The following is a 56,112-nucleotide window of genomic DNA, read 5'->3' as shown; positions in this document are numbered from 1 at the left end:
CTTCGGGCATCACGCCGTAGCGCTGCACCAGGATGCCGTTGGCGCCGGTCGAGAGCACGCCTTCGCGCGGCTTGTCGTCGATGTTCTCCAGGCCTTCCGAATAGACTTTGCCGAGGGTGCCGATCTCGGTGAAGAAAATCGCTGCACTTCCCGCCAGCGGGCCCGGGCCGAAGGCGCGGGTGAAGAACAACGCCCAGATCAGCATGTCGACCGAGCGCATGAAGTCGAAGAAGCGCTTGAGCACCTGGCTGAGCACGCCGTTCGGCGTGATGTTGCGCGCCGCGAAGAAGGCAAGGGGGAAGGCGACGATGCCGCCGAGCAGCGTGCCGAGGAAGGCCATGACAATGGTCTGCAGCAGCTTCGTCCAGACGTCGCCGTGCTGCCACTGGGCGTTGTTCCAGATGTTGTCGCCGGCGAGGGCGAGGTTGGTGGTACCTGGTTTCAGCTCTGGTCCCGAGATGATCAGCGAGATCACTTCCCGCGCTGACTTGCCGAAGAACGGCGAGCGCGTGTCGAAGACGAAGTTCGCCCAGCCGAGGAAGCGCTTGCGCACCTTGACGCGGTCGACAGTGACGCGCACCTCGCCAGCGAAGCCCATCTTGGCCACCACCTCGTCGTCATGGGCGGTGATCCAGTCCGGTACCGCACCCGTGACCACCGGCTTGCCGCTGGTCAGCGAAACAGGCACGGTCTGGCCGTTGGCGACGATCGTCGCCTGCGTCTTGTCGAAGGTGACGGATTTTGCCGGCCCGTCGATCAGCACGGTGAAGGTGCCGTCTGGATTCCTGACCACCCAGTCGGGATTCGGGTTGTCGCCCAGCGCGGAAAAGCGCGGGTATTTGGGCGTGAGCTCCGGCTGGTCGAGACGGAATTCCGGCTGCAGATCGTAGCTGATCCATTGTGTCAGGAAGAGCGGCAGGCGCTCCCAGTGCGATTCCCGCAGCACCTGCGGCAGGCTGAAGAACCACAAGGCATAGATCAGATAGAGGAGAGTGCCGACGAACAGAAGGAGCGGACCGAAGCGCTTGTATGCCGGGCGCCGGAACACCTGCGGGTGGCGCGCCTCGATCGACAGCATCTCCTCAGCGGTCATGGTCGCCATGATTTACGCCCCCATCATGAAGGCTTGTTCGCCGACCAGCTTGCGACGAAGCCAGGCGGAAAACTGGTCGATGATGAAGATGGTGGTGAACAGGAGCAGCACCAGTGCCAGCGTCTTGGCGCCGAAGCCGCGCGAGATCGAGAGCTTCAGCTCTTCGCCGATGCCGCCGCCGCCAACGGCGCCGATGATGGTCGAGACGCGGACGTTGATCTCCACGCGCAGCAGCGTGTACGACATGAAGTTGGGCAACACCTGCGGCAGGCCGGCAAAGCGAACCCGCTCGAACCAGTTGGCGCCGACTGCGCGCAGGCCTTCCTCGGCTCGCATGTCGATGTTCTCGTTGATCTCGTAGAACAGCTTGCCGAGTGCGCCGATGGAATGCAGGCCGATGGCGATGATGGCGGCGATCGGACCGGTCGAGACGATGGCCGCGAACAGCCCGGCGATGACGATCTCCGGAAAGGCACGCAGCAATTCCATGAAGCGCTTGACCACCAGCCTCAGTGCCGGATGAGGCGTCAGGTTGCGCGCCGCGATGAAGGAAAAGGGCACGGCGAAGACAAAGCCGATGAAGGTCGAGACCAGCGCCACGTTCACGGTGGTCAGCATCAGCTCGACATATTCGGGGATGTAGAAACCGTCCCAGACGTAGACGCGGCCGAGCGGGAAGTTGAATTCCTGGGTGCCGGTATCATGCGGCGAGGCAATGTCGAACAGCGCCCGCCAGACGTCGTTCCAGTCCTTGGGGACCAGCCAGCTCAGGAAATCCAGAATATGCCGCAGCCGGTCGAAGAAGTGCCCGGCGTTGGCTTCGTCGGCGAACCACATGCTGGAAAGCATCGCGGCAAGCAGCAGCCCGACGCCGAGCACGGTATAGAACCGGCGCAGCGACGTCTGGCGTCGCCAGGCATCGGCCATCTCGTGGGTGGCGCCGGAGGGGGCTGTCACGGAAAGGGTCATGATCGGAGATGCAAAAAGGGCGGTACTTGATGAGGTACCGCCCTTTTGCAATTTCGCCGTTAGCCGCCGATGGCTGCCTTACGGGCTTCGACGATGACGCTGTAGAAGTCCGGCTTCACCGGAACGTAGCCGGTGAAATCGCCGCCTTCGACGCCTTCGAAGCAAGCCTTGTCCTTCTTGGGCAGGTCGGTGAAGAAGGCCGCCAGCTTGGCGGTCATGTCGTCGCCGATCGCGGTGCGCACGACAAGCGGGCCATTCGGGATCAGGCCCGAGCGCCAGACTTCGACGAAGTCGTTAGGGTCGACGGCGCCCTTGGCGACTTCCTTGTGGAAGGTGCCGGAGGTGTAGCCGTTCTTGAAGTCGCCGATGCCCGAGGAATCGTCGACCGCGACATCTACCTTACCGTCACGCACGGCCAGAACGTTGTTTTCGTGGCCGCCATTGAACTGGGTCGACGCGAAGTAGGTCTCGTTCGAGGCGCCGGTGGTCTTCGGAATCTGGGTCAGCGGGATCAGATAGCCGGAGGTCGAATCCGGATCGGCATAGCCGAGCTTCTTGCCCTTGGCCGACTTGATGTCGGTGATCCCCGACGTCTTCAGCGCCAGCCCGATCGAATAGTAGCCGGTGGAGCCGTCGGTCTGCTTGGTGGTGAGGATCGGGGTAACCGCCTTCGGATCCTTGAGATAGACGCTGGCGTAGCCGGAAGCGCCGAGTTCGGCGAAGTCGAGCGTGCCGCCGAGCAGGCCCTGGATGACGCCGTCATAGTCAGCGGCGGGGAACAGCGAAACCTTCTCGAAGCCAAACTCTGCCTTCAGGTGATCGGCCAGGCACTGGTAGTTGCGCAGCCGGTCGGTTTCGTTTTCACCGCCGAGAATGCCGACGCGAAATTCCTTCATGTCGGCGGCATGGGCCATGCTGGTGGCCATGGCGAGCACCGAAACGGCACCGAAAACCATCTTCCTGAACATTGATATCTCTCCTGTAAGTTCCGGCCCCGCGCCGGCAGCGTTCTTGATCTTGACAAGTGCCCTTGACGCGGACGGACGATCCAGGCTGCTCGCTATTGGCCCTTACTGGGCTCAGTATCCCGGGAATGCGGGCTCGAGCGGTCCGGCGGATGCGGCGATCTTCTGCTTGAAGGCAACGCTGGTGGAGGTGATGACCTCCGATATCTCGCCGCCATTGCTGTCGGCGCCGTAGACAAGACGCACGGCTTGGCGGTCGAGCTCTTCGGGCGGCCCGTCGAAGACGACCTTGCCGGTGGCCATGCCGATGATGCGGTTGCAATAGGTGCGGGCGGTATCGAGCGTATGCAGATTGGTGACAACGGTGATGCCTTCGCGCAGATTGATGTCCTGCAGAGAATCCATCACCACCTTGGCGTTGAGCGGGTCGAGCGAGGCGATCGGCTCGTCGGCGAGGATCACCCTGGGCTGCTGCATCATGGCGCGGGCGATGGCGACGCGCTGCTGCTGGCCGCCCGACAGCGTGCCGGCGGGCTGAAGTGCGGTGCGGGCGATGTCGAGCCGCTCGAGCGCGGCGACCGCCTCCGCGCACTCGGCGCGCGAAAACATGCCCAGAAGATTGGACAGGGTCGAACGGTGGTTCAATTTGCCGAGCAGCACGTTGGTCAGCACGTCGAGGCGCGGCACCAGGTTGAACTGCTGGAAGATCATGGCGCAGTCGCGCTGCCAGCGCCGCAGCGGCGACCCGCGCAGCCTGGAAACCTCTGCGCCGTCAAAAAAAATCGACCCCTGGCTGGGGTCGACAAGACGGTTGATCATGCGAAGAAGAGTGGATTTGCCTGCACCCGAACGACCGATGACGCCGACCATCTGCCCTTGCGGGATCGAGATGCTGACGTCGCTGACGGCGGTGTTCTTGCCAAATCGTCGGCTGACGCCGCGGATTTCGAGCGTGGCAGAGTTTGCTGACATGGGCTGGTTCCAGTCCGGTCCATATTGATCGTCAGGCACTCGCCTAACGCAACCACATGAACCTGCCGTGTCGCGATGATGTCAGTTTTGTTACGCTCCACAGGCGCGGCGACTGGCGCCTTGCGGGCGATCAGCCGAGCACCAGCAATTCCTCGAAATGCTTCATGTCGCGGAATGCGCAGAAGGCGGGAGCCTTGATCTCGATCACCGGCGCCTGGCGCGCGAAAAGTGCCAGGCAATCGTCAAACAGCGCCTGCCACGCGGCGGCCCTATCATCATCAAAGCGCTGGATCTGATAGGCGAAGGTGATGTGGAAGACGTAGGTGTCGTGATCGGGATGCCGGTAGCCGAACGGCACCGCGAGCGCATCGCGCCATGCACGCATGATGCGCGCATCCTCGTCGGTCGCGCCGGCAACGGTGAGGCCGGTCGGCAGGACCTCGGCCACCTTGATGTTGAAAGGGCCGAAGCCCTGGAACCCCTTCAGGCGCTCCAGATAGAGGCGGGTCATGGCGTCGATGCTGGTGTCGAGCGGCACGTCCCGCGGCCAGAAGGGCAGGCGACGGCGATATTCGATTATGCCCTGGAAAAGGGTCATGTGCAGGCTGGAAACGGGCGTGAAGGCGAGGCGGTCGGCATCAGGCATTGCCAGCATCTTCTCGCGGACGGCCAACACCACCGCTTCCGAAGGCGAGCCGCTGACCAGATGGCTAACGACGGTGTTGCCCGGCTCGAGGAGGAAGTTGCCTGACGCGTCGTAGCGCGTGCCGAGATGCGCCGGCGACGCCGGATTGGAGCCGGCAAAGAATCCGGCGAGCGAGGGTCTGACAGTGTCGAGCATGGCGATCTCCTTCAAGGAGATCGCGTCCTGTCCGAGTCCTGTGTCAAGGGTATGAACAAGCCAGCGATATGACGATGATGTGAGGGCTATGCCTCTTTGCCCGATGCCCGTTCTTCGTGTTTCTCCAAAAACGCTTCGGCCGTCAGCTCCCGAAAATCATCGAGCGCGGCGCGCAGCCTCGCGTGATCCCAATCCCACCAGGCAAGCGCCTGGTAGCGCTCGGCGGTGCGGCGGTCGAAGCGCTCGCGGATCGGTTTTGCCGGTACGCCGGCGACGATCGTGTAGGGCGCGACGTCCTTCGAGACGACCGCGCCGGCGCCAACGGCGGCGCCGTCGCCGACGGTGACGCCGGGCAGGACGGTCGAGCCGTGGCCGAGCCAGGTGTCGTGGCCGATGATGACGCGCTTGGCGCGGCGCTCGGCGAAGAATTCGCTCTCATGCTCGGCGTCGTCCCAATAGTCGGAGGCGCGGTAGGTGAAGTGGTGCAGCGTCGGCCGCCAGGTCGGGTGGTTGGTGGCGTTGAGGCGCACGCTGGCGGCGATGTTGGCAAATTTGCCGATCGTCGCGCACCAGACCGCGCAGTCCTGCATCATGTAGGAATAGTCGCCGATCTCGCTTTCCGAAACCCGGCTGCGGTCGGCGATCTCGGTCCAGCGGCCGAGTGTCGAGTTGTGCACCTCCGCCGTCGGGTGGACCAGCGGCGTCTCCGATAGCTTCCTGGTCATGCGGCGATTTTTCCCGGAGCGAAGGCGGTGACGTCGATGATGCGGTCGGCCACCGCCTCGCGCACATCGTGATCGTGGAAGATGCCGAGCAGGGCGACGCCCGCCGCCTTTTTGGCGGCGATGAGTTCGATCACCACGTCGCGGTTCGTCGCATCGAGCGATGCGGTCGGCTCGTCGAGCAGCAGGATGGGGTGCTCGGTGATGAAGCCTCGCGCGATGTTGACACGCTGCTGCTCGCCGCCCGAGAAGGTTGCCGGTGGCAGCATCCAGAGTTTTTCCGGCAGGTTGAGCTGGGCCAGCAACGCGCGTGCCTTGGCTAGGGCTGCCTCGCGCTCCTCACCGCGTTCAACCAGTGGCTCAGCGACGACGTCGAGAGCCGAGACGCGCGGCACGGTGCGCAGGAACTGGCTGACATAGCCGATCGTTTGCCGGCGTACGGCAAGCACGGTGCGCGGGCTGGCATGGGCGAGGTCGATCAGTCCGTCCTCGTGCCTGACGATGATCTGGCCTTCGTCGACGGCGTAGTTGCCGTAGAGCATCTTCAGGATCGAACTCTTGCCGGCGCCGGACGGACCACCAAGCACGGTGCATTCGCCCGCCTTGATCGAGAACGAGACACCCGCGACGACAGGGAGTTTGATGCCGTCGCGCAGATGCATGGTGAAGCTTTTGGCAACGTCGGAAACAACGAGTGGGGTCGGCATCAGAAGGTTCTCCAATCGTCAATCGTCGGCGGGACACGCGCCATCATCACACCTGCAAAATCGAGGAAACGAGCAATTGCGTGTAGGGCGCGCGCGGGTCGTCGAGGACGCGGTCGGTGAGGCCGCTTTCGACGACGCGGCCGTCCTTCATCACCATCATGCGCTGCGACAGCAGTCGCGCCACGGCGAGGTCGTGGGTGACGACGATCGCGGCAAGGCCGAGGTCCGTGACCAGGCCGCGCAAGAGATCAAGCAGGCGGGCCTGCACCGAGACATCGAGGCCGCCGGTCGGCTCATCCATGAACACCAGCCGTGGCCCGGTGACGAGATTGCGGGCGATCTGCAGCCGCTGACGCATGCCGCCGGAAAAGGCGCGCGGTTCGTCGTCGATGCGGTCTTCCTCGATCTCGACGCGCGACAGCCAGTCGACCGCGGTAGCGCGGATCTTGCCGTAGTGGCGGTCGCCGACCGCCATCAGCCGTTCGCCGACATTGGCGCCGGCCGAGACCGTCATGCGCAGGCCGTCGGCTGGGTTCTGATGGACAAAGCCCCAGTCGGTGCGCATCAGGAAGCGGCGCTCGGCCTCGCTCATGCGGTAGAGCTCGCGGAACTGGCCGTCGCGCATGCGGTAGCTGGCTGTGCCGGAGGAAGGCAGCAGCCGCGTCGACAGGCAGTTGAGCAGCGTCGTCTTGCCGGAGCCGGACTCACCGACGACCGCCAGAACCTCGCCCGGCCACAGGTCGAAGGAGACATTGTCGCAGCCGACCCGCGAGCCATAGAACTTGGAGAGCGCCGAGACGCGCAGCAGCGGTTCGTCGGTCATTGCGCCGGCTCCATGTTTCCTGCGGCAAGATCGGTTTCGGGGGCAAGGTGGCCGCGATGGCCGTCGGCGCGCCGCTTCTCGCAATAATCGGTGTCGGAGCAGACGAACATGTGGCCGCCATGGTCGTCGAGGATGACCTCGTCGAGATAGACATTCTCGGCCGCGCACAGCGCACAGGGCTGATCGAAAGTCTGCACCTCGAACGGATGATCCTCGAAGTCGAGGCTCACCACATCGGTGAAGGGCGGCACGGCGTAGATGCGCTTTTCGCGGCCGGCGCCGAACAGCTGCAGGGCCGGCGAGCGGTGCATCTTGGGATTGTCGAATTTCGGTGTCGGCGACGGGTCCATCACATAGCGGCCCTCGATCTTGACCGGATAGGCATAGGTGGTGGCGATGCGGCCGTGCTTGGCGATGTCCTCATAGAGCTTCACATGCATGAGGCCGTATTCTTCCAGCGCATGCATTTTCCGCGTTTCGGTCTCGCGCGGCTCGAGGAAGCGCAGCGGTTCGGGGATGGGCACCTGGTAGACCAGCACCTGGCCCGCCGTGAGTGGATGTTCGGGGATGCGGTGACGGGTCTGGATGATGGTGGCGGTGGCGGTATCGGTGGTGACCGCGACGTTAGCGACTTTCTTGAAGAAGGCGCGGATCGACACGGCATTGGTGGTGTCATCGGCGCCCTGGTCGATGACCTTGAGCACATCGTCGGGGCCGATAATCGACGCGGTGACCTGCACGCCGCCAGTGCCCCAGCCATAGGGCATCGGCATTTCGCGCGAGGCGAACGGCACCTGGTAGCCCGGAATGGCGATGCCCTTGAGGATCGCGCGGCGTATCATCCGCTTGGTCTGCTCGTCGAGATAGGCGAAGTTGTAGGTGGCGATGTCTGTCGGTTGCGCAGTCATTCCGCTGCCTCCTTTTTTTCTTCCGCCTTCGCTGGATTTTCGCGTGCTTCGTACTCGGCGCGCATGCGACGTACGAGATCGAGTTCGGCCTGGAAGTCGACGTAGTGCGGCAGCTTCAGGTGCTCGACGAAGCCGGTGGCCTGGACATTGTCGGAGTGCGAGATGACGAACTCCTCGTCCTGGGCGGCGGCGACGATATCCTCGCCGAGCTCCGCGGCGCGCAGGGCCCGGTCGCAGAGTGCCATGGCCATCGCCTTGCGTTCGCTCTGGCCGAAGACGAGGCCGTAGCCGCGGGTGAATTGCGGCGGCGCCTTGGCCGAGCCCTTGAACTGGTTGACCATCTGGCATTCGGTGACGCGCACCGTGCCGAGCGGCACGGCGAAGGGCAGTTCGGGAACGTCGAGTTCCAGTTCGACCTCGCCGATGCGGATTTCGCCGACGAAGGGATGGTTGCGGGCATAGCCGCGCTGGGTGGAATAGCCGAGCGCCAGCAGAAAACCCTCGTCGCCGCGCGACAGTGCCTGCAGGCGGATGTCGCGCGCCATCGGGAATTCCAGCGGCTCGCGGGTGATGTCGCCGGGCACATGGTCCTGCGGCATCTGGCCATCGGGCTCGATCAGGCCTTCACGGGCGAGGATCGCCGAGACGCGCGGCATTGCCTGCGCTTCCGTCTCGCGCTGCAAGGGCTCGGCGACATCGGCGCCAGCGGCAAGTTCAGGGTCGAGCAACCGATGCGTGTAGTCGAAGGTCGGACCGAGCAACTGGCCGCCTGGCAGATCCTTGTAGGTCGCCGAGACGCGCCGTTCGACCAGCATGGCGCCGGTGTCGATCGGCTTGCTGTAGCCGAAGCGCGGCAGCGTTGTGCGGTAGGCGCGCACCAGGAAGATCGCCTCGATCATGTCGCCGCGTGCCTGGACGATGGCGAGTGCGGCCAGTTCACGGTCATAGAGCGAGCCTTCGCTCATCACCCTGTCGACGCCGAGCGCCAGCTGTTCGACGATCTGGTCGAGGCGAAGTGCGGGCACCGAGCGGTCGCCGCGCCGGCGATCGGCGAGCAGGCTGTGGGCGTTGGCAATGGCGGCCTCGCCGCCTTTTACCGCGACATACATTTTACACCTCCATCGTCTTGATGCGCGTCGTGCGCGGCAGGCAGGCTATGCCGTCCGATGTGGCGAGGATGATGTCGACGCCGCGCGGAAAGCGCCTGATATTCTGCTTCCACTGCTCGACGAAATGGCGCGGCATCCGTGCCGGCGCGATCGTGGCGCTGGTTTCAATGCCCGGGCCTTCCAGCAGTAACGGAGTGCCTGAAACGAGGTCGCCGACCTGCAGGATCAGCGTCGTCGATCGGTCGGGACAATCCTGCGTGCCCTGCGAAAAACCGTCGAGCGTCATCATCTCGGCCGGCGTGGCAACAAATGCGAAATGCGCGTCGGCCGGCGTGTTGGCCAGCGGCGCGCCGGTGTGGAAACCAAGCCAAGACCCGATCGCGGCGGAGGCATGCAGGGCCGGGTCGAGCCAGAGCGGCGTGTCGTTGTCGCATAGCGCCAGTGCTACGGCGCCCGACGTCGCCGAGAGCGGAGCCGGCGGGCGGGCCAGGGGTGGCAAGGGGTGGACACTGCCCGGCCGCGCCATGGCATCCATGACGGCCCGAAACACGGTCTGAGCGTTGAAGACCGGATCGGCGAAACCGCCCTCGATCGATTGCGCAGCGATATCCATCAATCTTCTCCGCGAACCATGGTGAAGAAATCCACCTTCGTTGCCGCCGTCTCGGCGCGGCGTTTTTCCTGGGCAGCGGCAAGCGCCGACCGCAAAGGCGCGATCAGCCTGGTCTCGACCTCGGTGCGGCGGGCAGGGTCCTGCCAGAGCGCGTCGGCTATTGCTCCCAGCTTCGCCTTCTGCTTGTCGCGGCCAAGCGCGTAACAATGGCCGACCTGCCCGGATGACAGCCGGACAGTGGCACGCGTGACGGTCGCCTCGCCGACATTGAAGGGCGCGCCGCCGCCGCAGATGCGGCCACGAAGCGTGACAAGGCCCGTCTCGGGACCGCGCAGAAGTTCGGCTTGCGAAGGCAGGCCAGACTCGTTCCAGAGCCGGACGATGTCGTCGCCGCTCGATTGCGCCAGCGTCGCCATGGCGGCCTTGCGCTCGGCCTGATCGCGGGCTTCCTGTCCTCGCATCGCCAACTTCCTCTCTGCTAAATTTGTCTATTGATATAGACAACTATACAAATTATACATATTACCTAACGCGAGTCCATGACGGGTGCGTGACAGGCCGGGGGGCAAAACATGATCGAGCATGATGTGGCCGACAGCATCGAGCGACGCAGCGGCGTCTCATTGTGGCGCCAGATCGCCGACAGGATCCTGCAATCGATTGCCGCCGGCGATTTCGCCGAAAATGCCGCGCTGCCGCCCGAAGTCGCGCTGGCCGAGCGCTACGGCGTTAACCGTCACACCGTACGCAGCGCCATATCGGCCCTTGTGCAGGAGGGCGTGCTGCGGGCCGAACAGGGGCGCGGCACCTTCGTCCTGTCACGCAAGCGGCTGTCGTATCCGATTGGCGCGCGGACACGCTTTTCGACTGGCCTGCAGGGGCAGACGTCGGAACGGCACGTCGTGCTGCTCGCTTCGTCGGTCGAGCCCGCCAGCCAGCGCGTGGCCGAAGGCCTTGGCCTTGCCCGGGGTGCCGAGGTGATCCGGTTGGAGACACGCGGCGAGGCTGACGGACGGCCAGTGTCGCGCGCCGCTGGATGGTTCGATGCCCGGCGCTTTGCCGGCATCGACAAGGCGATGGCGCAAACCGGTTCTATCACCGCCTCGCTCGCACGTTTCGGTATCGACGATTATCTCAGGCAATCGACCGTGCTCTCGGCGCGCCATGCCGACGCCGCCGATCTCGCCGATCTCGATCTGCAGCCGGGCGCCATCGTGCTGGTCACGGTTGCGGTCAACGTCACACCTGACGGCCAGCCGATCCAGTTTTCGGAGTCGCGTTTTCCGGCCGAGCGGGTGGAGTTGAAGCTGTCGGCGCTGTAGGGCTATCCGATCTCGATCACGGCCTTGATCAGGCCCGACTTTTCATGCGCCCAGCGTGCGAGATCTCCTGGCGTATCGGCCAGCGTGGTGCGGTGGGTGACAAGCTTGGCCAACGGCACGGCACCATTGCGGATCGAGGCCGCGACATGGTCGAAGTCGGCGCGCAACGCATTGCGGCTGCCGATCAATGTCATTTCTCGCTTGTGGAACTCGGGATCGGAAAAAACAATATCGTCCTTGACGACGCTGACCAGCACCAGCGCTCCGCCATGCGCGACGTGGGCAAAGGCCGATTGAACCGATCGCGTGTTGCCGGTGGCGTCGAAGACTACGTCGAAGCCTTCGCCGTCGGTCGCATCACGCACCAGATCGGACACGGGTCCTTGCGAGCCGTCGAGAATCGAAAAGCCGAGTTCACTCGCCGCGAAGACCAGTCTTTCGGTGCTCATATCGAGAAGTGTCACATCCAACCCGGCAATGCGGGCGAAGATGGCGGTGCCGAGCCCGATCGGGCCGGCGCCGATGACCAGGGTGCGGGCGCCAGGCTCGGCCCGGGCGCGCCGGACGGCATGCGCCCCGATGGCCAGGAATTCGACGGCGGCGGCGTCGGCGAGCGACAGGCCGTTGGTGGGATAGAGATTCTTAGCCGGCACCAGGATCTGTTCGCACATCGCGCCGTCGCGGTGCACGCCGAGCACTTCGATCCTGACACAGCAATTGGGCTTGCCGTGCCGGCAGGCGATGCATTTGCCGCAGGAAAGGTAGGGGTTGATGATCACCGGTTCGCCAAGGGCGAGGTCGACGCCTTCGCCCCGCTCGGTCACTGTGCCGGAGACTTCATGGCCCATGATGCGGGGATAGGCGAGGAAAGGGTGCTTACCCTCGAAGATATGGTAGTCGGTGCCGCAGATGCCGACATGACTGACCGCCACCAGGGCCCAGCCGGGAGGCGGGGCGCCGGGAGCCGGGTGGTCTTCGACAACAAGGTCGCCGGGCGAGCGGCAGACGACGGCTTTCATGCTTTGATCCAGTCTGTTCAAGAAATCGCCGGCCCGCGCCAGGCCGGCGATCGATTGGAATGCGTCATTTGCCGCGGCGGCGCAGTCCGTCGAAGTAGACGATGATGATGATCAGCGCGCCGGTGATGATGCGCTGCCAGAACGAGTTGACGTTGAGCAGGTTGGCGCCGTTGTTGATGGTGGCCAGGATGAAGGCGCCAAGCAGCGGCCCGTGCACCGAGCCGACCGCGCCGAACAGCGAGGTGCCGCCGATGACCGAAGAGGCGATCGCCTGCAGTTCCCAGCCCTCGGCCTGGGTCGGGTTGCCGATGCCGATGCGGGCGGCGAGCAGCACGCCGACGAAGGCCGCGCACAGGCCGGACAGCGTATAAGCCATGTAGATGGTGCGCTGGACATTGACGCCGGACAGGCGCGAGGCCTCGGCGTTGGAGCCGACCGAAAAGAGGTAGCGGCCCCAACGGCTGTGATGCAGGAAGACATAGGCGGGCACACCCACCAGGATCACCATCCAGAACAAATTGGGGATGCCGATAAAGGAATTGCGCGAGAAGGCGGTAAAGCTGTCGCTGTTGATGTTGATCGAGTTGCCGTTGGTCATCAAAAGGCCGATGCCGCGCAGCGAGGTCAGCGTCGCCAGCGTGATGATGAACGGCGGCAAGCCCATCTTGACGATGCCGAAGCCATGGAAAAGGCCGATGGCGACACCGACGAGCAAGGTGATCAGGATGGCGACCGCGATCGGAACGCCGGCATTGATCAGCATGGCGACGACGACGGTGGCGAAGCCGACCACCGCGCCGACCGACAGATCGATGCCGCCGGTGATGATGACGAAGGTCTGGCCGACCGCCATGATGGCGATCATCGAGCCCTGCCGCAGAAGATTGGCGATGTTGTTACCCGAGGCGAAGCTTGGCGTCGCCAAGGACAGGACGATCCAGAGCAGCACCAGCAGCGCCAGCAGCGTCAGCCCGAACAGGACGTTGTAGTTGCGCTTCGGTTTTTCGGCGGGGATCGCCTCGATGCTCATGTCTGTCCTCCCAGTTTTTCTTGTTTCTCGGCGAGCGCCTGCGTGAGAATGTCCTCGTGACTGGCGGTGTGGAACCCGTGCGTGGCCACCAGCTTGCCGCGCCGGAACACGTGCAGCGTGTCGGCCAGTTCGTAGACCTCCGGCAAATAGGACGAGATCAGGATGATGCCGGCGCCCTTCGACAACAGCTCGCCGAACAGGCGATAGATCTCCGCCTTGGTGCCGACATCGACGCCGACCGTCGGTTCGTCGAAGATGAACAGCTTGGCGCCGTGCGCCAGCCATTTGCCGATGACGATCTTCTGCTGGTTGCCGCCCGAAAGGCTCGACGCCAGCGCCCCGCGCGTCGGCGTCTTGATCCTCAGGCCGGCGATCTGACGGTCGGCCTCGGCCTTCTCTTTCGCATTCGAGATCAACAGATTGCTGGAGATGCGCTTGTAGATCGGCAAATTGAGGTTGAGGCCAACCGGCAAATTGAGGCAAAGGCCTTGGTCGCGGCGGCTTTCCGGCGCCAGTGCCATGCCGAGCTTGATGGCGTCGTGCTCGGAGTTGATCTGGACGTCCTTGCCTTCCCACAGGATCTGGCCGGCCGACTTCTTGTGACGTCCATAGAGCGAGGTGACGAACTCGCTGCGGCCGGCGCCGATCAGTCCGTAGAGGCCGACGATCTCACCGGCACGCACCGTCATCGAGATGTTCTCGAAGCCTTTGCCCGACAGGTTCCTTGTTTCGACGATCGGAGCGCCCGGCGTGAAATGCTCCTTGTGATAGACCTGTTCGATAGAGCGGTTGATCATCATCTTGACCAGCTCGGCATCATTGGTCTCGGCGATATTGCGTGTGCCGACCAGCGTGCCGTCGCGCAGCACGGAAACCCGGTCGGCGAGTTCGAAGACCTCCTCCATGCGATGGCTGATGTAGATGATCGTCACGCCTTCACCCTTCAGGCGCCGGATCAGCGTGAAAAGCTGGTCGGCCTCCTTGCGGGTGAGGTAGGCCGTGGGTTCGTCGAAGATCAGGAATTTGGTGCCGCGCACCGTGGCGCGGGCAGCGGCGATCAGCTGTTGCTGGCCGATGGTGAGATCACCCAGCACGACATGCGCCGGCAGGTCGAAGCCGAGATCGTCGATGATCGTCTGCGCTTCCCTGACCATGGCGCGCTGCTGCAGGATGCCGAAACGGGAATTTTCCTCGCCAAGGAACATGTTGGCGGCGACCGTCAGGTGACGGCACAGCACGACTTCCTGGTGCACGGCATTGATGCCGAGCGCCATCGCTTCATGCGGCGTCGCCAAGGCAGCCGGCTGGCCTTCCCAGAGGACCTCGCCAGAGGTGCGCGGCATGACGCCGGTCAGGAGTTTGATGAGGGTCGATTTGCCGGCGCCGTTCTCGCCGACGATGGCGTGGATTTCGCCTGACTTGAAGGCGAGATTGACCGGCTTCAGCGCATGGGTGCCGGGGTAGCGTTTTTCCAGCCCGCGCAGTTCGAGGATGGTCCTGCCGGGTTCCAGCACGGGGGCCGGATGCAGTTCCTGCGCCGTCGGCGTCATGACAATCCTCCCAGATTGGCCTCGCGGTTGGCATTCGGCGAGGCTGCGGTCGTCTTTCAGGCGAAGGCCAAACGGGCTGATCGCCAAGCCGCTTTGGCGGCGGATGCTTCCGGGGCCTCTGGCCCCGGAAGCGGTTTTGAACGCCGGCTGCTTAGAGCTTGGGATTGAGCAGCGCGTCGATCTTGGGGTCCTTCATATTGGCCTTGGTCACCAGATTGGCGCCGGTGTCCACATTGGCCTCGACCTTCTCGCCCTTCGAGGCGGCGAGCGCGGTCTTGATGCCGTCATAGCCCATCCGGTAGGGATCCTGGACGACGAGGGCGGAAATGACGCCGTCGTTGAGGAACTTGATCAGCTTCTCGTCGCTGTCGAAGCCGACCAGCGCCAGCTTGCCGCCAAGGTTGTTCTCGGCGACGGCCTGGCCGACGCCCTGTGCCATGATCAGGTTGGAGGCGAAGATGCCCTTGAGGTTCGGATTGGCGGTGATCAGGTCGGTGGCGATGTTGAGGCCGGTGGTGGCCTGGCCGTCGGCGTATTTGTCGGCGACCAGCTTCAGGCCGGGATATTTTGCCTTGAGCTGCTCGGTGAAGCCCTGCTTGCGCTGTTCGAGCGAGCCGGCGCCGGGAGCGTTGGTGATCAGGGCGACGTCGCCCTCGATCTTGCCGCCATTGGCGGCGCCGATGGCGGCGGCAAGGCCGTCCGCGGCGACGCGTCCGCCCTGCACGTTGTCGGTGGTCAGGAACGAGGTGAAGGCCTTGGAGTCGGCGCCGGAGTCGATGCCGATGACCTTGACCTTGGCGGCTGCTTCATCGATCGGCTTGCCCAGCGCCTTGAACTCGGTGGGCGCGATCACGATCGCGGCCGGGTTGCTGGCGACGGCGTTCTCGAGGATCGAGACCTGGCCATTGACGTCGGTCTCGGCCTGGGCGCCGAGTTCCGGCACGTTGATGCCGAGATCCTTGCCGGCCTTGCGGGCGCCGGCCAGAACGATCTGCCAGTAGAAGGACGTGGTGTCCTTGACGATGATCGGGATGGTCACATCCGCCGCCGAAACCGGTGCGGTATGCATGACGCCGGTGAGCATCGATGCTGCCGCCAGGGCCATGACGGCGCGGCGGTTGAGAATGCTGGTCACGAATTTCATAGGATCCTCCCTAAGTCGCCCGGTGAACGTTAACGGAAGCTCCGTCCGGATAGGCGTGGCCCAAACAGAACTTTATCAATAAAAAACAGTTGCACCGTTTTGATAGTGCATCGATCCAGCCGATGCAAGCGGTGTTTCAGCCAGTTCTTCCAACTGCCCGACAATGACTCCCCCAGCGGCGGCTCTCTCTTGTCGCGGTCAGGCGCTCCCGTTTCCGTTCTGTGAAGGTATGGAATATTAATTCCATAGATCAGTCAACATGGAATGTTCATTCTTCTCTGGATCGCGACATCGTGAAGGCGGGTCGCGCCCGTGCACATCGCGAAGATGCGCTTCAATGCAGTTCCTGCACCACCGTGTAGGGACGATACCTGGCATAGTCCGTCTCCGGCACGTCGATATCGAGCAGTTCGAGGTTGCGCGTCAGGTTTGCCAATTTTGCGGTACCGGTCAGCACAGTGGCGACCGCGGGTTCGTGCAAAGGAAACTGGAACGCGGCGGCGGGCAGCGGGTAGCCACCTTCAGCGGCGATCTTCTCCATGGCGTCGACACGGTCGAGAACATCGCGGCTGGCGGGCTGGTAGTCGAAATGCGCCCCTTGCACCGGCCCGGTCGCCAATATGCCTGAGTTGAAAACCCCGCCAATGACAAGCGAGGTGCGTTGCGCCCGGCACAGCGGCAGCAATTCGGCTTCCGCGCTGCGGTCGAGCAAGGAATAGCGGCTGGCGAGCAGGATGCAGTCGAGCGGCGCGCGGCGCATTACGTCGAGGCAGATCTGGACTTCATTGACGCCGAGCCCGTAGGCGGAAATCGTGCCGGCCCGCTTCAGCTCCTCGAGCGCCTTGAGGCCGCCGTCCATCAACTGGCGAAAGTGCAATTTGGTTTTCTCGACACCGTGCGTGTAAACGCCGATATCGTGGACAAACAGGATGTCTATCCTGTTTAGCCCAAGGCGCGCATAGCTGAACTCGACCGAGCGCATGATGCCGTCATAGGAATAGTCGTAGTCCAGCGCGAAGGGCAGCGGATCGACATAGGAGTGGTCTGGCACCTGATCTTCGGGCACCGGGTGAAGCAGGCGGCCGACCTTGGTCGACAACACATAGGAATCACGTGGCTTGTAGCGCAGGAAATCGCCGAAGCGCCGTTCCGACAGGCCGAAACCGTAGAAGGGCGCGGTGTCGAAATAGCGCAGGCCCGCCTCCCAGGCACCCTGCAGCGTTTCCATTGCCGCTTCGCGCGAACACGCCCGGTAGAGGCCGCCGATCGCGGCGCCTCCGAAACTGACTTCGGTGACCTCCAACGCGGTCTGGCCGATGCGGCGTTTTTCCATGCGCAACCTCCCTATCCCGGCCACTTGTCCGGCCGGGCAGTCTATCAGACATCAATCGAAATCAGAGCGTCGCGCCGAGATGCCAGGGCACGAATTCGTTGTCCCCGTAGCCAAAATCCTCGCTCTTGGTCTTGCGGCCCGAAGCCGTCTCGACGATCAGTTCGAAGATCTCCCGGCCCATGCCGGCAATGGTCTTTTCGCCGGAGGCAATGACGCCGCAATTGACGTCCATGTCCTCTTCCATCTGGTGATACATGGTCGAGTTGGTGGCGACCTTGATCGAGGGGGTCGGCCGGCAGCCGAAGCAGGAGCCGCGGCCGGTGGTGAAGACGATGACATTGGCGCCGCCCGCGACCTGACCGGTGGCAGAGACCGGGTCGTAGCCGGGCGTATCCATGAACACCAGCCCATTGCCGGTGACCTTCTCGGCGTAGCCGAAGACGCCGTTAAGCGGCGTCTGGCCGCCCTTGGCGACCGCGCCCAGCGACTTTTCCAGGATGGTGGTTAGGCCGCCGCGCTTGTTGCCGGGCGACGGATTGTTGTCGATCGAGGCGCCATGCTTGGCGACGTGATCCTCCCACCATTTCACGTAGCCATCGAGCTTCTTGGCGACCTCGGGGCTTGCGGCGCGATAGGCGAGCAGGTGCTCGGCGCCATAGATTTCCGTCGTCTCGGAGAGGATGCCGATGCCGCCGACGCCAGCGAGGATGTCGACGGCCGCACCCAGCGCCGGATTGGCGGTGATACCCGACATGCCATCGGAGCCGCCGCATTGCAGGCCGACGACGATCTCGCTGACGGGGATCGGCTCGCGCTTCAACTGACCGACTTCCTCGGCGATCTCGGCCAGCACGCCCATCGCCTTTTCGACCGATTTGCGCGACCCGCCGGCATCCTGGATGTTGAAGTGGCGCTTGCCGGCGGCGGCACCCTTCTGGCCGTAAAGCGTGAGCTGGTTGACCTCGCAGCCGAGCCCGACCATCAGCACGCCGCCGAAATTCGGGTGGCGGGCATAGCCGGCCAGCGTGCGGTGCAGCACCATCATGCCGTCGCCGGTGCCGCTCATGCCGCAACCCTGGCCATGGACGATGGGCACGAAGCCATCGATCCCGGGATATTTCGGCAAAAGGGTCCGGTTGGCGGTGTCGGCGATCGAATGGCAGACGGTGGCCGAGCAATTGACGCTGGCGATGATGCCGATGAAGTTGCGCGTGCCGGCGCGGCCGTCGGCGCGGCGATAGCCCATGAATGTCCGGGCGCGGTCCGCTTCCGTCGCATGCTCGGCCTCGCTTGGCGGCACCACGGGGAGGCGGCCGGCCTCGAAGACCAGATTGTGCGAATGGACATGCTCGCCGGGCGCGATGTCCTGCGTGGCGCGACCGATCGCCTGAGCGTATTTGACCACGGCTTCACCCGCGGCAATCGGCTTGATCGCCACCTTGTGGCCGGGCTCGATGACGGTGACGGCGAGCGCACCGCCCGGCAGCGCGGTGCCGATCTCGATGCGCCCATTGGCAACGGCGACATTGTCGGCGGGGGACAGAAGAATGGTATTCGAGACGTTCACGGGCGGTTTCCTGGGTGATCCTGGATGCGCGGATTGACACGCGCTTGTTAAGAGTTAATGTCTTTTATCGTGAAAAAACAGTTTTGCGTCAATTGTTTTTTCACGGCGGTTCCGCCTGGGTAAGTGGTGGCGCTGCGGACGATGGAACGTCATATTGCGCTTCAAGCCGGCCGCCGCAAGCGCTGGCGTGCAACGGGTCAGGGGATGTCGAAGAGCAACAACGTCTACAAGGACGCCTATAACCGTTGTCTGAGGCTGCTCGATGAGACGCGCAGCCTGCCTTCGGAACCGGAACTTGGCGCGTTGCTGGGAGTCAGCCGCACCACCGTGCGCAGCATTCTTGCACGCATGGAAGAGACCGGGCTGATCGCCTGGAACAAGCGCGCCAAGACGGTGCTGCGCGACCCACGTGCGGATGATTTCTTTCCCGAGGAAGAGACCGACACGCTGGCCGAGATCATCGAACGGTCGTTCATGCGCAGGCTGCTGGCCGGCGGCGCCGAGGCCGGCATGCAGATCAACGAGCTCGAACTGGCGCGCGAGATCGGCGTCGGCACCACCAGCGTACGCGAGTTCCTGATCCGCTTCTCCCGCTTCGGCCTGATCGAAAAACGCCGCAACAGCCATTGGGTGCTGAAAGGCTTCACGCGGGCCTTCGCGCTGGAACTGACCGAGATCCGCGAAATGTTCGAATTGCGCTCGGCCGCCGCCTTCACAGCGCTGCCGCAGGACAGTCCGGTATGGGGTGATCTCGATCGGCTGGAAGGGGAACACCGCGTTCTGGCACGCGAGATCGCGACGCGTTTCAATGAGTTCTCGGAGCTGGACGAGCGCTTGCACCGGCTCATTCATCGCGCCTCGCGCAACCGCTTCATCGTCGATTTCTACGACGTCATCGCCATGATCTTCCACTACCACTACCAGTGGAACAAGGCGCAGGAACGCGAGCGCAACGAAGTCGCGATCGGCGAGCATCTGGCCTATATCGAGGCGCTCAAGTCGCGCGATCTCGGCAAGGTCGATGCCGCCTGCCGCAAGCACCTGAAGTCGGCCCGCCAGACATTGCTGACCTCCATCCCGGAAAGCCGGCCATCCCAAAAGAACTGATCCTGCCGTGTTGCCGCAGCATGGAATTGCCGATTTTCGACCTCTGGCTGCCGTGGTAGGGATAGTCATCGATCGTTTGAAGAGGCAAATGGTGAACCGCCGGGAGAGACGCTGGAGCATGCCGGTCGCGCTTGTCGCGGCCTGTCTGCTGTTGCTCCAGTCGACGCTTGGTACGTTCGCCTTCAGCATCAGGCCTGATACCGCGCAGCTCGATGCCTTCGGCAACGTCATCTGTACCCATGATGGCGCCACACAGCTTCCCGGTGGCGACCAGCACCCGTCCCATCCGCCGGCCTGCTGCACACTCGGCTGCAGCATGTTTTCGCCGGCCTTTGCGCCGCCGGCCGATGCCGGGCTTGCGCTTGCGTCCCTTTCCTTCGAGACCGTCGCCTTCGTCTTCCCGGCGACCACGCATCTCGACTTCGCCCGCGAACGCTCCCCATCGAACCCGCGCGCGCCGCCATTGGCGGCTTGAGCCTGCTTGCTTGCGGAACCTTTCGCGAGCGTACTCATCCAAGATCAAGCATTCGCGACCGGCGACGGCGCGATCATCACGTCATGGAGCAACCATGTCCCATTCTTTCCGTATATTGGCGGGCACTGTGTTCGGCCGCACCCTGTCTCGCTTCAAAGCCGATCTCGGCATTGCCGCGTTAGCCCTCGCGCTTGTCTTCCTGGGCGCCCAGGCCGTCCTGGCGCATGAATTCAAGGTCGGCGATCTCGAAATCGAACACCCCTGGTCGCGCGCCACGCCAGCCGGCGCCAAGGTGGCCGGCGGCTATTTCACCATCGTCAACAAGGGCAGTACACCAGACCGGCTGCTGTCGATTTCCTCCGACGTCTCGGAAAAGGCCGAGCTGCATCAAATGGGCGTCAAGGACGGCGTCATGACCATGCGGCCAGTGGATGGTGGCCTGGAAGTCCCGGCAGGCGGCAAGGTGGCGCTGGCGCCGGGAGGCTACCACCTGATGTTCATCGGCCTGAAGCGGCAACCCAGGCAGGGTGAAAAATTCGCCGCCACGCTGACCTTCGAGAAGGCCGGCACGGTCAATATCGAGTTCGCCGTCGAAGGCATGGGCGAAATGGGCGGCATGGACGACCACGCCAATTGATCGCGCCGATCACCAATTTTGAAATCAGAGGGACCATCATGAACAAATATCTTTTGGCGGCCGGAGCGTTTCTCGTGCTGGGGACAAATGCCGCCTTCGCGCACATCACGCTGGAGACCCAGGAGGCGGCAGTCGGCTCGACCTACAAGGCTGTACTGCGCGTGCCGCACGGTTGCGACGGCAAGGCCACGACGGCGGTGCGCGTGCAGATCCCGGAAGGGGTGATCGCGGTGAAGCCGATGCCCAAGTCGGGCTGGACGCTGCAGACCAAGAAGGGCAAGTACGAGAAATCGTACCAGCTCTACGGCCAGGCGGTTGCCGATGGGGTCAAGGAAGTCGACTGGAGCGGCGGCAATTTGCCGGATGAATTCTACGACGAGTTCGTCTTCCGCGCGACGCTGACGGCCGACCTGCCCGTCGGCCAGAAGCTGTACTTCCCGGTGGTGCAGGAATGCGGCGATGCCGCCGCCCGCTGGATCGAGATTCCGGCGGCCGGACAGGATGAGGACGCGCTGGAGAACCCGGCGCCCGGCATCAAGCTCACGCCGAAGAAATAGCTTTTCTCCCTGGCGCTCTGCCTGTCGGAGCGCCGCATCCCCATGGCATGGCATGATCGCAATACCTTCCTGGATAGCCGATACGAACAGCAAGCTCGTCGGCTGGATTGCCGGCGGGCTGCTCGCCGCGGCCATGGCGTTCATCGTCATGGCCTCGACAAGCCCGGCCCTTGCCCATGCGGCGCTGATCAAGACCGATCCGGCCGACGGTGCGGTGCTGGCGCAGGCCCCGGCGCGGTTCTCGCTGACCTTCAGCGAGCCGGTCTCGCCGTTGGTGCTGACGTTGGTGATGCCCGACGGCACCCCGGTTCCGCTGACCCACTTCCGTCTCAGCGACCAGACGGTCGAGATCGACAATCCGCGGGCGCTCAAATCCGGTACGCATGTGCTGAGCTGGCGTGTCATTTCCGCCGACGGCCATCCGGTCGGCGGCTCGCTGCTGTTTTCCGTCGGCGCGCCAAGCGAGCCGCCGGCCGTCTCCGAGGCGATTGACTGGCCGCTGCGGTCGGCGATCTGGATCGGCAAGGTTTTTCTCTACATAGGCCTTTTCTTCGGCATTGGCGGCGCGTTCGCCTTTGCCTGGCTGGCCGGGGATGGCCGTGCAGGCCAGCGCTTTGTCGCGGCCGCGATCTTGTGCGGGCTGGTGGCGGCGCCCTTGTCGCTGGGCTTTCAGGGTCTCGATGCGCTGGGGGGGCCGCTCTCCCATCTGGCGCAGCCGGTGATCTGGCGCACCGGGCTCGGCACCAGCTTCGGCTGGACGGTGCTGATCGCCCTGGTCGCCTTGGGACTTGGCCTGCTGTCGCTGGCCGGACCGCGCGCGGCCGCCAGGCCGCTTGCCCTTGCCGGGCTGGCTGGCGTCGGCGTCGCACTCGCCGCCAGCGGCCATGCGAGTGCGGCCGAGCCGCAATGGCTGACACGGCCGCTGGTCTTCGTGCATGGCGTCGGCATCGCTTTCTGGGCCGGCGCCTTGGTGCCGCTCGGTCTCGCGCTGAAGCGTCAAGCAGCGGGCGCCGTCGAATTCCTGCACCACTTCTCATGGGCAATCCTGCCTGTGGTGGCCTTGCTTGCCGCGGCAGGCATCGTGCTGGCCGTGATCCAGGTGCAGATACCCTCGGCGCTGGTCGACACAGCCTATGGCCGGCTGCTGCTGGTCAAGCTCGCGCTGCTGGTCTTCCTGTTCACGCTCGCCGCCGTCAACCGCTGGAAGCTCACCGCTTCGGCCGAGGCGGGAGCGACCGAGGTGCAACGCAGGCTCACCCGCTCGGTCGGCGTCGAAGTGCTGATCGTGCTGGCGATCTTCGGGGTCGCCGCGAGCTGGCGCTTCACGCCGCCGCCACGAGCACTGGCGATCGCGGCGGCGCAGCCGGTTTCGGTCCACATCCACGCGCTGCAGGCGATGGCCGATCTCAGCATCACGCCAGGCCATGCGGGGCCGGTGGTCGCCTCGATGATCATCATGACCGGCGATTTCGGACCGCTCGACGCCAAGGAGGTGACGCTGGTGCTGTCGAAGCCCGATTCCGGCATCGAACCGCTGAAGCGCGCGGCGACCAGGCCCGGCGACGGCAGCTGGCGTGTCGACAACCTCATCATCCCGGTACCCGGCCGCTGGATGGTGCGCATAGACATCCTGGTCTCGGACTTCGAGATGGTGAAGATCGAGGCGCCGGTCGACATCAGACCGTAACGTCCCAGCCACACAATTGGGCGAGGCGGTTGACGCGGGCCTGAAGGGCCGTCAATCATTCAAGCAACAATGAGCGCAAGCTCGAAAACACCAGATCCGAAAGCAGGGAAGAAACGATGGAAAAAGCCGAAATCGGCCTGATCGGCCTTGGCACTATGGGCTCCAACCTGGCGCTGAACATCGCCGAGCACGGGCACCGCATCGCCGTCTTCAACCGCACAAGGGCACGCACCGACGCTTTCGTCGAGAATTCCGGTGCGCTCAGGGACATGGTCGTCCCCTGCTACAGCCTGGAGGAACTCGCCGCCGCGATCCGGCCGCCGCGTCCGATCATCATCATGGTGCTGGCCGGCAAGCCGGTCGACGAGCAGATCGAAGCGCTGCGTGGCGTGCTGTCCGACAACGATATCGTCATCGATGCCGGCAATGCCAATTTCCGCGATACGATGCGGCGCTTCTCCGAGCTCTCTGGCTCGGGTTTGACCTTCATCGGCATGGGTGTCTCCGGCGGCGAGGAGGGCGCGCGCCACGGACCCTCGATCATGGTCGGCGGCACGGAAGACTCCTGGAAGCGCGTCGAGAAGGTGCTGACCGCGATCTCCGCCAAGTTCAAGGAGGAACCTTGCGCCGCATGGCTCGGCACCGACGGCGCCGGGCATTTCGTCAAGACCATCCATAACGGCATCGAATATGCCGACATGCAGATGATCGCCGAAATCTACGGCATCCTGCGTGACGGCCTGGGCATGGGGCCGAAGGAGATCGCCACGGTATTTTCCAACTGGAACAAGGGCCGGCTCAATTCCTACCTGATCGAGATCACCGCCAAGGTGCTCGCCGCCGACGATCCGAAGACCGGCAAGCCGGTGGTCGACATCATCCTCGACCGCGCCGGCCAGAAGGGCACCGGCAAATGGTCCGTCATCGAGGCGCAGCAGCTCGGCATTCCGGCAACCGCGATCGAAGCGGCGGTGGCGGCGCGCGTGCTGTCGTCGATCAAGGACGAGCGGCAGGCGGCGGAAAAAGCCTATGGCAATATCGGCGTGACCAGGATTTCCGGCGACAAGGACGCGCTGCTGAAAGACCTCGAACTGGCGCTGTTCGCCGGCAAGATCGCCGCCTACGCGCAGGGCTTCGCGGTGATGAGCGGCGCTTCGAAGGAGTTCAACTGGAACCTGCCGATGCCGACCATCGCCAAGATCTGGCGCGCCGGCTGCATCATCCGCTCGCAGATGCTCGACACGATGGCCGAGGCTTTCAGTGGCGGCGCTTCCACCAACCTGTTGATGGCGCCAGCTTTCATCAGCCTGATGCAGGAGGCGCATCCGTCGCTGCGGCGCGTCGTGGCGAGGGCTTCCGAAGTCGGCGCGCCGGTGCCTGCACTGTCTTCGGCTCTTGCCTATTTCGACAGCTACCGCCAGGGCCGCGGCACCTCGAACTTGATCCAGGCGCAGCGCGACTTCTTCGGGGCGCATGGTTTCGAGCGCATCGGCGAGCAGGGCGCGTTCCACGGACCGTGGGGCAGCGGCGCAGCTGGCTAGATCACGCTCATGAAGACATCCGGCTTAGCTTGGCTGCCGTGCCGGAATACTTATCGCTCCACATGCGGCTTCTCGATCCCGGGGATGCCGCCGATCTGTTGGGCAAGAAAATCGACCAGCAGCCGGACCCGGGCGATGCCCGCCCGTTCGGGGACGATCAGCATGCTGAGCGGAACCGAAGGCAGCGCATAGTCCGGCAGAATCGCTTCAAGCCGGCCGGACGCCAGGAGATCGCCGACAAGCCATTGGTGGGCGGGCGCAATGCCGCGCCCGGCGAGCAGGGCTTCGCGTGCGGCAAGCCCGTGGTCGACCCGGAGGCGCCCTGCAAACGGCACTGTATGGCGGTTGCCGTCTGGTCCTTGCAGCACAAGGGTGTCGCTGCCGGCAACGTTTGACATCCGGATACCTTCGTGATCGGCCAGGTCCCCGGGACCTTCAGGCCTGCCGCGTTCAGCGAGATAGTCGGGCGCCCCCACGAGCAGTCGCCGGGATTGGCCGAGCGCTCGCAATTTCATGGAACTGTCGGTGAGCGGGCCGAGACGAAGCGCGATGTCGACGCCTTCCATGACGAGGTCGATGCGTTCGTCGGTGAGGCTGAGATCGACGCCGATGTCGCGATAGCGGTCCTGAAACGCGAAGATAAGCCGGCTGACATGCAGCACCCCAATGGCGGCGGTGCAGGAGAGCCGGATCGTGCCCGCGGGCGCCGCGCGCGTGCCGCGAACCTCGTCGCCCGCCTGTTCGACAAGGCGCAGGATCTGCACGCTGTCTGCATAATAGCGGCTGCCCTCATCGGTCATCGTGACACGCCGGGTGGTCCTGCTGAGCAGGGCGACGCCGACGGCCTCCTCCAGTTCCCTCAAATGGCGCGTGACTGTCGACTGGCCGATCCCGAGTTCACGCGCGACCGCCGACAGACTGCCTCGTTCAGCAACGCGCACGAAGGTGCGCATGCGCTCGAGCGTGACAGCTGATTTATCCATTAATCGGCAGAATATTATGCATTCTCGACATGTAGCGGATGATGCGGCTGTTGGCTATCTCAGGGTCAATGTTTCCAACAGAGGATCGACGGATCATGAAAGTCCTACTTGTCTTTGCCCATCCCGAGCCACGGTCGCTCAACGGCACGCTGCGTGACGTCGCCGTCAAGGAACTCAAGGCTCAAGGCCACGAGGTTCGGGTGTCCGACCTCTATGCGGACGGTTGGAAATCGGAGGTCGACCGCGCTGACTTCCCCGAGCTTTCGCCAGACGCGCGGCTGGTGCCGGTGGGGGCCTCCAAACAAGCATACGAGTCCAATGCTCTGACCGCAGACGTCAAGACCGAGATCGAGAAGCTGCTTTGGGCCGATGCGCTGATCCTGCAGTTTCCGCTGTGGTGGTTCACCATGCCGGCGATTTTGAAAGGCTGGGTCGATCGGGTCTTCGCCTACGGCTTCGCCTACGGCGTCGGCGAACATAGCGACAAGCGATGGGGTGACCGGTACGGCGAGGGCACACTCGCGGGCAAGCGAGCGATGCTGATTGTGACAGCCGGCGGCTGGGAGGATCATTACTCCCCGCGCGGCGTCAACGGACCGATCGACGACCTGCTGTTCCCGATCAATCACGGAATCCTCTATTATCCGGGCTACGACGTGCTTCCGCCGTTCGTGATGTACAGTGCGGACCGTCTCGATGCGGCGGGCTTCGAGCTTGTCGCCGAACGCCTGCGCGAACGGATGCGGACACTGGCGACCACGGCGCCCATTCCCTATCGGCGGCAGAATGGTGGCGATTATCTGATCCCGAGCATGCGGCTTCGTGCCGAACTAGCCGATCCGGGAGCAACCGGCTTCGGACTTCATGTGAACCGCGGGGCTACCGACCAGAACGGTTCCTGGTTTGACGGGATGCATGTGGACTTGCCCGATCAGATCCGGGCAGACGCTCAGTCAGAGCGCCGATAGGCCACGACGCCCTTCGGTTCGCTCAGGCTCTGCAGCGAGCCGGGCGCGGCGCCGCCGATCCAGCCGAGCACCGAGCGGGCGAGTTCGGACCCGGCCAGGCGGAAGTCTTCGTTCACGACCAGCAATTCATGCCTGAACAGATGCAGCAGTTCCGACGACTGCTTCGACACCACGTCTACGTCGCGGCCGAGCTTCAAGCCGGCGTCCTCGATGCCGGCGACGATGGCGAGGGTCGCGGCGGCGGCGCTGCTGACGATGCCGTCCGGCCTGATGTCGCGCCGCATCAGCTGCGCGGTCCTCCTCCTGATCTGTTCGATCGAGTGGTCGATCGAAACGGTGTTGAACGGTACCTCGCTGGCGCCGACTTCGCTCAGAGCGTCGGCAAAGCCGTCGACCGTGTGGCGGTAGTAGCTCAAACCCACCGGCGGCGTCACCAAAGCGAGCCGGCGGCGGCCCAGGCCGGCGAGATGGCGCACCGCCTCGGCCGCGAAGGCGTAATTGTCGAAATCATGATAGGGATGCACGAGCCCCATATCGGTGCGGCCGTGGGTCGCGAAGGGAATGCCGCGCTCCAGCATGTAGCGGGCGCGGGGATCGTTCGGCTGCGTGCGTGAAATGATGACGCCGTCGGCGGAGCCGGTCTCCACGAGATAGCGCACCGGATCCAGCGGATCCTGCGAGCGCGAATAGGGCGTGACGATCAGGTGGTAGGGCGTGTCGGCGATGACTTCCGTGACGCCATAGATGATGTCGGAAACAAAGCTCATGAGTTCGTGCTCGGTGTTGAGCACGAGGCTGATGACATTGGTCTTGCCGGTCCTGAGGCGCACGCCGGCGCGGTTCGGCCGATAGCCGATCTGCTTGGCCACGAGCTGGACTCGGCGCCTAGTCTCGGCGCCGATCTCGGGCGCGTCCTTCAAGGCCCGCGAGACGGTGGTGACGCCGAGCCCGGTCATGAAGGCAAGCGTCTTCAGCGTCGGCCGCTCCTGTGCCGTCGCCTCGTCATCCTTGGCCGTGCGCTGTCTGTTCATCCGTCCCGCCCATCAGGCGCATAGCAGCCGCCGGGCAGCCCGGCAATGTTGCGGCCGCTCCCCATGGCGCGTCACCTGCAGTGGAAGTAGTATACTGAAACGTTACAGCTTGTCACGATCGGTGTAAACGGGCGCGGGCGGACGCAAAAAAGACGCCGTCAACCGCACGCCGAAAAAACGTTGGGATTCAGAGGGAAGCGTGCTCTTGCCAAGTTTCTTGCTGCTCTTACCTAGAGAGCGGTGCAGTTTTGCATATTGCGTCGCACAATGCCGCGGCAGCGAGATGATTTTGTTCGCAGCTCGAAAAATGTCAAAGTGACATTCTGCCGGAAGGGGTTGCGTATGGTCTTCAATTGCCGTATCGAAAATCTGTAACGTTTCAGATTTCTGGGAGGAAGCCGAAATGCGATACAAATTCCTGACCGCTGCCTTTGCCGCGACGGTTGCTCTCAACTTTGCCGGGCCGGCGGCCGCGACCGATCTGGAAGTCACCCATTGGTGGACCTCCGGCGGCGAGGCGGCGGCGGTCGCCGAACTCGCCAAGGCATTCGACGCCACCGGCAATCACTGGGTCGACGGCGCCATCGCCGGATCCGGCGGCACGGCGCGGCCGATCATGATCAGCCGCATCACCGGCGGCGATCCGATGGGGGCCACGCAGTTCAATCACGGCAGGCAAGCGGAAGAGCTGGTTCAGGCTGGCCTGATGCGCGATCTCACCGATGTCGCCACCAAGGGCAAGTGGACGGAAGTGGTACGGCCCAAGAGCCTGCTCGACTCTTGCACCATCGACGGCAAGATCTATTGCGTGCCGGTCAACATCCATTCCTGGCAGTGGCTGTGGCTGTCGAACGCGGCGTTCGAGAAGGCCGGCGTGCCGGTGCCGAAGAACTGGAACGAGTATGTGGCCGCCGCTCCGGCGCTGGAGAAGGCAGGCATCGTGCCGCTCGCGGTCGGTGGGCAGGCCTGGCAGGCATCGGGCGCCTTCGACGTGCTGCTTGCCGCGGTCGGCGGAACCGACACCTTCCTCAAGGTCTACAAGGACAAGGACGCCAAGTTCGCAGCCGGTCCTGAAGTCGCCAAGGTGTTCAAAGCGGCCGACGATGCGCGCAAGATGGCCAAGAACACGAATGTGCAGGACTGGAACCAGGCCACCAACATGGTCATCACCGGTAAGGCCGGCGGCCAGATCATGGGCGACTGGGCGCAGGGCGAGTTCCAGGTCGCCGGCAAGACCGCCGGCAAGGATTACACCTGCCTTCCCGGCCTCGGCCTGAACGAGGTCATCGCTACAGGGGGCGACGCCTTCTATTTTCCGCTGCTCAAGGACGCCGACAAGGCCAAGGCGCAGGAGGTGCTGGCCGAGACGCTGCTCGATCCCAAGACCCAGGTCGCCTTCAACCTCAAGAAGGGCTCGCTGCCGGTGCGCGGCGACGTCGATCTCAACGCGGCCAACGATTGCATGAAGAAAGGCCTCGCTATCCTGGCCAAGGGCGCGGTCATCCCATGGACGGACCAGCTGCTCTCGCAGGACAGCCAGAAGCAGAAGGAGGACCTGTTCTCGGAGTTCTTCGCCAAGCCCGACATGAGCCTCGAAGAGGCGCAGAAGCGCTTCGCCGACATCATCGCTTCGGCTGATTGACGACCGACGAGCCGTCCGCTCCCGACCTTGCCAGGCAGGGCCGGGAGCCAAGGCGTGCTGACTTTCCGCCCTTATCCGATCCAGCACGGCTGTACCGATGAGCAAGAGCGAACGCCCGAGCCAACTCTTCCGCAATCTCAATGCGAAGGTCGCTTCGATCCCGATGATCCTCACCGCAATGGTGGTCTTTGTCGGCGGCACCGCGTGGACGGTGCTCTACTCCTTCACCAATTCGAAGCTGCTGCCGCGGCTGAATTTCGTCGGGCTCGACCAATATTACCGGCTGTGGGCGACGCCGCGCTGGCTGATTTCGATCGAGAACCTCTTGATCTACGGTGTGATCTCACTGGTGTTCTCGCTGGTGATCGGTTTTCTGCTGGCGGCCCTGCTCGACCAGAAGATCCGTTTCGAGGACACGTTCCGCACCATCTTCCTCTACCCCTTCGCGCTCTCCTTCATCGTCACCGGCCTTGTCTGGCAATGGCTGCTCAATCCGGATTTCGGCGTCCAGGGCGTGGTACGAAGCCTCGGCTGGACCAGCTTCGACTTCAATCCGCTCTACAATTCCAGCATCGTCATCTACGGCATATCGATCGCGGCGCTTTGGCAAGGCACGGGGCTAATCATGTGCCTGATGCTGGCGGGCCTGCGCGGCATCGACGAGGACATCTGGAAGGCCGCACGGGTGGACGGGATTCCCATGTGGAAGACTTATCTGTTCATCATCATCCCAATGATGCGGCCGGTTTTCATCACCACGCTGGTGATCATCGCGTCCGGCATCGTCAAGGTCTATGACCTCGTCGTCGCGCAGACCAGCGGCGGGCCGGGCATCGCCTCCGAAGTGCCGGCCAAATACGTCTACGACTACATGTTCTTCGCCCAGAATCTCGGCCAGGGCTTTGCCGCCTCGACCATGATGCTGCTGTCGGTGATGATCGTCATCGTGCCGTGGGCCTATCTTGAATTCGGAGGCCGCAAGCGTGTCTGATCATGCCGTCTCCTTGTCCGCCACGTCGTCAAACCTCCGGGCTGGCGCCTCCGGCCCGAGCGGACCGAAGCCGCGGCACATGTTCTCGCGCCGTAACATTTTCCTGTACGGCACGCTCGTCGTGGTGGCGCTCTACTATCTCCTGCCGCTCTATGTGATGGTCGTCACCTCGCTGAAGGGCATGCCGGAGATCCGCCTCGGCAACATTTTCTCGCCGCCGCTCGAGATCACCTTCGAGCCCTGGGTCAAGGCGTGGTCGCAGGCCTGCACCGGACTCAATTGCGACGGGCTCTCGCGCGGGTTCTGGAATTCGGTGCGCATCACCGTTCCCTCGGTGATCCTGTCGATCGCAATCGCCTCGGTGAACGGCTACGCGCTGGCCAACTGGCGCTTCAAGGGCGCCGACACCTTCTTCGTCATCCTGATCGTCGGCGCCTTCATTCCCTACCAGGTGATGATCTATCCCATCGTCATCATCCTGCGCGAGATCGGCCTCTATGGCAGCCTTACCGGCCTGGTGATCGTGCATTCCATTTTCGGCATGCCGATCCTGACGCTTCTGTTCCGCAATTATTTCACCTCCATGCCGGAGGAACTGTTCCGGGCGGCGCGCGTCGATGGCGCCGGCTTCTGGGGCATCTACCTGCGCATCATGCTGCCGATGTCACTGCCGATCTTCGTCGTCGCCGTCATCCTGCAGGTGACCGGCATCTGGAACGACTTCCTGTTCGGCGTCGTCTACACCCGTCCCGACACCTATCCGATGACGGTGCAGCTCAACAACATCGTCAATTCGGTGCAAGGCGTGAAGGAATACAACGTCAACATGGCCGCCACCATCCTGACCGGGTTGGTGCCGCTGATCGTCTATTTCATTTCCGGCAAATTGTTCGTGCGCGGCATCGCCGCCGGCGCGGTGAAAGGGTGATGGCGATGGCGGCGAACGGCACCAGCGTTTCGATCCAAGACCTGTCGCTGAACTTCGGCGCGGTCTCGGTGCTGCAGACGCTCAATCTCGATGTCGCCGAAGGCGAGTTCATCGTGCTGCTCGGACCCTCCGGCTGCGGCAAGTCGACCTTGCTCAACTGCATCGCCGGCCTGCTCGACATTTCGGAAGGCCGCATCTTCATCAAGGGCAAGAACGTCACCTGGGAAGAGCCCAAGGACCGCGGCATCGGCATGGTCTTTCAGTCCTATGCGCTCTATCCGCAAATGACGGTGGAGAAGAACCTGTCCTTCGGGCTGCGTGTCGCCGGCATCGCCAAGGACGAGATCGCCAAGCGCATCGCGCGCGCCGCCGAGATCCTGCAGATCGAGCCGTTGCTGCAGCGCAAGCCGGCGGCCCTTTCCGGCGGCCAGCGCCAGCGCGTGGCGATCGGACGGGCGCTGGTGCGCGATGTCGACGTCTTCCTGTTCGACGAACCGCTGTCCAATCTCGATGCCAAGCTGCGTTCAGAGCTGCGCGTCGAGATCAAGCTTCTGCACCGCAAGCTGCAGAACACGATGATCTATGTCACCCACGACCAGATCGAGGCGATGACCCTGGCCGACCGCATCGCGGTGATGAAGGGCGGCGTCATCCAGCAGCTCGACGCGCCGCAGACCATCTACAACCGCCCGGTCAACCGGTTTGTCGCCGGCTTCCTCGGTTCGCCTGCGATGAATTTCGTCGAGGGGCAGCTGGAGACCGGCACGACGGCGGTGTTCAAGACCGGGGATTTGACCATACCGCTCGAGCGCTATGGCTTCGATGGCGCCGGCAACAAGAGCGGGCCTTGCGTGTTCGGGATTCGCCCCGAGCACGTTGCCTTTGGCGAGGCCGCGAATTCCATGCCCTTCGCCACCGATGCCGCCGTCGAGATCGTCGAGCCGATGGGCTCCGATACGCTGGTGTGGACGAAGCTCGGCGGCCGCATTTTTTCCTTCCGTGTCGAGGCGGAAAAAACGCTGCGCAATGGCGACCCGATCAGGATCGGCTTTGATCCTGCCCGCGCCTCGCTGTTCGATACTCCATCCGGCAACCGCATGTAGCTCCCAAGAAAACCATCCTCCCAAGGACAATCCCCAAGCAGAACGGACAGAGACGATGAACTGGTCATTCCAACTTTACAGCGCCCGCAATTTCTTGCCCTGGACCGATGTGCTCGAAATGCTCGGCAAGCTCGGCTACGCCGAGGTCGAAGGGTTCGGCGGCGTCTATGACGATCCCAAGGCCTTCCGCGCCGAGCTCGACAAGAACGGCCTTGCCATGCCGACCGGGCATTTTTCCATCGATGCGCTGGAGAATGATTTCGACGGTGTGCGCCGGATCGCCGAAACGCTCGGCGTCAAGCTTTTGATCTGTCCCTATCTGATGGCCGAGGACAGGCCATCCGACGCCGCCGGCTGGCGCGCCTTTGGCGAGCGCCTGGCCAAGGTCGGCGAGGTCGCGTCGAAGGCCGGCTATGGCTTCGCCTGGCACAACCATGATTTCGAGTTCAAGACACTCGCCGACGGCTCGGTGCCGCAGGACCATATCCTGTCGTCCGCGCCCGATATAGGCTGGGAAATGGACGTCGCCTGGGTGGTGCGCGGCGGCTCCGATCCGCTGCCCTGGATCGAAAAGCACGGCCAGCGCATCGTCGCCGTCCACGTCAAGGACATGGCGAAGGCGGGCGAGGGGCTGGATGAGGATGGCTGGTCGGATGTCGGCCACGGCACGATCGATTGGGCCGGCCTGATCAAGGTGCTGCGAGCCAAGAGCGCGGCGAAATATTTTGTCATGGAACAGGACAATCCCAACGACATCGAGCGCTTCGCCCGCCGCTCGATCGCAACCGTCAAGAGCTACTAGGAACAACCACCATGGCAAAGAAGCTGGGTACTGGGAAACTGGGTGTTGGCGTCATCGGCTGCGGCAACATCTCGAAGGCGTATTTTTCGCTGGCGCCGTTGTTTCGCGGCATCGAGATGCGCGCCTGCGCCGACATCAACATGGACGCGGCCAGGGCGCGGGCGAAGGAATTCAAGCTGCGCGCCGAGACCGTCGAGGATCTGCTCAAGGCCGACGATATCGACATCATCGTCAACCTGACCATTCCGGCCGTGCATTACGAGGTGTCGAAGCAGGTGCTCGATGCCGGCAAGCATGTCTATTCCGAAAAGCCATTCGTGCTGTCGCTCAAGGAGGGCCAGGACCTCAGGGCGCGGGCGCAGAAGAAGGGGCTGCGCATCGGCTCGGCGCCGGACACCTTCCTCGGCGGCGCGCACCAGCTGGTGCGCGAACTGATCGACGAGGGGAAGCTTGGCAAGATCACCAGCGGCACCTGCCACGTCATGGGCCACGGTATGGAGCATTGGCACCCCAATCCCGACTTCTTCTTCCAGCCAGGGGCGGGACCAGTGCTCGACATCGGACCGTACTACATCACCAATCTGATCCAGCTGATCGGGCCGGTAAAGCAGGTGGCGGCCTTCGCGACGACTCCCGCCAAGGAACGCACCATCAGCTCAAAGCCGCGCGCAGGCGAAAAAATCCCGGTCAACACGCCGACCACCATCCATGGCCTGCTGGAATTCGAGAACGGCGCCGTGGTGACGCTGAACACCAGCTGGGATGTGTGGGCTCACGGCCACGCGCCGATGGAACTCTATGGCGAGGCCGGGACGGTGTTCGTGCCGGATCCGAACTTCTTCGGCGGCGACGTGCGCTTCACCGAAGAAGGCAAGCCGGTCAAGAAGCTGCCGAAATGGAAGCATCCGCTTGGCGTTCCCAATGAGATGCATGGCCAAGGCATGATGGCCAATTACCGCACGGCGGGCCTGGCCGACATGGCGTTGGCGATCGCCGAAGGGCGGCCGCACCGCTGCTCGATGGAACTCGCGCTGCATGCCGTCGATGTCATGACCGGCCTCCTGCGCTCCGGCGAAACCGGCAAGTTCGTCGCCATGCAGACCACTTGCGAGCGTCCGGCCGCGCTTGGCGTCAAGCAGGCCAAGGAGCTGCTGGCCAAGAAGACGTAGTCGCATGGATTATCGATAATTTTGCCTTACCCCTCTCCCCGTTCCTCCGGGGAGGGGGTAAAGGATGGGTACGGGCATGCTCATCGCCTCTGCGATGACGGTGCCTGTCCGTTCAGATTCGAGGATTTCCCCATGCCCTATATCGCCGCTGAAAACCGCTACGAGAAAATGATCTACAACCGCTGCGGTCGGTCCGGCCTCAAGCTGCCGGCGATCTCGCTCGGGCTGTGGCACAATTTCGGCGACGACACGCCGCATCGGACCAAGCAGGCGATCGTGCGAAAGGCCTTCGATCTTGGCATCACCCATTTCGACCTCGCCAACAATTATGGGCCGCCGCCCGGCTCGGCCGAGACGGCTTTCGGCGAGATACTGCGTACTGATTTTGCCGCCTATCGCGACGAACTGATCATCTCGACCAAGGCCGGCTACGAAATGTGGGCCGGCCCCTACGGCGAATGGGGCGGGCGCAAATACATGCTGGCCAGCCTCGACCAGAGCCTGAAGCGCATGGGCCTCGACTATGTCGACATCTTCTATTCGCACCGCTTCGATCCCGATACGCCGCTCGAAGAAACCATGGGCGCGCTCGACCATGCGGTGCGTTCGGGCAAGGCGCTCTACGCCGGCATCTCGTCCTACAATTCGCAGCGCACCCGCGAGGCCGCCGACATATTGAGGCAACTCGGTACGCCCTGCGTCATCCATCAGCCGAGCTATTCGATGCTGAACCGCTGGGTCGAGGAGGACGGACTGCTCGACACGCTCGAGGGGCTCGACGTCGGCTCCATCGTGTTCTCGCCGCTGGCGCAAGGCATGCTGACCGACAAATATCTCGGCGGCATTCCCGATGGCAGCCGGGCCTCCCAAGGCAAGTCGCTCAAGACAGCTTTCATCAACGACCGCACCATTGCCAACATCAAGGCGCTCAACGCGATCGCCGGTAAGCGCAGCCAGACGCTGGCCCAAATGGCCTTGGCCTGGGTGCTGCGCAGGGGCCGGGTTACTTCGGCGCTGATCGGCGCCAGCCGGCCCGAGCAGGTCGAGGATTGCGTCGGGGCGCTGAAGGTGCTCGACTTCAGCGACGCCGAACTGGCCGAAATCGATACATACGCGCGCGAGTCCGATATCAACCTGTGGGCTGCTTCCGCCGAACGCAAAGGCCCGCCGAGGAAATAGCTGAAGCCGGCTAATAAAGGCTGGCGGAATTGCTCGCGCCGGCCTTCGCGGATGAAGTCCAGTCAGGGCGTGGCCGGCCTCCCTGAGGCGGCGTTGATCGCCGCGTGGGTCGGCAGGCCAATGGTGCCTGGCACACCCTTGGCTACCCTCGTCGAGATTTCTGCCAATGTGCCCGCGCGTCATCGATTGGCCCGGGACAACAACAGAAGAGTAGCAAAGAGGGCGGTTCGTCGCTATCTGAATGGGATCGGGCCGTTTGCACGCGCGGACAGCCCGCCAACGGCGCAAGACAAGTGGAACAGGACCATGGCGGCAAGGGATGTGCTGACGAAAAACCAGTTGTGCGTGCTCGAGAAACTCGAGATCGCCAGCGGGCCGCTCAGCGCCTACACCTTGCTCGATCAGCTTCGCGAGCGCGGTTTTCGCGCCCCGTTGCAGGTCTATCGCGCGCTCGACACGCTGGTGAAATCAGGCTTCGTGCACCGGCTGGAAAGCATCAACTCCTTCGTCGCCTGCGCCGAGCCGCACGACCACAGCCACTCGATGACCGCCTTCGCCATCTGCGATACTTGCGGGCAGGTGACCGAAATGTCCGATCACGACGTCGACCACCGGCTGAACGAATGGGTCAACTCGACCGGCTTCGCCGCCAAGAAGGCGGTGATCGAATTTCGCGGGACCTGCGCGAAATGTTTGGCGCAAGCGGCCTGAGGGCCTTCGCCAGCGCGTCAGTGTGCCTCGTCCCAGTTGCTGGCGGCCCGCGCGTCGACATGCAGCGGCACCGACATCGAGACCGCCGGCATCGCCGCGTTTTCCATGACATGGCGCACGACGGGGATCGTCGCCTCGACTTCGGCCTCGACCGTTTCGAAGATCAGTTCGTCATGCACCTGCAGGAGCATGCGGGCCGACAGCCTGGCCTTGTCCAAGGCTTCCTCCATGCGGATCATGGCGCGGCGGATGATGTCGGCGGCGGTGCCTTGCAGGCGGGCGTTGATCGAGGCGCGCTCGTTGAACGCGCGCAGCGACGGGTTCGAGGACCTGATGTCGGGATAGTGGATGCGGCGGCCGAAGATCGTTTCGACGAAGCCGTGCTCGCGGGCATAGGCCTTGGTCTCCTCGATATAATCGCGGATGCCGGGAAAGCGCTCGAAGTATTTCTTGATGTAGGCGCTCGCCTCCTCGCGCGGGATCGACAGCTGGTTGGCGAGACCGAAGGCCGAGATGCCATAGATGATGCCGAAATTGATCGCCTTGGCACGGCGGCGCACTTCCGACGGCATACCCTCCACGGGCACGTTGAACATTTCAGACGCTGTGATGGCGTGGATGTCGGCGCCATCCGCAAAGGCCTGCCGCAATTGCGGGATTTCAGCGACATGGGCGAGCACGCGCAGTTCGATCTGGCTGTAGTCGGCTGACACCAGCCGGAGGCTCTTGTCGGTGATGAAGGCGGTCCGGATCTTGCGGCCTTCAGCCGTGCGCACCGGAATGTTCTGCAGGTTCGGGTCGGAAGACGACAGACGGCCCGTCGTCGTCGCGGCGAGCGCGTAGGAGGTGTGGACGCGTTTCGTGTCGGGATTGACGAAGCCGGGCAGGGCGTCGGTGTAGGTCGATTTCAGCTTGGTCAGCTGGCGCCAATCGACGATCTTACGCGGCAGTTCGTGCCCTTCCGCGGCAAGGTCTTCGAGCAGCTGCGCCGAGGTCGACCACTGGCCGGTCTTGGTCTTGGAGCCGCCGGGCAGGCCCATGCGGCCGAACAATATGTCGCCGAGCTGCTTGGGTGAGCCGATGTTGATGCGCTCGCCGATGAGCAGGTAGATTTCCTCCTCGAGCCGGGCCGCACCTTGCGCCAGTTCCCCCGACAGCCGCGACAGGATCTGCCGGTCGACCGAAATGCCGCGCTGTTCCATGCGCGCCAGCACCGGCACCAGTGGCCGCTCCAGGCGTTCATAGACCGAGACCAGGCCCTTGGCGGCAAGCCGGGGCTTCAGCACCCGCCACAGCCGCAACGTCACGTCGGCATCCTCGGCGGCGTGAGCGGTCGCCCTGTCGATATCGACCTGGTCAAAACCGACAGAGTTCTTGCCGGAACCGGTCACGTCCTTGAGTTGAAGGGGTTTATGGCCAAGCCATTTGTCGGCAAGGGCATCCATGCCGTGGCCATGCGGCGTGCCGGCGTCGAGCACGTAGGAGATCAGCATGGTGTCGTCGAACGGCGCGACATCGATGCCGTAGCGGCTCAGGATGACCAGATCATATTTCAGGTTCTGCGCGATCTTCAGCACCGACCTGTCCTCGAACAGGGGTTTGAGGACCGCCAGAGCCTCGCGAAGCGGAACCTGGTTTTCGAGCGTGCCGCCGCCAAGCAGGTCGCCATTGCCGCTCTTGTGGGCGAAGGGAATATAGCCGGCGCGGCCAGGCGCTGTGGCCATGGCCAAGCCGATCAGTTCGGCCTGCATCGGATCGGTCGAGGTGGCCCTGACGTCGAAGGCAGCGATACCGGCCTCCCGCGCCTCCGCGACCCAGGCTTTCAGCGTCGCGATATCGCGGATGCACTGATAGGCCGCGGTATCGATCTTGGCGGTCGCCGCTCTCTCCAGCCGCAATGCGGCCAGGAGGGAAGGGGTGTCACCTTGTTTTGGCGTCTCCGTCGTCTCGATTTCAGCAGCCTGGCCAGGCTCGGAGCCCGTCCCGTTCCGGGCAACGGGCGGTGTTCCGGCGCCGACATCGGGGCCATGGGCGTTATCGGCGCGTTCGACGGGCACCGCGACGGCCTGGACGTCGCCGGCCTCGGTGCCGGTCGCTTCCGCCACACGGCGCGTCAGCGAGGTGAATTCCATGGTCTTGAGGAAGCCGATCAGCTTTGGTCCGTCGGGGGCATGCAGGACGAAATCGTCCAATCCTTCTGCCACCGGCACATCGTTCTTCAGCGTCACCAGCTGGCGCGAGATGCGCGCCTTGTCGGCGTTGGCGATGATCGATTCCCGCCTTTTTTCCTGCTTGATCTCGCCGGCGCGGGCGAGCAATCCGTCGAGGTCGCCGAACTGCTCGAGCAGTTGCGCCGCGGTCTTTGGCCCGATGCCGGGCACGCCAGGCACATTGTCGACTGAGTCGCCCGTCAGCGCCTGCAGGTCGATCATCTTTTCCGGCGGCACGCCCCATTTCTCGACGACTTCGGGGATGCCGATCTGCCGGTCCTTCATCGGGTCGTACATGCCGACCGTTTCGCCAACCAGCTGCATCAGATCCTTGTCGGAGGAGATGATGGTGGTGTCGCCGCCGGCCTCGCAGGCCAGCCGGCAATAGGTGGCGATGAGATCGTCGGCCTCGAAGCCTTCCATCTCGACGCAGGGCAGGTTGAACGCCCTGGTCGCCTGGCGGATCAGGCCGAACTGCGGGATCAGATCCTCGGGCGGCGCCGAACGGTTGGCCTTGTATTCGGGATAGAGGTCGTTGCGGAAGGTTTTCGAGGAATAGTCGAAGATGACGGCGAAATGCGTCGGCACAATGCCCACATCGGTGTTGCGGGCGTCCTGCATCAGCTTCCACAGCATGTTGCAGAAGCCGGAAACGGCACCGACCGGCAGGCCGTCCGACTTGCGGGTCAGCGGCGGCAGCGCGTGATAGGCGCGGAAGATGTAGCCGGAGCCATCGATGAGAAAGAGATGATCGCCTTTTTTCATGCGGGCAGGGATAGCGCGGCGCGATGGCTTGGTCCATGCCAAAGACAGCGCCAGATACAACACCCTGACAGATCGCGACCCTGACGGATCGGAGGCATACAGGCCCGCTCACGGGCACGTTACAAAAGTGTAACGTTGACGCCCTTGAATCGCCACGTTCACAGACCCAAATAGACGTCATCGGCAGTTTTCGCCGAAGTCCGGAGCAAGGCCCGTCCCCCGCCTATACCGGACAATTGCGGCAGCCTATCCCCCCTCTCCGGGCTGCCGCATCGTTTCGAGTAAAAGGCCGCCGTGGTTCCCCCTCCACCACGGCGGCATTTTTTTGCCCGCGGCGGCCATCCGGGTCGTGGTCCAATCGTCCCGGGCTTTTCGTTTCGCCGCTCTGCCTTTACGGTTCCGGCACTGAACCGAAAGGCTATTGCAAATGTCCGCAGTCTCCCCCGTCCTCGACCGTCTCGACAAGAATCTCGACCAGAGCCTGGAACGGCTCTTCGGCCTGCTCGGGATCAAGTCGATCTCCACCGATCCAGCCTACGCCGCCGACTGCCGCAAGGCGGCGGAGTGGCTGGTGGCGGAACTCAAACTGATCGGCTTCGACGCCAGTGTGCGCGACACGCCCGGCCACCCGATGGTGGTTGCGCATCATGATGGGCCGGCTGGCGCGCCGCATGTGCTGTTCTACGGCCACTACGACGTGCAGCCGGTCGACCCGATCGAATTGTGGGAAAACGATCCCTTCGCCCCCGCGATCAAGGAGGTGGGACCTGGTCACAAGATCATCACCGGGCGCGGCTCGGCCGACGACAAGGGCCAGCTGATGACCTTCGTCGAGGCATGCCGTGCCTGGAAACAGGTGCACGGCAGCCTGCCGTGCCGGGTCACCATCCTGTTCGAAGGCGAGGAGGAATCCGGCTCGCCCTCGCTGAAGCCGTTCCTCGAGGCCAATGCCGAGGAGCTGAAGGCCGACTTCGCGCTGGTCTGCGATACCAGCATGTGGGACCGCGACACGCCGTCGATCTGCGTCGGGCTACGCGGTCTGGTCGGCGAGGAGATCACGGTGAAGGCCGCCGACCGCGACCTGCATTCGGGCCTGTATGGCGGGGCTGCCGCCAACCCGATCCGCATCCTGGCCAAGGTGCTGGCCGACATCCACGACAAGGACGGCCATATCACCATCCCGGGCTTCTATGACGGCGTCGAGGAAACGCCCTCGCAGGTGCTGAAATCATGGGAGACGCTGGGCGAGACGGCCGAGACCTTCCTCGGGCCTGTCGGCTTGTCGATCCCATCGGGCGAAAAAGGCCGCTCGGTGCTGGAACTGACCTGGGCGCGACCCACCGCCGAATTCAACGGCATCATCGGCGGCTATACCGGCAAGGGTTTCAAGACGGTCATCGCGGCGGAAGCCTCGGCAAAGGTCTCGTTCCGCCTTGTCCACAAGCAGGATCCGGCCAAGATCCGCGCGGCCTTCCAGAAATTCGTCAAGGAACGCATCCCGGCCGATTGTACGGTCGAATTCCATGCTCATGGCGGCTCACCGGCAATCCAGCTCTCTTACGACTCGCCCTTCCTGGCCAAGGCCAAGACGGCGCTTTCCGACGAATGGCCAAAGCCCGCGGTGACGACCGGCAGCGGCGGCTCCATTCCGGTGGTGGGCGACTTTCAGACCTATCTCGGCATGGAATCGCTGCTGGTCGGGTTCGGCCTCGATGACGACCGCATCCACTCGCCCAACGAGAAATACGAGCTCAGCTCCTTCCACAAGGGCCAGCGCTCCTGGGCGCGCATTCTGGATGCGCTGACACGCTGAGCGCGGAAAACACGTTTTCTTGTTGATTTTTCACCGGATCGCGGCGAGGACGGGTAACGCCGCGACCCGGAGAAAACGATGAGCGATATCCGCTTCCATAAAAACGATCTGCCCGACCTTTCGCATTACGATGTCGCGGCGGTGGCGATCGATACGGAAACGCTTGGCCTCAACCCGCACCGAGACCGGCTCTGCGTGGTGCAGATCTCGCCTGGCGACGGCAGCGCCGATGTCATCCAGATCGCGCCGGGCCAGAAGGAAGCACCAAACCTGGTCAAGCTGCTGGCAAACGACAGGGTGACCAAGCTGTTCCACTACGGTCGCTTCGACCTCGCCGTGCTCTACCACGCGTTTGGCGTGATGGCCGAGCCGGTGTTCTGCACCAAGATCGCCTCGCGGCTGACGCGCACCTACACCGACCGGCACGGGCTGAAGGACATCTGTTTCGAGCTTCTCGGCGTCGGTCTGTCCAAGGCGCAGCAATCGTCGGATTGGGCGGCCGAAACGCTGTCGCCCGAACAGCTCGAATACGCCGCCTCCGATGTGCTCTATCTGCATCGTTTGCGCGATGCGCTGGCGGGACGGCTGGCGCGCGAGGGCCGGACGAAGGAGGCGGACGCCTGTTTCCGCTTCCTGCCGACGCGGGCCAAGCTTGACCTGATGGGCTGGGGCGAAGAGGATATCTTCGCTCACAGTTGAGAAAAGGGATGAAATGGCGGACAGAAAGCCGATATCGACTGCGCCGACCGACGGCTCCAAGGTCACCGTCACCTGGAAGGACAGCGACGGCGTCCTCAATGAATCCATAGCGCAATACCGCGACGGCGGCTGGTGGGTCTACACCGACAGCCATACCCAGAAGAAGGTCGAGCCGACCAGCTGGCGGCCCGCTGCCAGCGACGACGACGACCAGTGAGCGCCGCTGGCGAGGCCGGCTGCTTTCGACTAGCCTGAAGCCGTTGATATCGGGGCCGATTCGGGGCCTTCCGCTCCGCATCCGCCCTCTTGCACGGAGGAACCCGCCATGGACGTCGAAAGCCTTCTCGTCTTCATCCTCATCGGTGCCATCGCCGGCTGGCTCGCCGGTCTCATCGTTTCGGGTTTCGGCTTCGGCCTGATCGGCAACATCATCGTCGGCATTATCGGCGCGTTCATCGCCGGCTGGCTGTTTCCGCGCATCGGCTTCTCGATCGGTGGTGGCATCATCGCCTCCATAATCCACGCCACGATCGGCGCCATCATCCTTTTGGTTCTGGTCAGGGTGCTGAAACGAGCCTGAGGTTCGGCACGACAAAAGGCGCGCCATGAAGCAGAATACGCTCTATCTCATCATTGGCGCGCTCATCGTCGTGGTCGTCGCGCTGGGCGTCTACGTCTACCGCGAGCAGGCCAGGCCGAAAGGCGTCGAACTCAAGATCGACGACAAGGGCATTTCAATCCAGCAGAACTGAACCCGCCGGGATCCAGGAGCGTGACATTGGGGGCTTCCGACGCGTGGCAGAGCGGAGAGCGGCCCAGGATTACCGTGGCGGAATGGGAGAGGCTGAACCGGCCGCCACGACGCGAGGCGTGGCTGCGCTATTACTGGCGGACTTTTCGCTTCCTGAGGACATCCGCGCCGGTCAGCGAATTGCAGGGACGACAGCAATCGTTCCGTGACGCGGTCGTCGCCAGCGTTGCCTTCAACCGGCCTGATGTGATCGCATGGCAGATCCACCTCGTGCGCAGACACCTGGCCGAGCACGAGAGCTATATCGTCTTCGACAACAGCAAGAAGGAGGAGGCGAGGGAAGCCATCCGCGACCTCTGCCTGCGCCAGCACGTCCCCTATGTAGCGTTGCCGAGAAACAGGCTGACGGTCAGCAGATCGCACGGCCAGGCGCTCAACTGGATCGTGCGCAATTTCATGACCGGCTTGGCCCCGAAGGTCTTCGGCTTCATCGACCATGACATCTTTCCGACGGAATCTTTTTCAATCCGCGACCGGCTGAAGGGCAAGAGCGTTTACGGCAGTGTCCGGCGCGACACTCCGACGCCGGGCGGCTGGTTCTTGTGGCCGGCCTTCTGTTTTTTCGACGGAAGCCTGTTGCGGCAGCGGCTGGATTTCGCGCCGAGCTACAAATTCCGTATGGACTCAGGTGGCGGCAACTGGCCGCTGCTCTACCGCACGATCGACCAGGCGCTGGTCAGATTTACTGAGAACAAGTTGCTGCGCTGCGGCGAGGGCGATGACGAGCACGAGGATTTCTTCATGTCGGTCGACGGCTGGCTGCATGTAACCAATGCCTCGAACTGGCGAAGGCAGCCGGTTGACAGGCGCGAACAACTTGTCGCCTTGTTGCGGCAAGCTGCGGGTCCTGACCATCTGGATGTGAAGTTCGAGCCGATCTAGAAGGATCGGGGTCCGTCGACCGCTCGAACAATGTCGTTGCGGTCACCTGCGAGGAGCAGGCGCTGGCCTTCTATCCGTCGGTCGATTGTCGGAACGGCAGGCTCGGGGATCGAGCCAGGCGTCGGAGAGAAGAGGATTAACAAATTCCTAACGGAATTCAGAGGTTTGGCCGAAGGCCTGCTTAACCCGCCCTTAAATCGCCGCATCTACTCTTCAACCCGAGCGCCATTGGCACCGGGGACATCAAGCGCAGCGCATGGCGAACCGCAGAGACAGTCGCATCGAGCCCAGCTTCGAGGGACCGCCGCGAGCGAGATCCCAGACGGGTCTTTCGGTGAGCGAGGAGGACCGCGTCGTGCCGAGCAACCGCAAAGCCTCCGCCAAACGCAAATCATCGAAGGCGAAATCGCCGCGGGGGAGGCGCGGCGGAGGCAGGCGCGGGCTGTTCGGCGTGCTCGGCCGGCTGTTCTACTGGTGCTTCGTGCTCGCCATCTGGGGCGGCATCGCGGTGGCCGGCGTCGTCATCTACTACGGCGCCAAGATGCCGGCGGCCACGACCTGGTCGATCCCCGATCGTGCGCCCAACATCAAGATCGTCTCGGCCGATGGACAATTGCTCGCCAATCGCGGCATGAGCGGCGGCGAGGCGGTCGGCCTGCACGAAATGTCCCCCTATATTCCCGAGGCGGTGATCGCCATCGAGGACCGCCGTTTCTATTCGCATTTCGGTGTCGATCCGATCGGCCTGTCGCGCGCCATGGTCACCAACCTCATCGGCGGGCATTTCTCGCAAGGCGGTTCGACGCTGACGCAGCAATTGGCCAAGAACCTGTTCCTGACGCCGGATCGTACGCTGGAGCGTAAAGTGCAGGAGGTGCTGCTGGCCCTATGGCTCGAGCACAAGCACAGCAAGGACCAGATACTCGAAATGTACCTCAACCGGGTCTATTTCGGCTCCGGCGCCTATGGCGTCGAGGCGGCCTCGCGGCGCTATTTCGGCAAGAGCGCGCGCGACGTCACGCTGTCCGAAGCCGCCCTGCTTGCCGGCCTCTTGAAAGCGCCCTCGCGGCTGTCGCCGGCGCGCGATCCCAAGGCCGCCGAGGAGCGTTCGCAGCTGGTGCTCGGCGCCATGCGCGAGGAGGGCAAGATCAGCGAAAAGGAGCTGAAAACGGCGCTCAGCGCGCCGGCGACGCGCTCGCCATCCTACTGGACCGGTTCGGAAAACTATGTCGCCGACACCATCATGGAAGAATTGCCCGACCTGATCGGCGACGTGCGCGGCGATATCGTGATCGATTCTACCGTTGACCTGAACCTGCAGAAGCTCGCCGAAAAATCGATCCGCCGGCTGATCGACGACAGCGGCAAGAAGCTCAACGTCACCCAGGGCGCGCTGGTGTCGATCGACGATTCCGGCGCGGTACGCGCCATGGTCGGCGGCTACGACTATTCGACCAGCCAGTTCGACCGTGCCTCGGAGGCGCGCCGGCAGCCGGGCTCGGCGTTCAAGCCGTTTGTCTATATGGCGGCACTTGAGGCCGGCCGCACGCCTGACAGCATCCGCAACGATGCGCCGATCAAGATCGGCAACTGGACGCCGGACAATTACGGCGGCAAGTACTTTGGCAAGGTCACCTTGGCGACAGCGCTGGCAAAATCGCTGAACTCGGTTGCCGCGCAGCTGACCATGGAAGTCGGCCCGAACGCGGTGGTGGAAGCCGCGCACCGCATGGGCATCCAGTCCGACCTGCAGGCCAACACCTCGATCGCGCTCGGCACCTCGGAAGTGACGCCATTGGAGCTGACTTCGGCCTATGTGCCCTTCGCCAATGGCGGCTACAAGCCGGACATCCATTTCATCCGCCGCGTGACGACGTCAGACGGCAAGGTGCTCTACGACAGCGCCGGCGGCAGCGCACCGCGCGTGATCAAGCCCGAGATCGTCGGCATGATGAATTCGATGATGACCGGCACGGTCGAGGTCGGCACCGCCAGGAAGGCGGCTTTCGCCTGGCCGTCGGCCGGCAAGACCGGCACCAGCCAGAATTCGCGCGACGCCTGGTTCGTCGGCTACACCGCCAATCTGACCACCGGCGTATGGTTCGGCAATGATGACGGCACGGCGATGAAGAAGGTCACCGGCGGCGCGCTGCCGGCGCAGGCCTGGCACGAATTCATGGTCGCCGCGCATGAGGGCGTGCCGGTGCGGCCGCTGCCCGGCACCTGGAAATCGACGCCGGCCGACACCATCGTCCCCGACGAGATTCCCTCTGCCAGCAACAACCAGCCGGCACCGGTTCCGTCGGCGTCCGTCGGCCAGCAGGCGCCAGCCGCGCAGGCTGCGGCACAGGTGACGCCAGGGCCGGTCCGTGCGGCGCGGCCTGCCCAGACCGTCGATGCCGATGGCTTCGATATGCCGGCGGATGACGGCACCACCGCTTCGGTCGGACATCCGGTGCCGCCAGGCAGCGTCGGCGGTCGGCTCAAGAAACGGCAGACGTCGATCCTGGATATCCTTGGCGGCGGCTGAGCAGCCGGCTGGCGGCGTCAATCCGCCTCTCGCCACCTCGGCGGCATTCGGCTACATGTCCAGCCCGGAGACCGCGACATGACCGAGACCGATACCAGAAAAACCATCGTGCTGACCGGCGCCAGCCGCGGTATCGGCCATGCCACTGTCAAGCGCTTTTCGCGCGAGGGCTGGCGCGTCATCACCTGCTCACGCCAGGCCTTTGCCGAGGATTGCCCGTGGCCGGCCGGTCCCGAGGATCACATCAAGGTCGACCTCGCCGATCAGGAAGATGTCGGTATTGCGGTCTCGGAAATCCGCCATCGGCTGGAATCCCATGGTGGCCAGTTACACGCGCTGGTCAACAATGCAGGCATTTCGCCCAAGCTCAAGGACGGCAACAGCCGCATGAACTCGATCGACACGCCGATGCATGTCTGGCGCGACGTGTTCCAGGTCAATTTCTTCGCGCCGATCATGCTGGCGCGCGGCCTGTTCAAGGAATTGGCGGCGGCCAAGGGCTCGATCGTCAATGTGACGTCGATCGCCGGCACCCGCGTGCATCCCTTCGCCGGCACCGCCTATGCGACGTCGAAGGCCGCGCTCGGCTCGCTGACGCGCGAGATGGCGCATGATTTCGGCCCGCACGGCATCCGCGTCAACGCCATCGCGCCAGGCGAGATCGACACCGCGATCCTGTCGCCGGGCACGGAAAAAATCGTCGAGACCATCCCACTGCGGCGCCTGGGCACCACGGCTGAGGTGGCCGACATCATCTTCTTCCTGTGCTCGAGCCAAGCGTCCTACGTGACCGGCTCGGAAATCCACATCAATGGCGGCCAGCACGTGTGAACTGATCGAGCCAAGGCCCGCTCATCTGGCCAGGGTGACAAGCCTTCGCAGTTCATTCGTGGCTTGATCAACGCGCCTGTGGGCAGCGCCGGCTCAGGCAGCGGACGGTTCAGCGACCCGCAGCTTGTGGCCAAGCACCTCTTCGACAATGCCGCGCGCGATCTCGCGTTCGCCCATGATCACCGTATCGGCGCCGAGCCCCTTGAGATGCTCGACCTCGGCATCCGAATGGGCGCGGGCGACGACGTTGATGTTGGGATTGGCGGCGCGTGCCCGGAGCACGATCTGGCCGGCCTCGAACGCGTTGGGAATGGCAAGGATCAGCCGCGTGGCGCCTTCGGGATTGGCGGCGGCGAAGACTTCGGCGTTGGCGGCGTTGCCGGCGACGGTTTCGATGCCGTCCGTTTTCAGCTTCGCCAGCGTCTTGTCGGCATCCTCGATGACCAGGAAAGGCCGTGCTGCTTCTTTCAACGCGGCGCCGACGAGGCCGCCGACGCGGCCGTAGCCGATCAGGATAGCATGACCGGTGAGCGCCGTCCTTGGTGGCGGGCCGTCTTCCTTTTTGGGCGCTACGGCGACCGAGGCGACATGGCCCGGTTCCGTCGCAGGGGCAACCGGCTTGGCGTCCGCCGGCGGCGCCGTCCTGGCGGCGCGGGCCTCGAGCCACGGCTTCATCCAGTCGATGACCAGGAACATCAGCGGATTGAGCACGATCGACAGGATGGCGCCGGCCAGGATGAGGTCCCGTCCCTGTTCGGGCAGAAGTTTCAGCCCGACGCCGAGTTCGGCCAGGATGAAGGAGAATTCGCCGATCTGGGCAAGGCTGGCCGAAATCATCAAGGCCGTGGCCAGCGGATAGCCGAAGGCGACGACGATGACGAACGCCGCCAGCGACTTGCCGATGACGATGATGGCCAGCGTCGCCAGGATCGGCAGGCCGTTGCTGAACAGGCTGAACGGGTCGAACAGCATGCCGACGGAGACGAAGAACAGCACCGAGAAAGCATCTCGCAGCGGCAGCGATTCTTCCGCGGCACGGTGGCTGAGCTCGGATTCGCTCATGATCATGCCGGCGAAGAAGGCGCCCAGCGCCAGCGAGACGCCGAACAGTTTTGCCGCGCCGAAGGCGACGCCGAGCGCTATTGCCAGCACCGAGAGGCGGAACAGTTCGCGCGACCCGGTATGGGCGACATAGTGCAGGATCCAGGGAATGACCCTGCGGCCGACCACCAGCATGACGACGACGAAGGCGGCGACCTTCGCCAGCGTGACGCCGACGACACCCCAGATGCCGTAACTGGCCGGCAGCGCCAGCAGGCCGCTCGAATGGGCATCGGCCTGTTCCTGGCCGCCGAGTACGCCGGCAAGGGCCGGCAACAGCACCAGCGCCAGCACCATGGCCAGATCCTCGACGATAAGCCAGCCAACGGCGATGCGGCCGCGCTCGGTCTCGATCAAGCGGCGTTCCTGAAGCGCGCGCAGCAGCACCACGGTCGAGGCGACCGATAGCGCCAGGCCAAACACCACGCCCGCCCCCATCGACCAGCCGAGCATCCAGGACAGCCCGGCGCCGAGCGCCGTGGCAAAGCCGATCTGGACAATGGCGCCCGGCACGGCAATGGCGCGGACCGACAGAAGGTCCTTCAACGAAAAATGCAGGCCGACGCCGAACATCAGGAGGATGACGCCGATTTCGGCCAATTCGTTGGCAAGGCCGGCGTCGGCGACAAAACCGGGTGTGTTCGGCCCAACCAGCACGCCGGCTACGAGATAGCCGACCAGTGGCGGAATGCGGAACCGATTGGCGAGGGCGCCGAAGACGAAAGCCAGCCCCAGACCGGCGACGATGGTGGCGATAAGGGGCGTGTCATGCGGCATTGTCTATGGAGCGCCTTTCAAGCCAGCGATGTCGGATATGCGCCGCCCTAAGCCGCCGCCTGTTTGCAATATGGTGGACGGGGTGTCGGCGATGCAACCCGCAAAGCCGCGAATCAACGTCGAGACGGCAAAAATCTGACCGGCAGCTGAGTGACTGCCGGTCAGGTGCCTGGGATCAGTGGCGACCGTGCTGCGACCCGATAGGCGCCTTCGCCGCGCGTGGTCAGGCTGCCTGCAGCAACGCCTCGATCTCGAAAATGGCGTGGTTGGTCATGGTCTTCGGGATTTCGGCCGTCACCTTGTCGCCAACCTCCTTATGCAGCTTCTTGCGCATCGCGCCGAGCACCATGGGCGGGGCGACAAGCACAAGGCTGTCGAATGCACCCTCATGTGCAAGCTTGTAGAGGCGGGCGGCAATCTCCTCGGCGAAGCGTTCCTTGCCGATGCGATGCCAGTCGGTCTCCTCGACCGCGCTGCGATGCACGGATGGGCCGTCATTGTATCGACCGGGGCTGTCGCTTCCCTGTTCGCGTGTGGGCGGGTTCTCCTGTTCCATCACCTGCACGACTTCAAGGTTGGGAAACTTGGTGTCGCCGGCGTTCTTGAGCAGGAGCGCCTTTTCGCCGTCGGCCACCAAAACCCAAATGCCATGCTTCAGTTTGATCGTGTTCATAGGGACGCTCCTTGTTGAGTGGTGGCTATACCGGGAACGCATTTTGACCCGTCAACGTTCCACCCGAACGGAGCACCGAGTGGCCGTGCAGACAGGCGCTGAAGACGAAATCACCGCCGCACGACTTTAATCTACTGAATTGGTAGAAATTAGAAAAAACTGTTTTGTGGGATAGGTAGCCGGCAGCTAAAAGTGCCTGAAATCAAGGCGCGTTTCAGCAGCCCGGGCGCTCCCGGTGCATGGGCATGGAATATTTTTCTCCTGCCCTTCGCGGTTGCGGAAAAGCGATTGCCTGCCATCACCGGATGCGCGAGTGCTTTGCTTCTGCTTTTTTACGCTTGGGCGTAAAACTGCGACCCTGTTCCCGGATCTGCTTTGTCATGTCGCAAGCCACCACCAAGCTCAACGCCTTCCCCGTCTTCATGCGGGTCGAGGGCGAAGCCGTCGCCATTGTCGGCGGCGGCGAGGAGGCTTTGGCCAAGGCGCGGCTGATCGCCCAGTCGAGCGCGGTCCTGCACATCATCGCTGGGGATGCCGAACCGGATCTGTTGGCCTTCATCGCCGAGACGGGCGCGAACCATATGCCCGGCGCGTATGATGCTTCGCAGCTTGAAGGCGCCGTGATGGTGTTTGCCGCCAGTGGCGACGAGGCGCTCGACCGTCGCGTCGCCGCCGACGCGCGCCGGCTGGGCATTCCCGTCAATGCCGTCGACCGGCCGGACCTCTGTGATTTCTTCACTCCGGCGCTGGTCAACCGCGCACCGGTCGCCGTGGCGATCGGTACCGAAGGCGCGGGCCCCGTGCTTGCCCAGATGCTGCGCAGCCGCATCGAACGCATGCTGTCGCCCTCGCTCGGGCCACTGGCAGCGCTTGCGGCGTCGTTCCGCAATGCCGCCGAGAGATTGCCCAGGGGCAATGTACGTCGCCGTTTCTGGAGCGACTTCTTCGGCGGAGCGCCAGCACGCGCCGTCGAGGCCGGCGAATTTTCACAGGCGCGCGAAGCCGCCACCGATCTGCTGTTGTCCGACGCGCCCATTCGCGGCCACATCGCCCTGGTGGGCGCCGGTCCCGGCGCCGAGGACCTGCTGACCCTGCGGGCGCATCGTCTGCTGATGGAGGCCGATGTCATCGTCCATGACGCGCTGGTGCCGGAGGCGATCGTCGCCATGGGCCGCCGCGATGCCGAGCGCCTGCCGGTGGGAAAGCGCAAGGGCTGCCATACCAAGAGCCAGGCCGAAATCAATGCGCTGCTGGTGGATCTCGGCCGTCAGGGCAAGCGCGTCGTGCGGCTGAAATCGGGCGATCCGCTGGTGTTCGGCCGCGCCGGCGAGGAGATGGCCGCGCTTCGTGACGCCGGCATCGCCTATGAGGTGGTTCCAGGCGTCACAGCGGCCTTTGCCGCTGCCGCCGATTTCGAACTGCCGTTGACGCTGCGCGGCGTTTCCTCCTCGATGGTGTTCACCACCGGCCACGATCTCAAGGGCAATTCACTGCCGGATTGGGCCAAGCTCGCGATTTCCGGCGCTACCGTTGCCGTCTACATGGGCCGCTCGGTCGCGGCCGAAGTTGCCGGCCGGCTGATCGAGGCGGGCTTGTCGCCGGACACGGCGGTCGCCGTGGTCGAGAATGCCAGCCTCGCCAATCGCCGACGCTTCCACGGCACGCTTGCCGACCTGCCGTCGCTGGAAGCGCGCGCCGATCTGTCGGGCCCGGTCATGACCATCATCGGCGACGCCGTCGCCGGCGCCAATTTCGAGCGGTCCGAGCCGCTCGCGGCACACAGGCACGAGAGCGTGCCCGTAGCAGCCGCCGAGGGAGTTCAGCCATGAAGATACTGACCGCCAATCGCCTCGGCGACGGCATTGCCGTGTGGTACGCCGATGGCGGCTGGGCCGAGACGGTGGACCATGCGGACCTTGCCCACGACAAGGCGGCCGAGGATCGGCTGGAGGCGATCGGCGCCAAGGCCCATGCCGACAATGAAGTGGTCGACGTCAATCTGATCGACGCGGACATCGTCGACGGCGTTGTCGAGCCGGTGCGGCTGCGCGAGAAGATCCGCGCCGCCGGCCCGACCATCCGCAACGACCTCGGCAAGCAGGCCGAGCGGGCGGCATAGCCAGGACACCAGGTGAACGGGCGGACGCGCCCTGAAAGACGAAGCATGTACCGTTACGATGAGTTCGACCACGATTTTGTCCAGGCCCGTGTCGCCGAGTTCAGCGACCAGGTCGAGCGCCGGCTGTCCGGCGAGATCACCGAGGACCAGTTCCGGCCGCTCCGGCTGATGAACGGTGTCTATCTGCAGCTGCACGCCTACATGCTGCGCATCGCGGTGCCCTACGGCACGCTGAACGGCAAGCAGTTGCGCATGCTCGGCCACATCGCCCGCAAATACGATAAGGGCTACGGCCATTTCACCACGCGCCAGAACATCCAGTTCAACTGGCCGGCGCTGTCGGACGTTCCGGCGATTCTGGCGGACCTGGCCAGCGTGGAGATGCACGCCATCCAGACCAGCGGCAACTGCATCCGCAATGTCACCGCCGATCATTTTGCCGGGGCTGCCGCCGACGAGGTCGCCGATCCGCGTCCCTATGCGGAAATCCTGCGGCAGTGGTCTTCGGTGCATCCGGAATTCTCGTTCCTGCCGCGCAAGTTCAAGATCGCGGTGACGGGAGCCGAGCGCGATCGCGCCGCCATCCAGACGCACGACATCGGCCTGCACCTGAAGAAGAACGCCGCCGGCGAACTCGGCTTCGCCGTCTATGTCGGTGGTGGCCAGGGCCGCACGCCGATGGTGGCGAGGAAGATCCGCGACTTCTTGCCCGAAGCCGACCTTCTCTCCTACTGCACGGCGATCCTGCGCGTTTACAATCTCTATGGCCGCCGCGACAACAAGTACAAGGCGCGCATCAAGATCCTGGTCCACGAGACCGGCGCCGAGGAAATCACCCGCCAGGTCGAGGCCGAGTGGCAGGAATTGAAGGACGCGGAGCTGAAGCTGCCCGAGGCGGACATCCGCGCGATCGAGGCCTATTTCGCACCGCCGGCGCTGACCGGGCGGCCGGACGGCGACGCTGCCGTCAAGGTGGCGCGGCTGGATTCCAAGGGCTTCTCGGACTGGCTCGACCAGAACGTGGTGACGCACCGCCACCCCGACTACGCGGCGGTGACGATCTCGCTCAAGGGTATCGGCGAGGTGCCGGGCGATGCGACCGACAGCCAGATGGAAGCGGTCGCCGACATTGCCGAGAAATATGCCTTCGACGAGCTTCGCGTCAGCCACGAGCAGAACCTGATCCTGCCGCATGTGGCGCGTGCCGACCTCAAGGCGGTCTATGACGCGCTGGTCGACATCGGGCTGGCGACGGCTAATTCCAACCTGATCTCGGACATCATCTCGTGCCCGGGCCTCGATTATTGCGCGCTGGCGACGGCACGCTCGATCCCGATCGCACAGGAAATCTCGCGCCGCTTCGCCTCGCTGGAGCGGCAGCGCGAGATCGGCGAATTGAAGCTGAAGATCTCCGGCTGCATCAATGCCTGCGGCCACCACCATGTCGGCCATATCGGCATCCTCGGTGTCGAGAAGAAGGGCTCCGAACTCTACCAGGTGACATTGGGCGGTTCGGCCGACGAGAACACTTCGGTCGGCGAGATCATCGGCCGTGGCTTCTCTTCGGAAGAAATCACCGACGCCATCGAGCAGATCGTCGACACCTATCTCGGCCTTCGGCTCAACCCGCAGGAAAAATTCATCGACGCCTACCGCCGTGTCGGTCCCGCGCCGTTCAAGGAGGCGCTCTATGCTGGCGAAGCCAAGGCCGCTTGACCATATTGCCGATGTCGATGACGGCATCGCCGCCAAAGCGGCGGGGTTTGACGCGCTCTACGGTCATCTCAGCCCGATCGAGATCATCGAACGATCGGCCAACGATCTGTTTCACGACGAGATCGCCGCCGTGTCTTCGTTCGGCGCGGATTCGGCGGTACTGCTGCATATGATCGCCAAGATCGACCGCACGCTGCCGGTCATCTTCCTCGATACCGGCAAGCATTTCGAGGAGACGCTCGGCTATCGCGACGCGCTGGTCGCCGATTTCGGATTGACCAACATCCGGGTGATCAAGCCGGACGAAGCGGCGCTCGAACGGATCGACCCGACCGGCAATCTGCACCAGAACAACACCGATGCCTGCTGCGACGTGCGCAAGGTCGAGCCGCTGGCACGTGGCGTCGCACCCTTTCGCGCCTGGTTCACGGGCCGCAAACGCTTCCAGGCCTCGACACGGGCCGCACTTCCGGTGTTCGAGGCGGTCGGCCCTCGCATTCGCATCAATCCGCTGGCGCACTGGACGACGTCGGACCAGGCCGACTACATGCGCGCGCATGCGCTGCGCGAAAACCCACTGGTCGCCTATGGTTATCTGTCGATTGGCTGCTTTCCCTGCACGCAGCCGGTGCAGCCGGGTGAGGATGCGCGCAGCGGCCGCTGGGCCGGCCACGCCAAGACCGAGTGCGGCATTCACCTGTCGGGACTGGAAGTGTCGCTGACCGACGCATCACTATAAGGTATGTTGCCATTCAGGTGAGGCCGGGCTGCAAACGGCGGCTTCCTGCGCTTCCGGTGCTCACGGACTGCAGTACGTTCCGCTCCGGTTCTCGCAAGCCGCCGTTTTCGACATAGCCTGACCTGAATTTCAACACACGCTCGAGCTCTTCGAATTTTAGGAATTTTAATGACTGGACCGACGACACCGGAGACCCGGCTCTGGACCCCGGAGGGTTTTCGCGAGGACGAGTGGAGCCATGCCGAAAGCGCCGACGCGCTTTCCGGCAATGGCCGATTCATCCTGCCGCTGCAGGCGTTCCTCGATCTTGACCCGGAGGTGCGCCGCTCGGCGAAGGAGCGGCTCGGCGTCGTGCTGCAGCCCGGCGACCAGCTCGAGAAGATCGCCGACCTGCTCGACCAGCTGTCGCTGGTGGCGCTGGCCTTCCCGGCTTTCGGCGACGGCCGCTCCTTCTCCAAGGGCGAACTGCTGCGCAGCCGTTATCATTTCACGGGCGCGCTGCGTGCCACCGGGCAGGTCTTGGTCGACCCGTTGCCGCACATGCTGCGGCTTGGCTTCGATGAATTCGAGATCTCGAATCCAGTGCTCTTGAAGCGCCTGGAAGAAGGCCGCACCGGCGGGTTGGGGCTTTATTACCAGCCAGCCGCCATAACGGAGACCAAGGGTCCGAAATATTCCTGGCGGCGCCTTCGCAACAGCTGACGCTTTTTCCAGCAAGGCCGAAGGCCTCTACTCCAAAAAACTGGTCATACCAATTGTGCGATTTGCGCTTTTCCTCCCAGCATCTTGCCCTTAGGATACCGCTGTTATTTCGCGACCCGAAATAAATGGCCACAAAGGGAGAAACCGGGAATGGCTGGCAAGAAGATATTGATGCTCGTTGGCGAGTTCAGCGAGGAATACGAGATTTTCGTCTTTGAACAGGCCATGCATGCCGTCGGCCATACCGTGCATGTCGTTTGCCCGGACAAGAAGGCGGGCGATGTGCTGAAGACATCGCTGCACGATTTCGAGGGCCACCAGACCTACACCGAGAAGCCCGGACACGATTACATCCTCAACAAGACGTTTTCCGAGGTGGATCCGGCCCAGTACGATGCCGTCTACGCGGCGGGCGGGCGCGGTCCCGAATACATCCGTATCGACAAGCGCGTGCAGGCGCTGGTGCGGCACTTCCATGAGACAGGCAAGCCGATCTTCACCATCTGCCATGGCGTGCAGATCCTGATCGCGGTCGACGGCGTGGTGCGGGGCAGGGAAGTGGCGGCGCTTCACTATTGCGAGCCGGAAGTCACGCTGGCCGGCGGCATCTATATCGACGTCGCGCCGAACGGGGCCCATGTCGACGGCAATCTCGTTTCGGCCAAAGGCTGGCCGGGCCTGTCCAATTTCATCCGCGAATGCCTGAAGGTGCTGGGCACGGAGATCCGCCATGGCCAGATCCTGATGCGCGACGAGCGGCAAGCGGCCTGAGAAAGGTTTGGGAAATACCGCCGCGCGCTGGCGCGGCGGTATGCTCTACGCCGCCATCCGCGCTTCGCGGAACGACACCAGTTTGTGGCTGCTTTCGTCCCACAAGGCCAGTTTGACGCAGCGCAGGCTCTCGAGGAGCGTGACGCGGCCGATGCCGCGCAACTCGGGATAATCCCGCAGCACTTCCTGCAGCCGGTAGCCGGGCACCTTGGCGGAGAGGTGGTGGACGTGGTGAACGCCGATATTGCCGGTGAACCAGTTCAGCACCGGCGGGAGGTCGTAATAGGACGAGCCGTGCAGGGCGGCGCGCTGGAACTCCCATTCCTCGTCCTTCGCCCATTCGGTCTCCTCGAACTGGTGCTGGACATAGAACAGCCAGATGCCGGCCGAACCGGCGAGAATGACGATCGGCAGATGGACGATCAGGAACGCGCCGGGGCCGATGACCCAGATGAGGATGGCCGCGGCAAGCGCGATGCCAAGATTGGTGGTCATTGACGACACCCAGGGCGTCAGGCCGCCGCGCATCATGCCGATAGGCAGCCTTTGCGAGAAGATGAACAGCCAGATCGGCCCCAGGCCGAACATCACCAGGGGATGACGGTAGAGGCGATAAGCCAGGCGACCCCGCCAGGACATCCGCCGGTATTCGGCGACGGTCAGTGTCCTGATGTCGCCCATGCCGCGTTCGTCGAGATTGCCGGCGCTGGCATGATGGGTGGCATGGGCACGCCGCCAGCAGTCGTAGGGGGTGAGCGTCAGGATGCCCAGCGCG

General features: G+C 63.8%; 54 protein-coding genes (2 of these 54 running past the window's edge). 30 read left to right on the top strand and 24 right to left on the bottom strand.

Features of this window, described 5'->3' with window-relative positions; all coding sequences use genetic code 11:
* The 12 genes from phnE (FJ950_RS23520) to phnG form a co-directional block, all read right to left on the bottom strand.
* Positions 1-1,102: the 5' portion of a phosphonate ABC transporter, permease protein PhnE gene (gene phnE / locus FJ950_RS23520; RefSeq protein WP_140618952.1), read on the bottom strand. The gene continues 266 nt to the left of window position 1, outside the view; the window shows 1,102 of its 1,368 coding nt (coding positions 1-1,102); the start codon lies at positions 1,100-1,102; its stop codon lies off the left edge, out of view.
* 3 nt (positions 1,103-1,105) lie between these two features.
* Entirely contained in the window at positions 1,106-2,062 is a 957-nt protein-coding gene (gene phnE, locus FJ950_RS23515; RefSeq protein ID WP_140618950.1) for a phosphonate ABC transporter, permease protein PhnE, read from the bottom strand.
* A 59-nt stretch (positions 2,063-2,121) separates the two neighbouring features.
* A complete protein-coding gene (gene phnD, locus FJ950_RS23510; RefSeq protein WP_015315649.1) occupies positions 2,122-3,030 on the bottom strand; it encodes a phosphonate ABC transporter substrate-binding protein in 909 nt (302 codons plus the stop codon).
* A gap of 111 nt (positions 3,031-3,141) precedes the next feature.
* Positions 3,142-3,999 (bottom strand): phosphonate ABC transporter ATP-binding protein, encoded by an 858-nt coding sequence (gene phnC / locus FJ950_RS23505; protein ID WP_140618948.1) that lies wholly within the window; start codon positions 3,997-3,999, stop codon positions 3,142-3,144.
* Between the two features lie 130 nt (positions 4,000-4,129).
* Complete coding sequence (locus tag FJ950_RS23500) at positions 4,130-4,840, bottom strand: DUF1868 domain-containing protein (protein ID WP_140618946.1); 711 nt, start codon at positions 4,838-4,840, stop codon at positions 4,130-4,132.
* Between the two features lie 86 nt (positions 4,841-4,926).
* Positions 4,927-5,565, bottom strand: coding sequence for a DapH/DapD/GlmU-related protein (locus FJ950_RS23495; RefSeq protein ID WP_140618944.1), 639 nt, complete (start codon positions 5,563-5,565; stop codon positions 4,927-4,929).
* Positions 5,562-6,269 carry a phosphonate C-P lyase system protein PhnL gene (gene phnL, locus FJ950_RS23490; protein WP_140618942.1) on the bottom strand — a complete coding sequence of 236 codons (708 nt, stop codon included), beginning with the start codon at positions 6,267-6,269 and terminating at the stop codon, positions 5,562-5,564. Before phnL ends, FJ950_RS23495 begins: the two co-directional genes overlap by 4 nt.
* Positions 6,270-6,315: 46 nt before the next feature.
* Positions 6,316-7,092: a phosphonate C-P lyase system protein PhnK gene (phnK, locus tag FJ950_RS23485; protein ID WP_015315654.1), complete on the bottom strand. Its 777-nt coding sequence runs from the start codon at positions 7,090-7,092 to the stop codon at positions 6,316-6,318.
* Entirely contained in the window at positions 7,089-8,000 is a 912-nt protein-coding gene (locus tag FJ950_RS23480; RefSeq protein ID WP_015315655.1) for an alpha-D-ribose 1-methylphosphonate 5-phosphate C-P-lyase PhnJ, read from the bottom strand. The genes phnK and FJ950_RS23480 overlap by 4 nt, the downstream gene beginning before the upstream one ends.
* A complete protein-coding gene (locus FJ950_RS23475; protein WP_140618940.1) occupies positions 7,997-9,109 on the bottom strand; it encodes a carbon-phosphorus lyase complex subunit PhnI in 1,113 nt (370 codons plus the stop codon). Before FJ950_RS23475 ends, FJ950_RS23480 begins: the two co-directional genes overlap by 4 nt.
* Before the next feature lies 1 nt (position 9,110).
* Complete coding sequence (gene phnH / locus FJ950_RS23470) at positions 9,111-9,722, bottom strand: phosphonate C-P lyase system protein PhnH (RefSeq protein ID WP_140618938.1); 612 nt, start codon at positions 9,720-9,722, stop codon at positions 9,111-9,113.
* Positions 9,722-10,183, bottom strand: coding sequence for a phosphonate C-P lyase system protein PhnG (gene phnG, locus FJ950_RS23465; protein ID WP_140618936.1), 462 nt, complete (start codon positions 10,181-10,183; stop codon positions 9,722-9,724). The genes phnH and phnG overlap by 1 nt, the downstream gene beginning before the upstream one ends.
* A 111-nt stretch (positions 10,184-10,294) precedes the next feature.
* On the opposite strand from phnG, the gene phnF reads away from it, so the two are divergent.
* Positions 10,295-11,044: a phosphonate metabolism transcriptional regulator PhnF gene (phnF, locus tag FJ950_RS23460; protein WP_140618934.1), complete on the top strand. Its 750-nt coding sequence runs from the start codon at positions 10,295-10,297 to the stop codon at positions 11,042-11,044.
* Between the two features lie 2 nt (positions 11,045-11,046).
* On the opposite strand, the gene FJ950_RS23455 is transcribed toward phnF, so the two are convergent.
* From FJ950_RS23455 to FJ950_RS23430, 6 genes are all read right to left on the bottom strand, one after another.
* The gene (locus FJ950_RS23455) at positions 11,047-12,063 is read right to left on the bottom strand and encodes a zinc-binding alcohol dehydrogenase family protein (protein WP_015315660.1); all 1,017 of its coding nucleotides are present in this window, start codon (positions 12,061-12,063) and stop codon (positions 11,047-11,049) included.
* Positions 12,064-12,127: 64 nt separating this feature from the next.
* Positions 12,128-13,093, bottom strand: coding sequence for an ABC transporter permease (locus tag FJ950_RS23450; RefSeq protein ID WP_015315661.1), 966 nt, complete (start codon positions 13,091-13,093; stop codon positions 12,128-12,130).
* Positions 13,090-14,643, bottom strand: coding sequence for a sugar ABC transporter ATP-binding protein (locus FJ950_RS23445; protein WP_140618932.1), 1,554 nt, complete (start codon positions 14,641-14,643; stop codon positions 13,090-13,092). The genes FJ950_RS23450 and FJ950_RS23445 overlap by 4 nt, the downstream gene beginning before the upstream one ends.
* A 151-nt stretch (positions 14,644-14,794) precedes the next feature.
* Entirely contained in the window at positions 14,795-15,787 is a 993-nt protein-coding gene (locus FJ950_RS23440; protein ID WP_015315663.1) for an ABC transporter substrate-binding protein, read from the bottom strand.
* Between the two features lie 334 nt (positions 15,788-16,121).
* The gene (locus FJ950_RS23435; RefSeq protein WP_015315664.1) at positions 16,122-17,120 is read right to left on the bottom strand and encodes an aldo/keto reductase; all 999 of its coding nucleotides are present in this window, start codon (positions 17,118-17,120) and stop codon (positions 16,122-16,124) included.
* Between the two features lie 61 nt (positions 17,121-17,181).
* The gene (locus FJ950_RS23430) at positions 17,182-18,687 is read right to left on the bottom strand and encodes an altronate dehydratase family protein (RefSeq protein WP_140618930.1); all 1,506 of its coding nucleotides are present in this window, start codon (positions 18,685-18,687) and stop codon (positions 17,182-17,184) included.
* 204 nt (positions 18,688-18,891) lie between these two features.
* Here FJ950_RS23430 and FJ950_RS23425 point away from each other — a divergent pair, with 204 nt between their 5' ends.
* The 6 genes from FJ950_RS23425 to gndA all read left to right on the top strand — a co-directional run bounded on the left by FJ950_RS23425 (position 18,892) and on the right by gndA (position 24,691).
* The gene (locus FJ950_RS23425) at positions 18,892-19,794 is read left to right on the top strand and encodes a GntR family transcriptional regulator (RefSeq protein WP_140618928.1); all 903 of its coding nucleotides are present in this window, start codon (positions 18,892-18,894) and stop codon (positions 19,792-19,794) included.
* A 118-nt stretch (positions 19,795-19,912) separates the two neighbouring features.
* Positions 19,913-20,269 (top strand): DUF2946 family protein, encoded by a 357-nt coding sequence (locus FJ950_RS23420; RefSeq protein ID WP_140618927.1) that lies wholly within the window; start codon positions 19,913-19,915, stop codon positions 20,267-20,269.
* A 94-nt stretch (positions 20,270-20,363) separates the two neighbouring features.
* A complete protein-coding gene (locus FJ950_RS23415; RefSeq protein WP_140618925.1) occupies positions 20,364-20,906 on the top strand; it encodes a copper chaperone PCu(A)C in 543 nt (180 codons plus the stop codon).
* Between the two features lie 38 nt (positions 20,907-20,944).
* On the top strand, positions 20,945-21,463 hold the full coding sequence (locus FJ950_RS23410; RefSeq protein ID WP_140618923.1) for a YcnI family protein: 519 nt from the start codon (positions 20,945-20,947) through the stop codon (positions 21,461-21,463).
* Positions 21,464-21,515: 52 nt separating this feature from the next.
* Positions 21,516-23,150: a copper resistance CopC/CopD family protein gene (locus FJ950_RS23405; protein WP_140618921.1), complete on the top strand. Its 1,635-nt coding sequence runs from the start codon at positions 21,516-21,518 to the stop codon at positions 23,148-23,150.
* A gap of 116 nt (positions 23,151-23,266) precedes the next feature.
* The gene (gene gndA / locus FJ950_RS23400) at positions 23,267-24,691 is read left to right on the top strand and encodes an NADP-dependent phosphogluconate dehydrogenase (protein ID WP_140618919.1); all 1,425 of its coding nucleotides are present in this window, start codon (positions 23,267-23,269) and stop codon (positions 24,689-24,691) included.
* Positions 24,692-24,741: 50 nt separating this feature from the next.
* Here the strand turns inward: gndA and FJ950_RS23395 are convergent, their stop codons facing one another.
* On the bottom strand, positions 24,742-25,674 hold the full coding sequence (locus tag FJ950_RS23395) for a LysR family transcriptional regulator (protein WP_140618917.1): 933 nt from the start codon (positions 25,672-25,674) through the stop codon (positions 24,742-24,744).
* Positions 25,675-25,769: 95 nt separating this feature from the next.
* Between FJ950_RS23395 and FJ950_RS23390 the strand changes: the two genes are divergently transcribed.
* On the top strand, positions 25,770-26,642 hold the full coding sequence (locus FJ950_RS23390) for an NAD(P)H-dependent oxidoreductase (RefSeq protein ID WP_140618915.1): 873 nt from the start codon (positions 25,770-25,772) through the stop codon (positions 26,640-26,642).
* On the opposite strand, the gene FJ950_RS23385 is transcribed toward FJ950_RS23390, so the two are convergent.
* Positions 26,624-27,673 (bottom strand): LacI family transcriptional regulator, encoded by a 1,050-nt coding sequence (locus tag FJ950_RS23385; RefSeq protein WP_140618913.1) that lies wholly within the window; start codon positions 27,671-27,673, stop codon positions 26,624-26,626. The two genes, FJ950_RS23390 and FJ950_RS23385, sit on opposite strands and share 19 nt — an antisense overlap.
* 403 nt (positions 27,674-28,076) lie before the next feature.
* Here FJ950_RS23385 and FJ950_RS23380 point away from each other — a divergent pair, with 403 nt between their 5' ends.
* The 8 genes from FJ950_RS23380 (at position 28,077) to FJ950_RS23345 (ending at position 36,198) form a co-directional block, all read left to right on the top strand.
* Positions 28,077-29,315: an ABC transporter substrate-binding protein gene (locus FJ950_RS23380; RefSeq protein ID WP_015315675.1), complete on the top strand. Its 1,239-nt coding sequence runs from the start codon at positions 28,077-28,079 to the stop codon at positions 29,313-29,315.
* 97 nt (positions 29,316-29,412) lie between these two features.
* Entirely contained in the window at positions 29,413-30,306 is an 894-nt protein-coding gene (locus FJ950_RS23375) for a sugar ABC transporter permease (protein ID WP_015315676.1), read from the top strand.
* Entirely contained in the window at positions 30,299-31,234 is a 936-nt protein-coding gene (locus FJ950_RS23370) for a carbohydrate ABC transporter permease (protein WP_140618911.1), read from the top strand. The genes FJ950_RS23375 and FJ950_RS23370 overlap by 8 nt, the downstream gene beginning before the upstream one ends.
* Positions 31,235-31,239: 5 nt before the next feature.
* The gene (locus FJ950_RS23365; protein ID WP_140619015.1) at positions 31,240-32,337 is read left to right on the top strand and encodes an ABC transporter ATP-binding protein; all 1,098 of its coding nucleotides are present in this window, start codon (positions 31,240-31,242) and stop codon (positions 32,335-32,337) included.
* Between the two features lie 55 nt (positions 32,338-32,392).
* Positions 32,393-33,139 (top strand): sugar phosphate isomerase/epimerase, encoded by a 747-nt coding sequence (locus tag FJ950_RS23360; protein WP_140618910.1) that lies wholly within the window; start codon positions 32,393-32,395, stop codon positions 33,137-33,139.
* Positions 33,140-33,150: 11 nt separating this feature from the next.
* Entirely contained in the window at positions 33,151-34,308 is a 1,158-nt protein-coding gene (locus FJ950_RS23355; RefSeq protein ID WP_140618908.1) for a Gfo/Idh/MocA family oxidoreductase, read from the top strand.
* A gap of 132 nt (positions 34,309-34,440) precedes the next feature.
* A complete protein-coding gene (gene mgrA / locus FJ950_RS23350; protein WP_140618906.1) occupies positions 34,441-35,487 on the top strand; it encodes an L-glyceraldehyde 3-phosphate reductase in 1,047 nt (348 codons plus the stop codon).
* A 306-nt stretch (positions 35,488-35,793) separates the two neighbouring features.
* The gene (locus FJ950_RS23345) at positions 35,794-36,198 is read left to right on the top strand and encodes a Fur family transcriptional regulator (RefSeq protein WP_015315682.1); all 405 of its coding nucleotides are present in this window, start codon (positions 35,794-35,796) and stop codon (positions 36,196-36,198) included.
* Positions 36,199-36,215: 17 nt separating this feature from the next.
* On the opposite strand, the gene polA is transcribed toward FJ950_RS23345, so the two are convergent.
* Complete coding sequence (gene polA / locus FJ950_RS23340) at positions 36,216-39,173, bottom strand: DNA polymerase I (RefSeq protein WP_181171409.1); 2,958 nt, start codon at positions 39,171-39,173, stop codon at positions 36,216-36,218.
* A gap of 427 nt (positions 39,174-39,600) precedes the next feature.
* Here polA and FJ950_RS23335 point away from each other — a divergent pair, with 427 nt between their 5' ends.
* The 8 genes from FJ950_RS23335 (at position 39,601) to FJ950_RS23300 (ending at position 46,739) form a co-directional block, all read left to right on the top strand.
* Complete coding sequence (locus FJ950_RS23335) at positions 39,601-40,986, top strand: M20/M25/M40 family metallo-hydrolase (RefSeq protein WP_023770650.1); 1,386 nt, start codon at positions 39,601-39,603, stop codon at positions 40,984-40,986.
* Positions 40,987-41,064: 78 nt separating this feature from the next.
* The gene (locus tag FJ950_RS23330) at positions 41,065-41,685 is read left to right on the top strand and encodes a ribonuclease D (RefSeq protein ID WP_140618902.1); all 621 of its coding nucleotides are present in this window, start codon (positions 41,065-41,067) and stop codon (positions 41,683-41,685) included.
* Between the two features lie 13 nt (positions 41,686-41,698).
* A complete protein-coding gene (locus FJ950_RS23325; RefSeq protein ID WP_023770648.1) occupies positions 41,699-41,902 on the top strand; it encodes a hypothetical protein in 204 nt (67 codons plus the stop codon).
* A gap of 108 nt (positions 41,903-42,010) precedes the next feature.
* Positions 42,011-42,265 carry a GlsB/YeaQ/YmgE family stress response membrane protein gene (locus FJ950_RS23320; protein WP_140618900.1) on the top strand — a complete coding sequence of 85 codons (255 nt, stop codon included), beginning with the start codon at positions 42,011-42,013 and terminating at the stop codon, positions 42,263-42,265.
* A gap of 25 nt (positions 42,266-42,290) precedes the next feature.
* Complete coding sequence (locus tag FJ950_RS23315) at positions 42,291-42,437, top strand: hypothetical protein (RefSeq protein ID WP_015315688.1); 147 nt, start codon at positions 42,291-42,293, stop codon at positions 42,435-42,437.
* A gap of 26 nt (positions 42,438-42,463) precedes the next feature.
* Positions 42,464-43,378 carry a hypothetical protein gene (locus FJ950_RS23310; RefSeq protein ID WP_140618898.1) on the top strand — a complete coding sequence of 305 codons (915 nt, stop codon included), beginning with the start codon at positions 42,464-42,466 and terminating at the stop codon, positions 43,376-43,378.
* A 256-nt stretch (positions 43,379-43,634) separates the two neighbouring features.
* Positions 43,635-45,908: a transglycosylase domain-containing protein gene (locus tag FJ950_RS23305; protein ID WP_140618896.1), complete on the top strand. Its 2,274-nt coding sequence runs from the start codon at positions 43,635-43,637 to the stop codon at positions 45,906-45,908.
* A gap of 78 nt (positions 45,909-45,986) precedes the next feature.
* Complete coding sequence (locus FJ950_RS23300; protein WP_015315691.1) at positions 45,987-46,739, top strand: SDR family oxidoreductase; 753 nt, start codon at positions 45,987-45,989, stop codon at positions 46,737-46,739.
* A gap of 93 nt (positions 46,740-46,832) precedes the next feature.
* Here the strand turns inward: FJ950_RS23300 and FJ950_RS23295 are convergent, their stop codons facing one another.
* Positions 46,833-48,617 carry a cation:proton antiporter gene (locus FJ950_RS23295; RefSeq protein WP_140618894.1) on the bottom strand — a complete coding sequence of 595 codons (1,785 nt, stop codon included), beginning with the start codon at positions 48,615-48,617 and terminating at the stop codon, positions 46,833-46,835.
* Positions 48,618-48,840: 223 nt separating this feature from the next.
* Positions 48,841-49,290: a host attachment protein gene (locus FJ950_RS23290; protein WP_015315693.1), complete on the bottom strand. Its 450-nt coding sequence runs from the start codon at positions 49,288-49,290 to the stop codon at positions 48,841-48,843.
* Positions 49,291-49,670: 380 nt separating this feature from the next.
* Here FJ950_RS23290 and cysG point away from each other — a divergent pair, with 380 nt between their 5' ends.
* From cysG to FJ950_RS23260, 6 genes are all read left to right on the top strand, one after another.
* The gene (cysG, locus tag FJ950_RS23285; RefSeq protein ID WP_140618892.1) at positions 49,671-51,119 is read left to right on the top strand and encodes a siroheme synthase CysG; all 1,449 of its coding nucleotides are present in this window, start codon (positions 49,671-49,673) and stop codon (positions 51,117-51,119) included.
* The gene (locus FJ950_RS23280; RefSeq protein ID WP_015315695.1) at positions 51,116-51,409 is read left to right on the top strand and encodes a DUF2849 domain-containing protein; all 294 of its coding nucleotides are present in this window, start codon (positions 51,116-51,118) and stop codon (positions 51,407-51,409) included. Before cysG ends, FJ950_RS23280 begins: the two co-directional genes overlap by 4 nt.
* A 45-nt stretch (positions 51,410-51,454) precedes the next feature.
* The gene (locus tag FJ950_RS23275; RefSeq protein ID WP_140618890.1) at positions 51,455-53,125 is read left to right on the top strand and encodes a nitrite/sulfite reductase; all 1,671 of its coding nucleotides are present in this window, start codon (positions 51,455-51,457) and stop codon (positions 53,123-53,125) included.
* A complete protein-coding gene (locus FJ950_RS23270) occupies positions 53,100-53,864 on the top strand; it encodes a phosphoadenylyl-sulfate reductase (RefSeq protein ID WP_023770638.1) in 765 nt (254 codons plus the stop codon). The genes FJ950_RS23275 and FJ950_RS23270 overlap by 26 nt, the downstream gene beginning before the upstream one ends.
* A 168-nt stretch (positions 53,865-54,032) precedes the next feature.
* Positions 54,033-54,566 (top strand): DUF934 domain-containing protein, encoded by a 534-nt coding sequence (locus tag FJ950_RS23265; RefSeq protein WP_140618888.1) that lies wholly within the window; start codon positions 54,033-54,035, stop codon positions 54,564-54,566.
* A 150-nt stretch (positions 54,567-54,716) separates the two neighbouring features.
* A complete protein-coding gene (locus tag FJ950_RS23260; protein ID WP_015315699.1) occupies positions 54,717-55,337 on the top strand; it encodes a DJ-1/PfpI family protein in 621 nt (206 codons plus the stop codon).
* Positions 55,338-55,382: 45 nt separating this feature from the next.
* On the opposite strand, the gene FJ950_RS23255 is transcribed toward FJ950_RS23260, so the two are convergent.
* Positions 55,383-56,112: the 3' portion of a fatty acid desaturase gene (locus tag FJ950_RS23255; protein WP_140618886.1), read on the bottom strand. Its footprint extends 293 nt past the window's final position; only the last 730 of its 1,023 coding nucleotides appear in the window; its start codon lies off the right edge, out of view; its stop codon occupies positions 55,383-55,385.

Source organism: Mesorhizobium sp. B2-3-14 (assembly GCF_006442175.1).
In the GTDB taxonomy this organism is placed as follows: domain Bacteria; phylum Pseudomonadota; class Alphaproteobacteria; order Rhizobiales; family Rhizobiaceae; genus Mesorhizobium; species Mesorhizobium australicum.
The sequence above is the reverse complement of the archived record's forward strand: the minus strand, read 5'-3'. Positions and strand labels throughout refer to the sequence as shown.

Excerpts from the sequence above, each read along its gene's own strand:
- phnE (WP_140618950.1), bottom strand. The coding sequence starts at position 2,062 with ATGACCCTTTCCGTGACAGCCCCCTCCGGCGCCACCCACGAGATGGCC.
- phnD (WP_015315649.1), bottom strand. The coding sequence starts at position 3,030 with ATGTTCAGGAAGATGGTTTTCGGTGCCGTTTCGGTGCTCGCCATGGCC.
- phnC (WP_140618948.1), bottom strand. The coding sequence starts at position 3,999 with ATGTCAGCAAACTCTGCCACGCTCGAAATCCGCGGCGTCAGCCGACGA.
- FJ950_RS23500 (WP_140618946.1), bottom strand. The coding sequence starts at position 4,840 with ATGCTCGACACTGTCAGACCCTCGCTCGCCGGATTCTTTGCCGGCTCC.
- FJ950_RS23495 (WP_140618944.1), bottom strand. The coding sequence starts at position 5,565 with ATGACCAGGAAGCTATCGGAGACGCCGCTGGTCCACCCGACGGCGGAG.
- phnL (WP_140618942.1), bottom strand. The coding sequence starts at position 6,269 with ATGCCGACCCCACTCGTTGTTTCCGACGTTGCCAAAAGCTTCACCATG.
- phnK (WP_015315654.1), bottom strand. The coding sequence starts at position 7,092 with ATGACCGACGAACCGCTGCTGCGCGTCTCGGCGCTCTCCAAGTTCTAT.
- FJ950_RS23480 (WP_015315655.1), bottom strand. The coding sequence starts at position 8,000 with ATGACTGCGCAACCGACAGACATCGCCACCTACAACTTCGCCTATCTC.
- FJ950_RS23475 (WP_140618940.1), bottom strand. The coding sequence starts at position 9,109 with ATGTATGTCGCGGTAAAAGGCGGCGAGGCCGCCATTGCCAACGCCCAC.
- phnH (WP_140618938.1), bottom strand. The coding sequence starts at position 9,722 with ATGGATATCGCTGCGCAATCGATCGAGGGCGGTTTCGCCGATCCGGTC.
- phnG (WP_140618936.1), bottom strand. The coding sequence starts at position 10,183 with ATGCGAGGACAGGAAGCCCGCGATCAGGCCGAGCGCAAGGCCGCCATG.
- phnF (WP_140618934.1), top strand. The coding sequence starts at position 10,295 with ATGATCGAGCATGATGTGGCCGACAGCATCGAGCGACGCAGCGGCGTC.
- FJ950_RS23455 (WP_015315660.1), bottom strand. The coding sequence starts at position 12,063 with ATGAAAGCCGTCGTCTGCCGCTCGCCCGGCGACCTTGTTGTCGAAGAC.
- FJ950_RS23450 (WP_015315661.1), bottom strand. The coding sequence starts at position 13,093 with ATGAGCATCGAGGCGATCCCCGCCGAAAAACCGAAGCGCAACTACAAC.
- FJ950_RS23445 (WP_140618932.1), bottom strand. The coding sequence starts at position 14,643 with ATGACGCCGACGGCGCAGGAACTGCATCCGGCCCCCGTGCTGGAACCC.
- FJ950_RS23440 (WP_015315663.1), bottom strand. The coding sequence starts at position 15,787 with ATGAAATTCGTGACCAGCATTCTCAACCGCCGCGCCGTCATGGCCCTG.
- FJ950_RS23435 (WP_015315664.1), bottom strand. The coding sequence starts at position 17,120 with ATGGAAAAACGCCGCATCGGCCAGACCGCGTTGGAGGTCACCGAAGTC.
- FJ950_RS23425 (WP_140618928.1), top strand. The coding sequence starts at position 18,892 with ATGTCGAAGAGCAACAACGTCTACAAGGACGCCTATAACCGTTGTCTG.
- FJ950_RS23420 (WP_140618927.1), top strand. The coding sequence starts at position 19,913 with ATGCCGGTCGCGCTTGTCGCGGCCTGTCTGCTGTTGCTCCAGTCGACG.
- FJ950_RS23415 (WP_140618925.1), top strand. The coding sequence starts at position 20,364 with ATGTCCCATTCTTTCCGTATATTGGCGGGCACTGTGTTCGGCCGCACC.
- FJ950_RS23410 (WP_140618923.1), top strand. The coding sequence starts at position 20,945 with ATGAACAAATATCTTTTGGCGGCCGGAGCGTTTCTCGTGCTGGGGACA.
- FJ950_RS23405 (WP_140618921.1), top strand. The coding sequence starts at position 21,516 with ATGATCGCAATACCTTCCTGGATAGCCGATACGAACAGCAAGCTCGTC.
- gndA (WP_140618919.1), top strand. The coding sequence starts at position 23,267 with ATGGAAAAAGCCGAAATCGGCCTGATCGGCCTTGGCACTATGGGCTCC.
- FJ950_RS23395 (WP_140618917.1), bottom strand. The coding sequence starts at position 25,674 with ATGGATAAATCAGCTGTCACGCTCGAGCGCATGCGCACCTTCGTGCGC.
- FJ950_RS23390 (WP_140618915.1), top strand. The coding sequence starts at position 25,770 with ATGAAAGTCCTACTTGTCTTTGCCCATCCCGAGCCACGGTCGCTCAAC.
- FJ950_RS23385 (WP_140618913.1), bottom strand. The coding sequence starts at position 27,673 with ATGAACAGACAGCGCACGGCCAAGGATGACGAGGCGACGGCACAGGAG.
- FJ950_RS23380 (WP_015315675.1), top strand. The coding sequence starts at position 28,077 with ATGCGATACAAATTCCTGACCGCTGCCTTTGCCGCGACGGTTGCTCTC.
- FJ950_RS23375 (WP_015315676.1), top strand. The coding sequence starts at position 29,413 with ATGAGCAAGAGCGAACGCCCGAGCCAACTCTTCCGCAATCTCAATGCG.
- FJ950_RS23365 (WP_140619015.1), top strand. The coding sequence starts at position 31,240 with ATGGCGGCGAACGGCACCAGCGTTTCGATCCAAGACCTGTCGCTGAAC.
- FJ950_RS23360 (WP_140618910.1), top strand. The coding sequence starts at position 32,393 with ATGAACTGGTCATTCCAACTTTACAGCGCCCGCAATTTCTTGCCCTGG.
- FJ950_RS23355 (WP_140618908.1), top strand. The coding sequence starts at position 33,151 with ATGGCAAAGAAGCTGGGTACTGGGAAACTGGGTGTTGGCGTCATCGGC.
- mgrA (WP_140618906.1), top strand. The coding sequence starts at position 34,441 with ATGCCCTATATCGCCGCTGAAAACCGCTACGAGAAAATGATCTACAAC.
- FJ950_RS23345 (WP_015315682.1), top strand. The coding sequence starts at position 35,794 with ATGGCGGCAAGGGATGTGCTGACGAAAAACCAGTTGTGCGTGCTCGAG.
- polA (WP_181171409.1), bottom strand. The coding sequence starts at position 39,173 with ATGAAAAAAGGCGATCATCTCTTTCTCATCGATGGCTCCGGCTACATC.
- FJ950_RS23335 (WP_023770650.1), top strand. The coding sequence starts at position 39,601 with ATGTCCGCAGTCTCCCCCGTCCTCGACCGTCTCGACAAGAATCTCGAC.
- FJ950_RS23330 (WP_140618902.1), top strand. The coding sequence starts at position 41,065 with ATGAGCGATATCCGCTTCCATAAAAACGATCTGCCCGACCTTTCGCAT.
- FJ950_RS23325 (WP_023770648.1), top strand. The coding sequence starts at position 41,699 with ATGGCGGACAGAAAGCCGATATCGACTGCGCCGACCGACGGCTCCAAG.
- FJ950_RS23320 (WP_140618900.1), top strand. The coding sequence starts at position 42,011 with ATGGACGTCGAAAGCCTTCTCGTCTTCATCCTCATCGGTGCCATCGCC.
- FJ950_RS23315 (WP_015315688.1), top strand. The coding sequence starts at position 42,291 with ATGAAGCAGAATACGCTCTATCTCATCATTGGCGCGCTCATCGTCGTG.
- FJ950_RS23305 (WP_140618896.1), top strand. The coding sequence starts at position 43,635 with ATGGCGAACCGCAGAGACAGTCGCATCGAGCCCAGCTTCGAGGGACCG.
- FJ950_RS23300 (WP_015315691.1), top strand. The coding sequence starts at position 45,987 with ATGACCGAGACCGATACCAGAAAAACCATCGTGCTGACCGGCGCCAGC.
- FJ950_RS23295 (WP_140618894.1), bottom strand. The coding sequence starts at position 48,617 with ATGCCGCATGACACGCCCCTTATCGCCACCATCGTCGCCGGTCTGGGG.
- FJ950_RS23290 (WP_015315693.1), bottom strand. The coding sequence starts at position 49,290 with ATGAACACGATCAAACTGAAGCATGGCATTTGGGTTTTGGTGGCCGAC.
- cysG (WP_140618892.1), top strand. The coding sequence starts at position 49,671 with ATGTCGCAAGCCACCACCAAGCTCAACGCCTTCCCCGTCTTCATGCGG.
- FJ950_RS23280 (WP_015315695.1), top strand. The coding sequence starts at position 51,116 with ATGAAGATACTGACCGCCAATCGCCTCGGCGACGGCATTGCCGTGTGG.
- FJ950_RS23275 (WP_140618890.1), top strand. The coding sequence starts at position 51,455 with ATGTACCGTTACGATGAGTTCGACCACGATTTTGTCCAGGCCCGTGTC.
- FJ950_RS23270 (WP_023770638.1), top strand. The coding sequence starts at position 53,100 with ATGCTGGCGAAGCCAAGGCCGCTTGACCATATTGCCGATGTCGATGAC.
- FJ950_RS23265 (WP_140618888.1), top strand. The coding sequence starts at position 54,033 with ATGACTGGACCGACGACACCGGAGACCCGGCTCTGGACCCCGGAGGGT.
- FJ950_RS23260 (WP_015315699.1), top strand. The coding sequence starts at position 54,717 with ATGGCTGGCAAGAAGATATTGATGCTCGTTGGCGAGTTCAGCGAGGAA.